Annotated in this window: 42 protein-coding genes and 1 pseudogene (1 of these 43 running past the window's edge); 19 read left to right on the plus strand and 24 right to left on the minus strand. The window is 30.7% G+C overall.

Going from position 1 to position 57,671, the window contains the following annotated elements:
- Together ACW9UN_RS06385 and ACW9UN_RS06390 are read right to left on the minus strand one after the other, a co-directional pair.
- Positions 1 to 500, minus strand: a 500-nt coding sequence (locus tag ACW9UN_RS06385; RefSeq protein WP_518525016.1) for a DUF8740 domain-containing protein, incomplete at its 3' end; no start/stop codon positions are given.
- A gap of 6 nt (positions 501 to 506) precedes the next feature.
- On the minus strand, positions 507 to 980 hold the full coding sequence (locus ACW9UN_RS06390; protein WP_459484966.1) for a T9SS type A sorting domain-containing protein: 474 nt from the start codon (positions 978 to 980) through the stop codon (positions 507 to 509).
- A gap of 435 nt (positions 981 to 1,415) precedes the next feature.
- Between ACW9UN_RS06390 and ACW9UN_RS06395 the strand changes: the two genes are divergently transcribed.
- The 4 genes and pseudogenes from ACW9UN_RS06395 to ACW9UN_RS06410 all read left to right on the plus strand — a co-directional run bounded on the left by ACW9UN_RS06395 (position 1,416) and on the right by ACW9UN_RS06410 (position 7,635).
- Positions 1,416 to 2,534: a Fic family protein gene (locus ACW9UN_RS06395; RefSeq protein WP_459484968.1), complete on the plus strand. Its 1,119-nt coding sequence runs from the start codon at positions 1,416 to 1,418 to the stop codon at positions 2,532 to 2,534.
- Between the two features lie 1,093 nt (positions 2,535 to 3,627).
- Entirely contained in the window at positions 3,628 to 4,131 is a 504-nt protein-coding gene (locus ACW9UN_RS06400; protein WP_459484969.1) for a hypothetical protein, read from the plus strand.
- Positions 4,132 to 4,358: 227 nt separating this feature from the next.
- A pseudogene (locus ACW9UN_RS06405) lies at positions 4,359 to 4,592 on the plus strand (ribbon-helix-helix domain-containing protein); the annotation flags it as partial.
- A 610-nt stretch (positions 4,593 to 5,202) separates the two neighbouring features.
- The gene (locus tag ACW9UN_RS06410; RefSeq protein ID WP_459484971.1) at positions 5,203 to 7,635 is read left to right on the plus strand and encodes a hypothetical protein; all 2,433 of its coding nucleotides are present in this window, start codon (positions 5,203 to 5,205) and stop codon (positions 7,633 to 7,635) included.
- Between the two features lie 196 nt (positions 7,636 to 7,831).
- Here the strand turns inward: ACW9UN_RS06410 and ACW9UN_RS06415 are convergent, their stop codons facing one another.
- Positions 7,832 to 10,270 carry a zinc-dependent metalloprotease gene (locus ACW9UN_RS06415; RefSeq protein ID WP_459484974.1) on the minus strand — a complete coding sequence of 813 codons (2,439 nt, stop codon included), beginning with the start codon at positions 10,268 to 10,270 and terminating at the stop codon, positions 7,832 to 7,834.
- A gap of 170 nt (positions 10,271 to 10,440) precedes the next feature.
- Between ACW9UN_RS06415 and prfB the strand changes: the two genes are divergently transcribed.
- The 3 genes from prfB (at position 10,441) to ACW9UN_RS06430 (ending at position 14,587) form a co-directional block, all read left to right on the plus strand.
- Entirely contained in the window at positions 10,441 to 11,541 is a 1,101-nt protein-coding gene (gene prfB, locus ACW9UN_RS06420) for a peptide chain release factor 2 (protein WP_459484976.1), read from the plus strand.
- 144 nt (positions 11,542 to 11,685) lie between these two features.
- Positions 11,686 to 12,027, plus strand: coding sequence for an arsenate reductase (glutaredoxin) (arsC, locus tag ACW9UN_RS06425; RefSeq protein ID WP_459484978.1), 342 nt, complete (start codon positions 11,686 to 11,688; stop codon positions 12,025 to 12,027).
- A 97-nt stretch (positions 12,028 to 12,124) separates the two neighbouring features.
- Complete coding sequence (locus ACW9UN_RS06430) at positions 12,125 to 14,587, plus strand: TonB-dependent receptor (RefSeq protein WP_459484980.1); 2,463 nt, start codon at positions 12,125 to 12,127, stop codon at positions 14,585 to 14,587.
- 155 nt (positions 14,588 to 14,742) lie between these two features.
- Here ACW9UN_RS06430 and ACW9UN_RS06435 read toward each other — a convergent pair whose 3' ends face one another.
- The gene (locus tag ACW9UN_RS06435; protein ID WP_459484982.1) at positions 14,743 to 14,916 is read right to left on the minus strand and encodes a hypothetical protein; all 174 of its coding nucleotides are present in this window, start codon (positions 14,914 to 14,916) and stop codon (positions 14,743 to 14,745) included.
- Between the two features lie 155 nt (positions 14,917 to 15,071).
- Here ACW9UN_RS06435 and fumC point away from each other — a divergent pair, with 155 nt between their 5' ends.
- Positions 15,072 to 16,472 (plus strand): class II fumarate hydratase, encoded by a 1,401-nt coding sequence (fumC, locus tag ACW9UN_RS06440; RefSeq protein ID WP_459484985.1) that lies wholly within the window; start codon positions 15,072 to 15,074, stop codon positions 16,470 to 16,472.
- A 322-nt stretch (positions 16,473 to 16,794) separates the two neighbouring features.
- Here the strand turns inward: fumC and ACW9UN_RS06445 are convergent, their stop codons facing one another.
- Together ACW9UN_RS06445 and ACW9UN_RS06450 are read right to left on the minus strand one after the other, a co-directional pair.
- Positions 16,795 to 17,085 carry an LETM1 domain-containing protein gene (locus ACW9UN_RS06445; RefSeq protein WP_459484987.1) on the minus strand — a complete coding sequence of 97 codons (291 nt, stop codon included), beginning with the start codon at positions 17,083 to 17,085 and terminating at the stop codon, positions 16,795 to 16,797.
- Positions 17,085 to 18,248, minus strand: coding sequence for a proline dehydrogenase family protein (locus ACW9UN_RS06450; protein ID WP_459484990.1), 1,164 nt, complete (start codon positions 18,246 to 18,248; stop codon positions 17,085 to 17,087). The genes ACW9UN_RS06445 and ACW9UN_RS06450 overlap by 1 nt, the downstream gene beginning before the upstream one ends.
- A 90-nt stretch (positions 18,249 to 18,338) precedes the next feature.
- Here ACW9UN_RS06450 and aroB point away from each other — a divergent pair, with 90 nt between their 5' ends.
- Positions 18,339 to 19,397: a 3-dehydroquinate synthase gene (aroB, locus tag ACW9UN_RS06455; protein ID WP_459484992.1), complete on the plus strand. Its 1,059-nt coding sequence runs from the start codon at positions 18,339 to 18,341 to the stop codon at positions 19,395 to 19,397.
- Between the two features lie 233 nt (positions 19,398 to 19,630).
- On the opposite strand, the gene ACW9UN_RS06460 is transcribed toward aroB, so the two are convergent.
- From ACW9UN_RS06460 to ACW9UN_RS06480, 5 genes are all read right to left on the minus strand, one after another.
- The gene (locus ACW9UN_RS06460) at positions 19,631 to 23,626 is read right to left on the minus strand and encodes an FG-GAP-like repeat-containing protein (RefSeq protein WP_459484994.1); all 3,996 of its coding nucleotides are present in this window, start codon (positions 23,624 to 23,626) and stop codon (positions 19,631 to 19,633) included.
- A gap of 316 nt (positions 23,627 to 23,942) precedes the next feature.
- Positions 23,943 to 25,628, minus strand: coding sequence for a hypothetical protein (locus tag ACW9UN_RS06465; protein ID WP_459484997.1), 1,686 nt, complete (start codon positions 25,626 to 25,628; stop codon positions 23,943 to 23,945).
- Positions 25,629 to 25,640: 12 nt separating this feature from the next.
- Positions 25,641 to 26,321, minus strand: coding sequence for a hypothetical protein (locus ACW9UN_RS06470; RefSeq protein WP_459484999.1), 681 nt, complete (start codon positions 26,319 to 26,321; stop codon positions 25,641 to 25,643).
- Positions 26,322 to 27,134: 813 nt separating this feature from the next.
- Positions 27,135 to 27,314 carry a hypothetical protein gene (locus tag ACW9UN_RS06475; protein ID WP_459485001.1) on the minus strand — a complete coding sequence of 60 codons (180 nt, stop codon included), beginning with the start codon at positions 27,312 to 27,314 and terminating at the stop codon, positions 27,135 to 27,137.
- Between the two features lie 8 nt (positions 27,315 to 27,322).
- Positions 27,323 to 29,056 carry a T9SS type A sorting domain-containing protein gene (locus ACW9UN_RS06480; protein WP_459485003.1) on the minus strand — a complete coding sequence of 578 codons (1,734 nt, stop codon included), beginning with the start codon at positions 29,054 to 29,056 and terminating at the stop codon, positions 27,323 to 27,325.
- 221 nt (positions 29,057 to 29,277) lie between these two features.
- Here ACW9UN_RS06480 and tsaE point away from each other — a divergent pair, with 221 nt between their 5' ends.
- From tsaE to ACW9UN_RS06495, 3 genes are all read left to right on the plus strand, one after another.
- A complete protein-coding gene (gene tsaE, locus ACW9UN_RS06485) occupies positions 29,278 to 29,685 on the plus strand; it encodes a tRNA (adenosine(37)-N6)-threonylcarbamoyltransferase complex ATPase subunit type 1 TsaE (RefSeq protein WP_459485005.1) in 408 nt (135 codons plus the stop codon).
- Positions 29,686 to 29,694: 9 nt separating this feature from the next.
- Positions 29,695 to 30,891, plus strand: a complete 1,197-nt coding sequence (locus ACW9UN_RS06490; protein WP_459485007.1) for an alanine dehydrogenase — start codon at positions 29,695 to 29,697, stop codon at positions 30,889 to 30,891.
- Positions 30,892 to 31,126: 235 nt separating this feature from the next.
- Positions 31,127 to 31,495: a DUF4258 domain-containing protein gene (locus ACW9UN_RS06495; RefSeq protein WP_459485009.1), complete on the plus strand. Its 369-nt coding sequence runs from the start codon at positions 31,127 to 31,129 to the stop codon at positions 31,493 to 31,495.
- A 21-nt stretch (positions 31,496 to 31,516) separates the two neighbouring features.
- Here the strand turns inward: ACW9UN_RS06495 and ACW9UN_RS06500 are convergent, their stop codons facing one another.
- Positions 31,517 to 32,335 carry a lysophospholipid acyltransferase family protein gene (locus ACW9UN_RS06500; RefSeq protein ID WP_459485011.1) on the minus strand — a complete coding sequence of 273 codons (819 nt, stop codon included), beginning with the start codon at positions 32,333 to 32,335 and terminating at the stop codon, positions 31,517 to 31,519.
- Between the two features lie 57 nt (positions 32,336 to 32,392).
- Positions 32,393 to 33,019 carry an NUDIX hydrolase gene (locus ACW9UN_RS06505; protein WP_459485013.1) on the minus strand — a complete coding sequence of 209 codons (627 nt, stop codon included), beginning with the start codon at positions 33,017 to 33,019 and terminating at the stop codon, positions 32,393 to 32,395.
- A gap of 82 nt (positions 33,020 to 33,101) precedes the next feature.
- On the opposite strand from ACW9UN_RS06505, the gene ACW9UN_RS06510 reads away from it, so the two are divergent.
- The gene (locus tag ACW9UN_RS06510) at positions 33,102 to 33,389 is read left to right on the plus strand and encodes a hypothetical protein (protein WP_459485015.1); all 288 of its coding nucleotides are present in this window, start codon (positions 33,102 to 33,104) and stop codon (positions 33,387 to 33,389) included.
- Here the strand turns inward: ACW9UN_RS06510 and ACW9UN_RS06515 are convergent.
- From ACW9UN_RS06515 to ACW9UN_RS06545, 7 genes are all read right to left on the minus strand, one after another.
- Entirely contained in the window at positions 33,386 to 33,697 is a 312-nt protein-coding gene (locus ACW9UN_RS06515; RefSeq protein WP_459485017.1) for a DUF6787 family protein, read from the minus strand. The two genes, ACW9UN_RS06510 and ACW9UN_RS06515, sit on opposite strands and share 4 nt — an antisense overlap.
- The gene (gene lgt, locus ACW9UN_RS06520; RefSeq protein WP_459485019.1) at positions 33,697 to 34,536 is read right to left on the minus strand and encodes a prolipoprotein diacylglyceryl transferase; all 840 of its coding nucleotides are present in this window, start codon (positions 34,534 to 34,536) and stop codon (positions 33,697 to 33,699) included. Before lgt ends, ACW9UN_RS06515 begins: the two co-directional genes overlap by 1 nt.
- 88 nt (positions 34,537 to 34,624) lie before the next feature.
- Positions 34,625 to 34,900, minus strand: a complete 276-nt coding sequence (gene yidD, locus ACW9UN_RS06525; protein WP_459485021.1) for a membrane protein insertion efficiency factor YidD — start codon at positions 34,898 to 34,900, stop codon at positions 34,625 to 34,627.
- A gap of 97 nt (positions 34,901 to 34,997) precedes the next feature.
- Positions 34,998 to 36,476 carry a cysteine--tRNA ligase gene (gene cysS / locus ACW9UN_RS06530; RefSeq protein WP_459485022.1) on the minus strand — a complete coding sequence of 493 codons (1,479 nt, stop codon included), beginning with the start codon at positions 36,474 to 36,476 and terminating at the stop codon, positions 34,998 to 35,000.
- A 94-nt stretch (positions 36,477 to 36,570) separates the two neighbouring features.
- Positions 36,571 to 37,932: a hypothetical protein gene (locus ACW9UN_RS06535; protein ID WP_459485024.1), complete on the minus strand. Its 1,362-nt coding sequence runs from the start codon at positions 37,930 to 37,932 to the stop codon at positions 36,571 to 36,573.
- Entirely contained in the window at positions 37,913 to 38,476 is a 564-nt protein-coding gene (locus ACW9UN_RS06540) for a hypothetical protein (protein ID WP_459485026.1), read from the minus strand. Before ACW9UN_RS06540 ends, ACW9UN_RS06535 begins: the two co-directional genes overlap by 20 nt.
- Positions 38,460 to 39,017, minus strand: coding sequence for an RNA polymerase sigma factor (locus ACW9UN_RS06545; protein ID WP_459485028.1), 558 nt, complete (start codon positions 39,015 to 39,017; stop codon positions 38,460 to 38,462). Before ACW9UN_RS06545 ends, ACW9UN_RS06540 begins: the two co-directional genes overlap by 17 nt.
- A gap of 170 nt (positions 39,018 to 39,187) precedes the next feature.
- Between ACW9UN_RS06545 and meaB the strand changes: the two genes are divergently transcribed.
- Positions 39,188 to 40,279: a methylmalonyl Co-A mutase-associated GTPase MeaB gene (gene meaB, locus ACW9UN_RS06550; RefSeq protein ID WP_459485030.1), complete on the plus strand. Its 1,092-nt coding sequence runs from the start codon at positions 39,188 to 39,190 to the stop codon at positions 40,277 to 40,279.
- Between the two features lie 245 nt (positions 40,280 to 40,524).
- Here meaB and ACW9UN_RS06555 read toward each other — a convergent pair whose 3' ends face one another.
- Positions 40,525 to 41,718, minus strand: a complete 1,194-nt coding sequence (locus tag ACW9UN_RS06555; RefSeq protein ID WP_459485032.1) for a serine hydrolase domain-containing protein — start codon at positions 41,716 to 41,718, stop codon at positions 40,525 to 40,527.
- Between the two features lie 373 nt (positions 41,719 to 42,091).
- On the opposite strand from ACW9UN_RS06555, the gene ACW9UN_RS06560 reads away from it, so the two are divergent.
- Positions 42,092 to 44,314: an LruC domain-containing protein gene (locus ACW9UN_RS06560; RefSeq protein ID WP_459485034.1), complete on the plus strand. Its 2,223-nt coding sequence runs from the start codon at positions 42,092 to 42,094 to the stop codon at positions 44,312 to 44,314.
- Between the two features lie 57 nt (positions 44,315 to 44,371).
- On the opposite strand, the gene recG is transcribed toward ACW9UN_RS06560, so the two are convergent.
- The gene (gene recG / locus ACW9UN_RS06565; RefSeq protein WP_459485036.1) at positions 44,372 to 46,558 is read right to left on the minus strand and encodes an ATP-dependent DNA helicase RecG; all 2,187 of its coding nucleotides are present in this window, start codon (positions 46,556 to 46,558) and stop codon (positions 44,372 to 44,374) included.
- A 189-nt stretch (positions 46,559 to 46,747) separates the two neighbouring features.
- On the opposite strand from recG, the gene ACW9UN_RS06570 reads away from it, so the two are divergent.
- The 4 genes from ACW9UN_RS06570 (at position 46,748) to hsdR (ending at position 52,691) form a co-directional block, all read left to right on the plus strand.
- Positions 46,748 to 48,202 (plus strand): class I SAM-dependent DNA methyltransferase, encoded by a 1,455-nt coding sequence (locus tag ACW9UN_RS06570; RefSeq protein WP_459485038.1) that lies wholly within the window; start codon positions 46,748 to 46,750, stop codon positions 48,200 to 48,202.
- The gene (locus tag ACW9UN_RS06575; RefSeq protein WP_459485039.1) at positions 48,199 to 49,467 is read left to right on the plus strand and encodes a restriction endonuclease subunit S; all 1,269 of its coding nucleotides are present in this window, start codon (positions 48,199 to 48,201) and stop codon (positions 49,465 to 49,467) included. Before ACW9UN_RS06570 ends, ACW9UN_RS06575 begins: the two co-directional genes overlap by 4 nt.
- 195 nt (positions 49,468 to 49,662) lie before the next feature.
- Complete coding sequence (tnpA, locus tag ACW9UN_RS06580) at positions 49,663 to 50,115, plus strand: IS200/IS605 family transposase (RefSeq protein WP_459485041.1); 453 nt, start codon at positions 49,663 to 49,665, stop codon at positions 50,113 to 50,115.
- Positions 50,116 to 50,216: 101 nt separating this feature from the next.
- Entirely contained in the window at positions 50,217 to 52,691 is a 2,475-nt protein-coding gene (gene hsdR / locus ACW9UN_RS06585; RefSeq protein WP_459485043.1) for an EcoAI/FtnUII family type I restriction enzme subunit R, read from the plus strand.
- Between the two features lie 324 nt (positions 52,692 to 53,015).
- Here the strand turns inward: hsdR and ACW9UN_RS06590 are convergent, their stop codons facing one another.
- Positions 53,016 to 53,402, minus strand: coding sequence for an HU family DNA-binding protein (locus ACW9UN_RS06590; RefSeq protein ID WP_459485045.1), 387 nt, complete (start codon positions 53,400 to 53,402; stop codon positions 53,016 to 53,018).
- 1,574 nt (positions 53,403 to 54,976) lie between these two features.
- Positions 54,977 to 57,671 carry the 3' portion of a collagen-binding domain-containing protein gene (locus ACW9UN_RS06595; protein ID WP_459485047.1) on the minus strand. 1,472 nt of this gene lie beyond the right edge of the window, so only the last 2,695 of its 4,167 coding nucleotides appear in the window; its start codon lies off the right edge, out of view; it ends in the stop codon at positions 54,977 to 54,979.

Here is a 57,671-nt window from a genome sequence, read left to right on the forward strand (position 1 = left end):
AATTTCGTGGTGCTCTCAAATTGAATTATTGAATCTATTTGGGTTTTTGAATATTTGCGAGTATTCTCACTAATCGCTTCTGATTGTTCTTTACTAATTCCGTTTTCTGCTGTTTTAGCATGCAATGCATAAGGCACACTCAATATTTGGCTTGTAGCTATTATTTTATAATCATTTCCTCCTTCAGGATCTATTTCAGTTTTTATATAATAGCTACCATTACTCCAATCTATTTCACTAAAAACTCCTTGAATAACTGAACCTGTTCCTATTTCTAAACTCACTAACCCATTACTATTAGTTGTAGGTGTTTGCGTTTCAACATAAACAGCATCAGTCCCTTGCAAAATACTAATTTGCATACCTACTTGTTGAGTTACAAGTAATACATTATTTGCATCTCTTAACACAGCTTGGTAGCTCATTTTTTCTGGAGTTTGAGCAAAAGTGTTAATGCAGGAGATTATAAAGAGAATTAGTACTAATAGATTTTTTTTCATAACTTTTTATTTTTTAATAATTTCTACTGATTTTAATAATTGTTTACCATTTGTGACTTTTAAGAAATAAACTCCATTTGAAATATCTTGTATTTCAATATTCGTATTTCTTTTAACAATTCGTCCTGTTTTTATTTGTTTTCCTTGAATATCAAAAAGTGTGTACTCAAGTTTATTATTAAGTGTATCTGTTGTACTAACAACAAAATAATCTGAAGTTGGATTTGGATACGTTAATAGAGTGAAGTTTTTTGGTGAAAAATCTGAGTTACTCAATACCTGAAATTCAAATGCTTGTTGAACTCCTTGAGCCATGAAGCCATTATCATTATTGCTTGTAGTGTAAACTAATTGACCAACTGTAAAGGTTAAAGAGCCTGTATCACTTTTGATGTTTCCGCCAGAAGATGCATATGTTGCTTGGGAGTAAGTTAAAGGTGATGTACATAACAATACACCCAAAAGGATAGTTTTTTTCATAACAATTTTTATTAAAAACTTTTTCAGTGACAAATGTATAAAACAAATAATTGTTTCAACCTTTGTTTTTATAGTTTATGATACTTTAACAAATTTCTTAAGACATTAATCATATTCTCTTAGTTTTCGATTCTTTTTAATTAAATGATTTTAAAATATTTAGCGATTAATTTATTATACAATGGAATATCTAGTTCTGTAGGTAGGTTTTTAAGTGAATAAATTAACTACTAATTTAATATTTAGTTTTATTAAAAATTTTTATTTAAGACTGTTTTATAAAAAAGTCATTATTGTAATTTATGCTAATTAATCATTGAAATGATCTTAATAAAACGCTCTATTTTCTTCCTAAAACCATTTTGAGCATTAAAAATTTGATTTATAGCTCAAAATATGATTAAATTTGAGCGATAAAAAATAATTATATCGCTCATGACACATAAAATCTGGAATTGGTTACTCAAAAATTGGCCTCATTTTTCTTATAACAAGAATGTTTTAGAAAAATTAGAGCTTCTATTTTCTCAAAATACTGGAACTGTGTTTGGAGCTATCAAACATATTGAAAGTACTTCAAAAGATGATTTATTAGTTGATATTTTAAGTACCGAGGCCTTAAAAACTTCTGAGATTGAAGGAGAAATCCTGAATAGAAATAGCGTACAGTCCTCAATCAAAAAAAATCTTGGATTAAGTGTTGAAAATAGAAAGATTCCACCTGCGGAATTTGGGATATCAGAAATGATGGTAGATTTATATCTAAATTTTGATAAACTTTTATCACATAATCAACTTTTTGAATGGCATAAAATGCTAACCAATGGTAGAAGAGATTTAACAGATATTGGAAAATACAGAACTCATGAATCTCCTATGCAAGTAGTTTCTGGAAGATTAGATAAACCAATGGTTCATTTTGAAGCTCCACCATCTGAAACAATGAAAACAGAAATGGAGCAATTTATTACTTGGTTTAATGAAATACATCAACCCAATAATAATTCTACACTACCACTTGTAAAAGCAGGATTAACGCATTTATATTTTGTGTGTATTCATCCTTTTGAAGATGGAAATGGAAGAATAGCAAGAGCGTTAGCGAAAAAATCTATAGCTCTCAGTACAGGGCAACCTACTTTAATTTCTTTGTCTCATACTATTGAAGCCAACAGAAAACAATATTACCAAGCTTTGGAAAACAATAATACTACACTTGAAGTTACGGATTGGCTCAATTATTTTGGAAACACAATTATAGAAGCTCAACAAGACACTTTAAAACGTATTGATTTTATTATTGAAAAAACGAAGTTTTTTGAGCGTTATAAAGCCCAATTAAATGAAAGGCAAAACAGAGTTGTTCTTCGTCTTTTTGAAGCAGGATATACAGGATTTACAGGTGGACTAAGTGCAAAAAATTATATAAAAATTGCCAAAACATCCGAATCTACTGCCACAAGGGATTTAAAAGATTTAACTGACAAAAAAATATTTATTAAAACTGGTAAACTGAAAAGTACAAGATATCAATTAAATATTAAAACTAATTAATCTTTGATAATAGTACCTTAAAAAATGATGGTTTTACATTTTTTTATCTTAACTAACATAATCGTATTCGTATAGAATTACAAATATTTTATTTTTAGTAAAAGGTTAAAAAACTGTTGATTCATTTTAAATTGATTGAAGTTATAATAAAGTTTTATTTGTTTTTAATTTAATTGATTAACAAACACATATTTTTATGTAGTGCATGATGTAAAATATAAAAAATTCGGTAATTTAACTATAAATTTTCTATTGATACACCAAAAACAATAGTGTATCAACTTTTAGATTCAGTCACCTTTTGATTTAAATTTATGTTTAAAATATTTTGGGGGATTTTATAATGAAGGAGAATTACTATGCGTGTAAAACCTTACGGAAATCCGTAAGGTTTTTCTTATAAAGTATAATTTGATATTATTAAAATTAAGTATCATCAAAAACAATAATAAAGTACAAAAATACTTTACAATCTAAAATCAAATCTACAATTACAAACTATTAATTTTTATGATTTGTATGCATAATCACTGCTATAACAATACGTTAAATGTTAAAACAGGGAATTTAATGCCTAATAAATTTGGATTATTGTTTACTTTTTTTTAGATTTGATGTATGACTTTCAAATTCCCCCATTATGAAAACAAATTTCACAAAACAATTCGTTATTTTACTTACATGTGCAGCTGGTTTATACTTTACTGGTAAAAACTTGATTGAAATATCTAGTATTAGAACTTTAACAGACGCTGCAAATGTAATGGTCTTTTTTACATGCTTTTTTCCGTTTTTAATTACAGCACTGGTACTTATTAGAAAAAGTCTTAGATTTTTGATAAAATTTTCTGCGAATTAATCTTTATGATTTCAAAATAAGTGCTTCGTTAGCAGAATATTTTTAAAAAAGTTTTAAGTAGTATTACTAGAATAGTATTTATTCTTTTTAGTATTGCATTTTTTTAATATCATATATGCTTCACGAAACTACCTGTTTATTCGTGTAAACTTTTTGTCTTGTCATCGTAATTATACATCATCAATTTATATCTAATAAATTGATGATGTAATCAACAAACCTAAAACGTTGAGTATGAAATTAGCAAAAAAAATCATAATACTTAGTATCGCTTTATTGGCCGTTTTTTCATTTGCCAAGTTTAACAAGTTTAAAAAAAATAAAAACTTAACATCAAACGTAAATTTAGAAAAGGTAGATGTTATTGCACTACTTTCTCAGTTAGAATCGGGGTGCAGACCTCCAAATAAAGTAATGTTTTATGTTGATACAGAGATTATCAAAAAGCATCGTGGTTTTTCTGAAATTAGTGCTAGAATCTACATTATAGATCGAATTTCTGGAGCATCTAATGAATTAAGCAGTACGCATATTTTATTGCCTTATTATAAAGATGCAGTGATCGTAAACCACGAAAAAATTACAAATGGTAATTTAATAACAATTCAAAATGGTGATAAAATAATTGTCGACGGTAAAAAAGAGGCTTATTCTTTTAATGAATTAATAAGTTTTAAAACCATTTATAATAGCTACCTAAGGTCTTCAAATAAATTATTACATTTTAAAAAAGTTTAGTTTTTAGTTAATTGTTTGATTCAGTTCAAAAGCTCTGAGGTTTTACCTTGGGGCTTTTTTTAGACCTTACTGCATAAAAAAAATATTAGAATTCTTGATTTAAGAACACAATTGTACTTGTATACTCATAAAAAAATGCTGTCAACTTGTTTTCATTTTGAACCTCAGTTGGCATCAACTTAGAAATAATTCGTAATTGATTTATATTTACACCAAATAATTGAATTATATCGATACAAAGTATATCAATTACAAAGCCTAATGACGAATGGCTGAAAACACAAGTAAATGAAAAAGAATATTCAAGCAGAAGCGAATTGGTAAATGACTTAATTAAACAAGCAAGAAAACAACACGTCGAAATTGATTGGGTTCGAACTAAGTTGGAAAAAGCTGAAAATAGCGGATTTACAAGCAATTCAAAAAATGAAATTTTAGCTCAATCAAAAGATTTACTGCATTCTTTGAATCATTCTTTAAATATTTTGAAATTATTTCCCAAAGGCCTTTTTCAGTCGAATCGGTTGATCATATAAAAAAAGACTACAGAAGATGTGTTTGTGGAATAAATAGTATTTACTATAAAATAATAATGACGTTGTTGAAATAATGGCAATTGTAGGAAGACAAGATTTAAACGACTTACTGTAATTATAAATAATAAAAACTGTTGCCAACATAACATATAATTTACTGCTAACCTACTTATAAAAATCCTCACGGACTTTCTATTCAGTTTTTATTTGCTCAATTTTGCGCTTAAAACACGCAACAAACTATATCAAAAACCATATTCCTAGTAAATTTACAAATACATTTCACGGTATTTTAATTGACTGAACTTCTGTTTTTAAAGAAACCAAATTCATAAATAAACAATAACTAAATACTTACTTCACGTACTTATAACTATAATTTCTATTTTTTTTGATGACGACTGTATTTCTAAAGTTTTGTTAACGGTAAGTAGATACATTTTTATATTTTTTAGATGATATGTTGCAGTAAAATAAGGTAAATACCATGCGTCAGTTTTAATTATAAGGTATTTTTATAATCTAAATTTTACCTATGAAAATATTTTTCGCTCTATTGCTTTGCTTCTTTTCTACGCTTCTTTTGGGGCAAGAAAAACATAATTTATCAAACTTAATTCAACAAAAACTAGATAGTTTTTCATCAAGTAACTATCAGGAAAAAGTGTTTATTCATACTGATAAAAATGATTATCAAACAGGAGATATCATTTGGTTTACTGCATATATGTTAAATGCCTCTTCACATAAAAAATCAAACAAAAGTTTTGTACTGTATGCAGAGTTAATCAACAGTAAAGACAGTATTCTTTACAAGCATAAATTGTATATGAAAGATATTTCTACGCCTAGTGATTTTACAATCCCAAAAAAAGTAAAACCGGGCAAATATACCATTAGAGCTTATACCAATTATATGCTAAACGATGGTCATGACAGCTTTTTTACTAAAAAAATAAATATTTGGAGTAAAACTCTTGATGAAGACGCTATTTCTATACCAACTACTATTAATGCTTTTGATCCAGATTTACATTTTTTCCCAGAAGGTGGCTATCTAATTCATAACATAAAATCTATGGTAGCTATAAAACTTAAAAATCCAGTTTTTGATACTCTACCCATAAAAGTAAAAATAATAGATAATTTAAAAAGAAATATCACTTCTATTACCACCAATAAATTTGGTTTGGGTAAATTTTTTATTACACCAGAAATAAATAAAACTTACAAAGCAATCGTAAATTTTGACGGCAAAGAATACAGCTATCAACTGCCTATAACTCTAGAATTAGGCGAAAGTTTAGCTGCAATTCAAACTAACAAAGACCTTTTTGTTACCTTAAAATCAAACAAAAAAAATGGATTACAAGGGGCAACTGTTGCTATTCATCAAAGAGGAAATGCCATCTATACCAAAACTATTGTTGAAAACACCAAAACTAAAACTTTAAAATTACCTCTAACGTCTATACCTAGTGGAGTTGTTCATATAACACTTTTCAATTCAAATCATAAACCAACTGCAGAGAGATTAGTTTATATAAACAATACAGAAAATAATATTAACGTGTCTATTAAAAAACCAAAAGCTTATTATGTAAATAAGCGTAAAGTAGATTTACAAATACAAATAAACGATAAAACAAATCAAGATTTAAAAAGTGTTTTTTCGTTAACTGTTAAAGATTTAAGAGATGAAGATGATCAACTTAAAGAAAACATAAAAACTTGGTTGCTCTTAAATTCAGATATCAAAGGAAAAATTAAAAACCCAAACTATTTTTTTAAAGACAATACCGACAGAAAAAGAAAATATTTGTTAGATTTAGTAATGATGACCCATGGTTGGCGTCGTTTTAAATGGCAAAATTTGCTTCAAAAATCATCATTTAAAAAAGAATATGATGTAGAAAAGGGGTTTATAATTTCTGGTAGAACCTATGATATGCGTAAAAACAATAGTCCTATACCAGCACAAACAAGACTTACATTTTTGGGGAAAACTATAGAACAAGAACCCACAAGAAAAGCAAATAAATTAGGGGAGTTTAGTTATGGTCCTTTTGTATATTTCGACTCATTGCCTGCTGTTATAGAAGCTCGTAAAACAAGCTTTAAATCAAAAAGAAACCGAGAAAGAAAAGTTTTAATTATTAGAAATAATAAAAAACCAAGTCCGAAAATTTATAAAGATACGCTCAAACATTACAGTGATACACAAGCTACAAAAGAACTAGAAGCCTACAAAAAGTTTTTAAGCAATTTCGAAGATCTTTTTAGACAAAGTGATTATGTTTTAGATGAAGTAACCATAAAAGGTGAACTAAAAGACGATTTCGAAAAACGAAAAGATGCAATGAGCAAAAGAACCTCATATGGTGATGCGTTTAATAGGTACGATATCGAAAATCAACCTGCTACTAGAGCAACAGCATTAGATCTTTTTTATACTGTTCCTCGTATAAATGTAATTCGAGATTCGTTGTATGTTAAAAATGTACCTAATAATATACCTTTAATTTTATATGATGAAATGCCTATTGATGTGCTAGATCTACAAAATATAGACGCAGGCGAAGTTTCTTTTATAGATGTTTTGATAGGTGAAGAGGCTTCTATGTTTACCAGTGGTGGGGCAGTTATTTCCATGTATTCTAAATTAGGAAATGGAAGTGGCCTAAACAGTACTATATACCGTAAACCTGGAATCATCGACTTTAAAGCTGTTGGCTTTTATACGGGTAAAGAGTATTATCCTTCAGATCCTAATGATTTGGAAATGCAATTTAAATCAGACCAAAGAACGACTTTGCATTGGGAACCTAAAATAGAAAAAAACAGTAAAGCTCCTATAGAAGTATCATTTTATACTTCTGATTACGATAGTAAGTATGTTATTGAAATTCAAGGAATTACTAGAATCGGAAAACCTTTTTACAAAACCGACTTTATTACGGTCGAGTAACTTTTATATCTAATTTTTCATTAAATATAAGATTTTGAGTTTTATAAAAGAAATCCATAAAAACAACATATTACATGTTCTTTTAACACTTTACATGGTTAATAAATAGAAATTCAATTTACTTATTGCCAAATAATAGGTTTGGATAATAATACTTACAATTTTTTACAGTTTTTACCAATGCTTTGTACCCATATTATTTTTCTACGTATTCATGAAAATCACTACCAATAGGTGAACCATCAGGAATTTTTGGAGCCGCTATTTTTTTAAACGAAGTCAGATTTTTTAGATAACCATCTATCATTTTTACTAATGCAGCATCATAAATTTTCTGAATTCCTGAAGCATTTTTATTTTTTAAATACGTTTTTATTTCATCTAACTTGTATAAAACAATGGCATTTACCTGTTTGTACTGATTTTTATAAGCACCTAAATAAAATAATTGCTCTAAAACTTTAGTATTAATTACGTTTTGCAATTCTTGATGATAAGTATCTTTGTGTGTTTTTTTGATGGATACATCAGTTAAATCATCAATTAATTCATCTAATCCCAGTTGATTTTTATCCAAACTTTTATGCGCTATTAATCGAGACATTCTTTGCGGATTTAATAGCAAATTCAAAGTCATATCAGAAGCAGTTTCTACAGCAGAAAAAGCATCAAAAGCAACACCTAACTTACTTTTAAAAGATTCTCTAGATCTGTAATAACCTATTGCTCTTGGTGGAAATAAATCTAATTTTTCTTTAGGAATCGCAATTTCATCCACAGAAATCGTTTTTAAAATGGCATTTAAAGCCTTTCTTTCTACATCACCAGAAACTCTTTTTACCACTGTTTGGTTACCCCCTTTAACAGCATAACTATAGTCTAAACCTCCAATTAATTTGGTGGTTGCTTCTGTTTGAAAACGATGTAAAAAGTACAAAGGCACAAACACATCTTCTAAAACAGAATAAGGCTGACCTGATTTTATATTATCTGTAGAAAAATTAGAAATTGCTGTTTTTCTCACTTTTAGAAGATTGTTTAATTCGTCGTAAATATTAGCTCCATTATCCCATAAATGAGCTGTTGCACTTGCACTTCCTTGAGGTCTTGCATCAGAATCTGATAAATATTTTAAACCTTTTGCATAAGCATCTCTTAAAATTTTATCTAGTGCTTCACTTTCATTGGTGCCTTTAGGAAAATCTTCATACGAATAAGCAACAGTAACTTTATCCCAAGCACCAATTTTATCATCATAAGCATTAGAAAAATCTATTTTACCGTTTTTTAAAGTAAACTTCGGATGTGGATAATCCATCACAGAAGTTCTACCATTGGTACTAGCCGCAAAATTATGACTAAAGCCAAGAGTATGACCTATTTCGTGTGCAGACAATTGTCTTATTCTAGCAATTGCCATTTGCATTGCAAAATCATCATCAGCCGTTTTATTTTTAAAAGGAGCTTGTAAAGCTTGCGCAATTAAATAATCTTGACGAATACGTAAACTTCCCAAACTTACATGTCCTTTAATAATTTCTCCAGTTCTTGGATCAGAGATGTTAGAACCATAACTCCAACCTCTTGTAGATCTGTGTACCCATTGCACAACATTATAACGTACATCTAACATATCTGCGCCTTCTGGTAACATTTTAAACTGAAAAGCATTTTTATAACCTGCAGCTTCAAAAGCTTGATTCCACCAACGACCACCATCTAACAGTGCAGATCTTACTGGTTCTGGAGTACCTCTATCTAAATAATAAATTATAGGTTCTACTGGTTCAGAAATTGCGGCTTCTGGATTCTTTTTTTCTAAACGATGTCTGTAAATAAAGCGCTTTGTAATCGATTCGTTTACAGGGGTAGAATAATCTAAATAACTCATTTGCCAAGAACCTGAACGTGGATCATATTTTCTTGGTTTGTATTTATTGTCTGGCAATTCTACAAAAGAATGATGCTGATTTACAGTTACAGCACTCGCATCTGGTACAACACTTCTAATATTTCTTCCTTTTGGAGTTCCTTTAAAAGTTAATAGAATATCGAACTCAACATTTTTAGGAAACGCTTTAGTTCTTTCTAAATTAAAAGCACTTCTGCTTTTGTCTAAACTGTAATTCCCTTCTTTGCTTCTTGCCAATCTTGCAGCAACTCCATGAGCATCTCTCATAAAAAAAGAAGTTGCATCTACTAAATACGTATCATTTTTAGTTTCTTTAACTACAAATCCGTGTAAAACTGATTTTGCAAAAGCTTCTCTTACTGAGTTTTTTTCTTCTTTATTATCTGTAATGGCTCTAAAATCTAAATTTGGTTGTACCATTAAAATTTTATTACCCGCTTTTTTAAAATGAACGACTACTCCACCTCCTAATTGTCCTCTATCTAATCCAATATCATTAGAACCTAAACCTTCAGAAAGCGAACGCACATAGAGAAATTCTTGATTTAACTTATCTATTTGTAAAAAGATTTTATCCTGATTTTCATCATAATAAAAAGTAAAATAGCCCTCGTACTTTGTAATTCCTTTTTTAAGATTTTTACCAGATTTCTCTGTAAAAAATTGCGAAAATCCGTTAAAATAAAGCGATAAGAAAAGTAATAGAAGTAGTGATTTTTTCATTGTAAAATTAATTTTTATAAATCTATAAAATAAGTATTAGCTTTAAAAACCTAAAATCTTAAAATTTCATTTATTTTTGTTTTTCGAATTTATACAAGCTACACTGTATAAAAATTAGCTACTTTTTACTCATTATTTTTATTGATGATGTACGTAGCAAAACAAAATTTATGATTACACAAGACCAACTTAAAGATATTGCAACAAGAATTGAGAAATTAAAATCTTATTTAGAGATTGATAAAAAACTCATAGAAATAACGAATGAAGAAGAAAAAACAGCAAATCCAGATTTTTGGAACGACCCAAAAGCTGCAGAAGTTGTTATGAAAGAATTGCGTTTTAAAAAGAAATGGGTAGAAGATTACAACAAAGCCATTACTTTAAATGAAGACGTAAATGTTCTTTATGAATTTTATAAAGAAGGTGAAGTTGAAGAAAGTGAAGTAATTGAACAATTTGAAAAAGTAAGCAATTTTTTAGAAGATATTGAATTTAAAAATATGCTTTCTGATGAAGGCGATTCTTTATCTGCAGTAATACAAATTACGGCTGGCGCAGGTGGAACAGAATCTTGTGATTGGGCAGAAATGCTATTTAGAATGTACACAATGTGGTCTGAAAAACAAGGCTTTAAATTAAAAACACTCAATTACCAAGCAGGAGATGCAGCAGGAATAAAAACAGTTACTGTAGAAGTTACTGGCGATTATGCTTTTGGTTGGCTAAAAGGCGAAAATGGTGTACACAGATTAGTGCGTATTTCTCCTTTCGATTCTAATGCAAAACGTCATACCAGTTTTGCTTCTGTTTATGTATATCCTGTTGCTGATGATTCTATTGAAATTGATATAAATCCAGCAGATATAGAAATTACAACTGCAAGATCTAGTGGTGCTGGAGGTCAAAATGTAAATAAAGTTGAAACTAAAGTTCAGTTAACACATAAACCATCAGGAATTCAGATTTCTTGTTCTAATTCACGTTCGCAACACGATAATAGAGCAACTGCAATGCAAATGTTAAAGTCGCAATTGTACGAAATTGAATTGCAAAAACAACAAGCTGCCAGAGATGATATTGAAGCCAATAAAATGAAAAATGAATGGGGAAGCCAAATTAGAAATTATGTAATGCATCCTTATAAATTAGTAAAAGATGTAAGAACTGCGCACGAAACTGGTAATGTAGATGCTGTAATGGATGGCAATATCAATTCCTTTTTAAAAGCTTATTTAATGCTAAATGGGCAGAAAGCCAGTAATCAGTAATCAGTATTCAGTAATCAGTATTCAGTAATCAGTATTCAGTATTCAGTAATCAGTATTCAGTATTCAGTAATCAGTATTCAGTAATCAGTATTCAAAATTAAAAACTTTGAAACATTGAACCTTAAACCTTAAAAATTTAAAAACATGATAAAAATATACCACAATCCAAGATGTAGAAAATCTAGAGATGGATTACAATTATTAGAAAACTCAGGTAAAGAATTCGAGATTATTAAATATTTAGAAACTGTACCAAGTGAAGCTGAGTTAACAGAAATCATCAATTTATTAGGGATTACTCCTATTCAATTGGTTCGTAAAACCGAGAAAATCTGGAAAGAAAATTATAAAGGCAAAGAATTGTCTGATGTAGCAATTATAAAAGCTATGGTAGAAAATCCAAAATTAATAGAACGCCCTATAATTATCAATAAAAACAAGGCTGTTATAGGCAGGCCTACAGAAACGATATCATCCATAATTTAAAGCTTAACTATTATTAAAAGTTGTTTAACTTTTTTTTAACTAATTTAAACTAAACTTAAATAGAACTTTGCAGTCTAAATAAAAAAACCAACTAGTCTTGATTAAAAAAATTATTCTGTTTAGCTGTTTATTAACATCAGCAATTCTATTTTCACAAAAAAAAACAAATTCTAACGAAGTTTCTATAACTGGTAAAGTTGTAGATTCAAACTCTAATCAACCTTTAGAGTATGCAACTATAGTTTTAAAAGATGTTGCTACGAAAAAGATTTCTGGTGGTATTACAGACGTTGATGGTAATTTTAATATCAAAACACCAAAGGGTACTTACGAAATAAGCATTGAGTTTATTTCTTTTGAGTCTAAAAAATTTCCAAAAAAGGTAATTAATTCCAACTTAAATTTAGGCACCATAAAATTATCCGAAGACACAAGTTCGTTAGAAGAGGTGGTTATCATCGCAGAAAAAACCACTGTAGATATTCGTTTAGATAAAAAAGTGTTTAATATTGGTAAAGATTTATCAATTCGTGGAGGAAATGCAAGTGATGTTTTAGGTAATGTACCTTCTGTTCAAGTTGATGTTGAAGGTGCTGTAAGTTTAAGAGGTAATGAGAATGTTACCATTTTAATTGATGGTAGACCAAGTGCTTTAGTAGGTTTAAATGGTGCTGAAGCGTTACGACAAATACCTGCTGAGGCTATAGAAAAAGTAGAGGTGATTACCTCTCCTTCTGCCAGATATGATGCTGAAGGTACAGCAGGAATTCTAAATATCATTTTAAGAAAAAACAAATTAACAGGCTTTAATGGTTCTTTACAGTTAGACTTAGGTGTTCCTGCAAGAGTTGGTGCAGCTTTTAATGCAAATTGGAGAACTAAAAAATGGAATCTTTTTACAAATACTGGTTTTAGATATAATGAAACTCCAGGAAATTCTTTCTACGATTCTCAGTTTTTATCAGCAACCGCTCAAAATGCACAAGTTACTGAACGAAGAAATTTTGATAGATTAGGAAGGTCTATTTTTACAAGTTTCGGTGCTGAGTATTTTTTAACTAAAAACTCTAGCATTATTGCAAATATTGTTTTTAATGGTGGTAATGATGATGATGTAAATAGCAATAATATTGAAAGGTTTGATACTGTTGGCAACATTAATGAAGCTACTTTTAGAACTGAAGGTGAAGGCGAAGATGAAGAAAGAATTCAATACACCTTAGATTATGTTAATAATTTTGATGATAAAGGAAAAAAATTAACCATCAATCTACAATATTCTACAGAAATAGAAGACATTTTAAATAGTATTACAGAAATAGATACACAAACAGATATTTTAAACGATTTAGAAAGAGTTTTAGAAGATCAAAACGAAAATCGTGCTTTATTACAAATTGACTATGTACATCCTGTTGGAGAAAACATTCAATACGAAGCGGGTTATAGAGGTAATTACAGAGATATTTTTAATAGTTTTTACTTAGAAGAAAGACTTGTTTTTCCTGATGGCCCTTTAGTTCCAGATACTGGGTTAAATAACTCCTTTAACTATGAAGAGTTTGTAAACGCAGCCTATTTTCAATATGGTCAAAAATTTAATAAATTTAATTTATTGATGGGGTTACGTTTTGAGCATACATCTGTAGAAATAGATCAAGAAGTTTTAAATGATGCCGCAAAAAGAAATTACAGCAATTTATTTCCAACGTTAAACTTAGGTTATGAATTTAGAGATGGAGAAAACATCACGTTAGGCTATAATAGAAGAATTAGAAGACCAAGAGGTAGAAGTTTAAACCCTTTTCCTAGTAGATCTAGTGAAGCAAATATTTATACGGGTAATGTAGATTTAAATCCGGTAATTACAGATGCCTTAGATTTTGGATATCTAAAACGTTGGGAGAAGTTTACGTTAAGTTCATCAATTTATTATAATATTAGTAATGATAACTGGGAAAGAATTCAAGAAGATACAGGTGAAATTACAGATAATGGCGATCCTATTACTAGAAGGTTTCCTATCAACTTATCAACAGAAGAAAGAGTTGGTTTAGAGTTTACCTTAAATTATAGACCATTTAAAATTTGGAATATCAATAGCGACTTTAATTTGTACAGAGTTACTAGTGATGGAGATTATACAAACCCAACCACTAACGTATCACAAAGTTTCGATTTTGTAAATACCTCTTACTTTATAAGATTAAATCAAAAAATCACTTTACCTGGTAAAACAGATGTTCAAATTAACTCTAATTACAGAGGTCCATCAGAAAACGCACAAACTAAAAGTCAAGGTGTATTTAGTGTAAATCTTGCTGCAAGTAAAGATATCTTCAACGAAAAAGCATCTATAAGTTTAAATTATAGCGATGTTTTTAATAGTAGAATAAGCAGAAGAACTACTAACATTCCTGGTTTTTTAGACCAATACTCAGAATTTCAATGGAGAGAGCCACAATTTAGAGTAAGTTTGGTATATCGTTTTAATCAAAAGAAAAAAGAGCAAAGAGGAAACAGAGATAATGATGGTGGTGGAGAAGAGTTTGAAGGATAATTTTTTGGGCGTTCGAGCGGGCTTTACATTGCAATCTTTTGCTCATGCTTCACAAAAGGATTTCCATTTCAATCCCTAACGCAAATTTTAAAATCATAAAAAAACTCGTAAAGCAATAGCATTACGAGTTTTTTAATATATTTTAAAAAGGAAAATTATTTACCTTCTGCAGCTTTTTTAGCTTCTTTCTTTAACTTTAAGTTTTCCAAAATTGTACCACCAATCCAGTAAGGTACTACAAATGTTAATAAAAAAATTAACAACCAAAAGCCAGCTGTAAAAATAAACATAAATAAAACTAATCCTGAAAATTGTGAAAAATCTAACATTTGTGTGCTTTGAAAATTATTTATCACAAAAATAATATTTATTTTTAAAAATTCATATCAAAAAAACTTTTTTTTAGCTTTTAAAAATGATATTTATCAACTTTATCTGCTAATTGTTTTTTGTAAATTTGTTACATCTAAAATTTATAGTTAAAATGACAAAATATAGAGTAGAAAAAGATACCATGGGTAAAGTAAATGTGCCTGCAGATAAATATTGGGGAGCACAAACTGAACGTTCTAGAAATAACTTTAAAATTGGTCCTGCTGCATCAATGCCTTTAGAGGTTGTTTATGGTTTTGCATATCTTAAAAAAGCGGCAGCTTATACAAATACAGAACTTGGTGTTTTATCCTCAGAAAAAAGAGATTTAATTGCTCAGGTTTGTGATGAAATTTTAGAAGGTAAACACGATGATCAATTTCCGTTAGTAATTTGGCAAACGGGTTCTGGTACACAATCTAACATGAATGTGAACGAAGTTATTGCAAACAGAGCTCATGAAATTGCTGGTAAAGTTATTGGTGAAGGTGATAAAACCATTCAACCCAATGACGATGTAAACAAGTCGCAATCTTCTAACGATACTTTTCCAACAGGAATGCACATTGCTGCTTATAAAAAAATTGTAGAAACTACAATTCCTGGAATTACGCAACTTAGAGATACTTTACAAGCAAAATCAGAAGCTTTTAAAGATGTTGTAAAAATTGGTAGAACGCATTTAATGGATGCTACTCCTTTAACATTAGGTCAAGAATTTTCTGGTTATGTAGCGCAATTAAACTTCGGTTTAAAAGCATTAAATAATACATTAGAACATTTATCTCAACTAGCTTTAGGAGGTACAGCTGTTGGTACAGGTTTAAATACACCCGCTGGTTATGATGTTTTAGTTGCTAAATATATTGCTGAATTTACAGGAATGCCTTTTATAACAGCAGAAAATAAATTCGAAGCTTTAGCTGCACACGATGCTTTAGTAGAAACACATGGAGCTTTAAAGCAAGTTGCGGTTTCTTTAAATAAAATTGCCAACGATATTCGTTTAATGGCTTCAGGACCAAGATCTGGAATTGGAGAAATTATAATACCTGCAAACGAGCCAGGTTCTTCTATTATGCCAGGTAAAGTAAACCCAACACAATGCGAAGCTATGACAATGGTTTGTGCACAAGTTATGGGTAATGATGTTGCTGTAACTGTAGGTGGAACTCAAGGACATTATGAGCTAAACGTTTTTAAACCAATGATGGCAGCAAATGTGTTGCAATCGGCTCAATTAATTGGTGATGCTTGTGTTTCTTTTGATGTAAATTGTGCTGCTGGTATAGAACCAAATCACTCAAGAATTACAGAATTAGTAAACAATTCTTTAATGTTGGTTACAGCATTAAATACTAAAATAGGATACTATAAAGCTGCAGAAATTGCAAACACAGCTCACGCAAATGGAACAACTTTAAAAGAGGAAGCTGTTAATTTAGGATATGTTACTCCAGAAGAATATGACGAATGGGTAAAGCCCGAAAAAATGACAGGTAGTTTAAAATAATTGATATTTAGATAAAAGAAAGGTAATAACTGTAAAATGAAGCTGTCTTAAAAGTATTAAAATTTGTCATTTCGACTGTAATAGAGAAATCTTATTTATTGATAATTATTAAATACATAGATTTTTCGGCTTCGCTCAAAATGACATCCAAAGCTACTTTTCAGACAGTCTCATTTTAATATATAGTAAATTTAATATCTAAAAACCCAATGTGTAAACAAGTATTTTCCTGTACTTATTTTTGGTTTTATATAAACATAATGTAAATACAAAATTTTTCTAAAATAAAAACAAATGCAGAGTATATCAGATACAAAAAAACTTAAGTTTTTGGAGGATCTTCTCTAAAAGAAGATGGTAAAATATCTGGTATTAACTTTATTAAAAGTGGCAATAACAATGCACCACCTGGTAATAAAAAAACAGCTAAAGCTGGTATAGATTTACAAATATCTAACAATTGTTCTTTTACTTTTTCTTTCTCTTCTTCAGATAATTTTGAGTGTGTAGACTTGCGTATCAATTGCATTGCCTCTTTGCTTTGAGACAGTTCTTGAAATAATCTTAATTTATTTCTTTGCAATAATTCTTTTATCTCATCTACCGTTTTCATTACAATTTTCTACGTTTTCGCTCTGTTTTTAGCAAATTTAATTCTCTACTAGTTTGCCCAGCCACAGAGGTATTTTCTTCTGCTCTTCGAATTAAATACGGCATCACATCTCTTACAGGTCCAAAAGGTAAGTATTTTGCTACATTATATCCTTTATCTGCTAAATTATAACTAATATGATCACTCATTCCAAATAGTTGGCCAAACCATAATCGCTTATCATTTTCTTTAATGTTATATTTTTTTGCCAATTTCATCAATAAATAAGAACTCTCTTCATTATGTGTACCTGCAAAAATGGCCGTTTTTTTATGCTGCATCATATAATTTAAAGCTGTGTTATAATTATCATCTGTAGCCTTTTTATCTTTACAAATTGGAGAAGGGTATCCTTTTTCTTTTGCTCGCTCTCTTTCCTTTTCCATATAAGCACCTCTAACTACTTTCATTCCTATATAAAAATCTTTTTGTTGGGCTTTTTTATGCAACGCTTTTAAATAATCCATACGATCGTGCCTGTACATTTGTAAAGTATTAAACACAATAGCTTTTTCTTTATTGTAGGTTTCCATCAATTCTTCAATCAATTCATCTGCTGCATTTTGCATCCAGCTTTCTTCTGCATCAATTAAAAGAGGTACATCTTTTTGATGTGCAACCTTACACACTTTATGAAAACGAGCAACCACTCTACCCCACTCTTCTTGCTCATCTCTATTTAGTTTTTTTCCTTCAGATAATTTTTGATACAGTGCAAATCTGCCAAAACCTGTAGGTTTAAAAACTGCATATGGTATAGATTTTCGTTCTTCACAAAAGTTAATAATGCGTAGTATCTTTTCTAAGGCACCGTCAAAACTTACTTCTTGATCTTTACCTTCTACAGAATAATCTAACACGCTATGTACATTTCCATTCATATACATATTATCTATAATTGGTAAACAATCATCTTCTGTAACTCCTCCACAAAAATGATCGAAAACGGTACTACGAATTAAACCTTCTACAGGTAAATGTACTTTTAAGGCTAAGTTTGTAACAGCACCTCCTATTTTTACTAAAGGCTCAATTTGTATCAACCTAAACAAAAAATAAGCTCTTTCTAATTGCGAATCTGATTTTAACGCAAAGGCCACTTCAGTATTATCAAAAAGTTTCATACTACAACGTTTTAGTAAATACAAATATACCATTAGAATAGCAATTATTATAGAATTTGTTTTTAATTTGCACAATCAATAATAATACAAATGAAAACCATTCAAGCAGTTTCTTATCCTGTTCATTTTCAAAAAGAAAGCTATAGCGTGCTATCTAATTTAATCGATAAAAATAATTACTCAACTATCTTTATTTTGGTTGATGAAAATACCTTAGCGCATTGTTACCCTAAATTTATTCCGCATTTAACAACCGAGAAAAGAATAGAACTCATTGAGATTGAATCTGGAGAAATCAATAAAAATCTAGAAACCTGTATTGGCGTTTGGAATGCCATTACAGCATTAGGTGGAGATCGTAAAAGCTTACTAATTACTTTAGGTGGTGGTGTTATTACAGATTTGGGAGGTTTTGTAGCCTCTTGCTTTAAACGCGGCATAGACTTTGTAAACATACCTACTACTCTACTATCTATGGTTGATGCTTCTGTTGGTGGAAAAACGGGTGTAGATTTAGGCGTTTTAAAAAACCAAATTGGTTTGTTTGCAAATCCTGAAATGGTAATTGTTGATGCCGATTATTTAGTAACTGTTGCCCCTAGAGAAATAAAATCGGGTACTGCAGAAATTATTAAATATGGTTTAACTTATGATATCCATCTTTTTAATCAAATAAAAGACAATAAAAATTTAGAGATTAGCAACTTAATTTTTAGATCTGTTGAAATTAAAAATGAGGTAGTTTTACAAGATCCTAAAGAAAAGAACTTGCGCAAAATTTTAAATTTTGGACATACTTTGGGGCATGCAATCGAATCTTTTTACTTAGAATCTGAAGATAAAGAAAACCTTACACATGGTGAAGCTATAGCTATTGGTATGGTTTGTGAATGTTATATGTCATCAAAATTATTAGGTTTTCCAAAAGAAAATGTTGATGAGGTTAAAAACTTAGTCCTATCTATTTATGATAAAACCAACCTACTACAAGAAGATTTTTCATTAATCTTAGATTTATTAAAACACGACAAGAAAAATGTTAACGGGCAAGTGAATTTTGTGCTATTAAATGACTATGAAGATTTTAAGTTAGACTGTAAAGTGCCTTTAGAATTGGTTACTGAAAGTATGGAGTATTATAATCAGTAATTTATAAATCTTTAAGAACAATCAACTAAAATTATTTGAATATAAGAGGCTATCTGAAAAATAGATTTCCATGTAATTTTGATTAATGCTATACGTATTAAATTATCAGTATATAAGATTTCTCGATTACAATTAAAATGACAAGTTTTAACACTTTTCTGACAGCCTCTTAACCAAACTTTATGATTAGTTGCTTCTTAATATTTTGTGCAATACATAAGAGTGTTAAAGAATTATTGCTTTATAAATTTTTCATTTCGTATTCCATTATTTGTAAGCACCTTAGCTAAATAAATACCTTTTGCTAATGATTGTAGGTTTATACTATTACTAGTTGAGTATAAAATTTTCTTACCTAGTAAATTATATATTTCTACACTTTTAAATTCTAAATTATTAAATACGGAGATTGATATGGTTGATGTTGCAGGATTTGGATGTAATGATATATCTTTTGAATTTTCTACAGTAGGTGGCTGAGGACTAAAATATGGTATCCCAAAATTATAAGCTTCAACCCCAACTTTTTCTCCAATAAATCTACCAGGAAGATCATCTGCTGGTGGATGAATACCTCCCCAAATTCTTGATAAACTTGTTTGATCTGAAGCATCTCTATAAGTTGCCCATTGCAAAACTACATCCACTGAAGGGCCTTTTTCAAAAACCAAAAATTCATCTTTTTTGGCCACAAACTCGCCTATACCACCAGGAAAAAATTCATCTCCTGTAATAAGTGTCATGACTTCTGCTGCAGCTCTAGAAAATGTAGAATGACCAGATACATAACCTGCAAAAGGAGGTGTTACAAACGATGGCCTTTGATAAGGCCACCAGTTTTCAGCTAAAATCCAACCTACACCAGCTACATCTGTTTCAGAATTTGAAATAAAGTCGTGACCTTTCCAAGAATACAATTTTATCTTTCCTACATTTTGGTTATTTATGCCACTTAAGGCGTCACCAACTTCTACTGTTTCAATAAAACCTTCAATTAATGGAATGCCTCCAATATGATAATTGTCTAAATCAGGATTTGTACTTTGCCCCAATTCGCACATATATCTAATTGCAGAAATAGGTCGTATATAATCATACCACCCCTTTATACCCCATGCAGAAATGGCAGCATCATGCATAGCACCCGCTAAAATAAAATAGGCTTTTACATCCCATTCTAACGAACTTAATATTGCTCCTTGTCCATTAAACTTTTTTTCTAATTTAGGATGATCACTTACATAATTTAAAATAGTAAACCAATGACCTGGAGGTGTTTCAGAATCTGGACCATCTGCCCAAAACTCTGCAAGCACTCTTCCATAATCTCCTCTAGGAACCATTTGCACATCATAAGGCTGACCTGTTGATGGGTTTACAGAATGCCCTTTACTAATATCACCTCCTTCAATTAAATTATAAAAATCAGGAAAATCTGAAAACGATTTTGGCATGTTCTGTATATCAATATTTCCAATGGTATTTGGTGAAATATCTAATACAACACCATCTGAAGGATCTAAGTGAGAGCCCCAAACTGAAACCAATGAAAAGTTCCATTTATACTCGTCGTTTGCTGTGGTTTTATTTGTGATATCTAACTCTGGTGGCTGTCCAGGATTATGATAAACACGATATGCTTCTCCATTTCTTTCAAATAATTCACTATCAGATTCTGATAATGCAAAAGGAAGTACATTGCCCCATTCTGCACCTAAAAAACTTGGCACAGATCCTGTAAATAAATTTCCACTTTGATCTATAAAAGTGTTAAACGATAAAGGTTGCCAACGATTAGGATTTGACAATCCTGTGGGCTGCCCAAATACACTTAAATTTAGTGCTGAATTTACGGGTTCATAAAAAGAGTTTTCATAATCATTACCCTCATTAGAACCATCATTTTTACCATATTCAATAAGCTTTTGGCCAATATAATTTCCTAATGCAGCTGCATCTCCAGTTTCATAATCAACTGAAGTAAAAGATGTATCAAACCCTAACTGATCCATGATTAAACTAAAACGTTCTAAACTTTTTTCGGCTCCAGGAGAATTTTTAAAACGATGCATTAAAAGTCGATAAACGGCATAACTCATTGCTTTTTTTTGAGAAACATCTTCTGTTTCTAAAGGTGTAAATTCCTTTAAATTACTTGTAAAGCCATGTACAGTATTTCCTATAAAATATGGCCTTGCAGTATTGTTGTAAATAGCCCAACTATCAAATAAAGCTACTGAGGTATGGAATAAATTACGTGCATGCACAGTTGGCCTTGCAAAATCTTTACGAATAGCTTCTAAAAGGGCTTCGTTCCAAATTCTTGCTATTGAAACATTTTCTGAGACATTATTTATATGGAGTGCTACATTAAGACTTGAAATATCACTAATACAATTTTCGTTAAAAACTTGCGCTCTGACAACTCCTAAAGGTTCTAAACCCCAGGTTACAGATATTGAATTAGTACCCTGACCTTCAACAATATGACCACCTTCTACTGTCCATATAATTTGATTATTTTCTAAAAGATTATAGTTGTAAGTATCTGTATTATTAAAACCAGATTCAGTTACACCTGTAATTTCTGTAGCCAACAAATACTCACAACTGCCATCATCTCTTGTTGCTAATGGATTATAATTACACGATTTTGGGTCTGTACAGCCATAAATATAGTTGGCTGGTTGTACAGTAAGAACCTCTAAATCCTTACCCTCTATAGCCTTGAAATACTCGTTTATTTCAAGGTTTTGATAAGTTTCAGTAAGACCTAAAGGCCACTTAATGGTTAGTTTTTTTATTATTGTTGCGTCTGCTAAACCAAAATGAACAGCTTGTAAACTTTGTGATAAAAAACCAATACCAGTATAATAGCGATGAAAAGTACCTTTGTCTGTTTCAACTGAAATTGTGGTTCCAATTGCATCTCTATTAGACACTGTACCTTGTAAAGATAATTTAAACCAACTGAAATTATTTGCTTGATTAGGCTCAATAGTTTGGTTACTGTAAAAATAGGAAGCCCTATCAAGGTTAGATACAAATAAATCTAAATCGCCATCATTATCAAAATCAAAAGAACAAGCACTATACCCTTTTGAAACATCATTTAATTGTATTTCTGATGAAATATCTTGAAAGGTATCTTGACCTTCATTTTGTAAGTTTTTAAAGTAAAAATTATTTTCTGGTCCACTTAATTCAAATCCGTTAACAATAAACAAATCTTCATCTCCATCTAAATCAAAATCAGCAAAAATATTATCCCAAGCCCAACCTGTTTCTTTTACATTTTTATCTTGAGCTACATCTGTAAAGGTGTTATTTCCATTATTTTTAAGCAATACATTTTCATTGATATTGGTGATAAAAAAATCGAAATTTCCATCATTATTATAATCGTTTATAGCAATACCCATGTCATCTTTTGCATGGTCTAAACCATAACTTGCAGCATCTTCAAAACTATCTATTCCATTTACATTGATTAATAGTTCATTAGGTTCATCTAGATCATTAGATATATAAATATCTAACCAACCATCTTTATTAAAATCGTATGGAAAAGCTAAAAAGGAAGGCCTATTTTTTTTGGAACTTGCAAATTTTAGTGATTCGTTTTTAAAAGTTCCATCACCATTATTGATGTAAAAACTATTGTAATCGCATTCACCCCAATCAGAAATATAAATATCAAGAAATCCATCATTATTAACATCGAACCAAGTGGCACTTGTATTTAGACAATTATTGGTGCTTTTTATACCTGCTTCTGTAGTTTGTTCTGTAAAAGTACCATCTCCATTATTATGAAAGAGTTGCACTTTATATTGATGTGTAAAAAATAAATCAGGGAAGCCATCATTATCATAATCACCCCATGAAGCCCCATATTTTACACCTTCTAAGGCAGGATTTGATGGTGTATAACTTATAGAAGGAAATAAATTTGATATGCCCGACTCTCTAGTTACATCTGTAAATGACCCATTGTTATTATTTTTAAACAGTTTACTATGTGTTTTTTCATCGCCATTTACATCTTTTCTTGCTCCGACAACAAAAATATCTAAATCTAAATCTCCATCATAATCAGCTACTGCTATACCATTATTTTGTTCTAAAACACCTAAACCTGCTAAATCTTGAATTTGCTGAAAAGTTTGAGTGTGTAAAGTGTTAGTGAAAAGTATAAAGAAAACAAATAAAAAAAGGATATATTTCATAATAACTCAACTAAATTTAAATATCATCCAAATGCTTAGTCATTGATAAACTGATTTATTTTAAAAACGATTTAAGATTATGGTTGTCTGCTAATTAATGTGTAGTTCTAAAACACTCCATCTGTTTTGAAATATATTATAATATAAAATAAAAAAAGTATTTAAGAGTATACAAGAAAAAACTTGTAGAATGAAAGTTAACTCTATTTTTTTAAAGAAGCATTGATGATAGGTAGGTGGTTATATTTTAAAAAACGAGTTAATTAAAAATTAATTAACTCGTTTTACCAAACTTAATAAAAAACTAAATAATTAATTATAAATCTCTAATTGCATTACAGATAGTAGGCAAATCGAAATTTTCGTATAGGTTTAGCATTTCTTGTTCTGTTAAAGGAGGAGTTACTTTCCATCCACCATACCAGAAACCAAATTGATATTTTACACCTGCCTCTAAACAAGGTGATTTTCCATTTAATCTAGAGTTAGAAACTCTATCAAAATAAGACCAAGACCTATCACTTTCTTTTTTATAGTACACATACAGATTGTTTAATAAGTAAGTGGCATCAGGACACTCTAAGCTTAAATCTAAATTTCTTTCTTGATAACAGTCTGGGTTTGATATATCTATAGTTTGCCCATCCAAATCACATTTACTAACTTCTTCACTATAAATTACTTTAAATCTTCTTTCTTGGTAGCTATAGTAGTACATTGTTAGAATCATATCATCTCTAAGCATATTTAATGCTCTATTTCTATAATATCTAATATTTCTACTATTTACTTCGTAAGTACCATCAAAATACATATATCCCCATCTTAATGCTCTTTGTGGATTGTATTTATTAGCTACATGATAACGATAAAACGTTCTTTTTCCATCATTTTTAAATGTTACTCCACTTGATAAGGTATTACAAGATGGTGTTATTTCAAATCCGTAAGGATAAATACCAGGTCCTGCAGGAATGGTAACCCTAAAAGAAAGGTAAGTACGACCCCACCAAGAAGTTCTACTTGTTAATGGAATGTCTGCAATCTTTGTATTGGTATTGTTAAATGTTCTATAAAAAGAAATGATATCTCCTGCTTTTGCTCTTTGTCCTGTATTTGGGTTAATGGTATTGCTATTTACACTAAAAGAATAGGTTGTTGGTCTAGATACACCAGAAACTCTTCTACCATTTACATAGTAGTAAATACAATATAATGATCCTATTGGTGATAAATAAGAACCTGTTATATTATTTGAGCTAGTACTTTTAGCTGGGGCATCAATTTCTAAACTACCTGGAAATTCATTAAACCCACCTGCTAATGTTTCTGGGTTTGTTGTAATTTCAGAAAGTTCATCTAAAGTAGGAATAGTTGTATCAAAAGCTTGTAATTCTACGGTTACACTACCCCCTGTAATTGTATTACCATTTTCGTCATAAAACTCAGTATCTGCAGGTATAGAAACTTCTACAACATCATCTTCATCATTTGCTGGAGGAACTTCTAATAAAATTTCTTGAGTTGTTTTGTTATCTGTTAAACCTTCTGTAACAGATTGAAAGGATACAGCCTGTGGTAAATCTGATTCTTTTAACATAGAAATTTGAACTTCTTGTATGTCACTTCCATCAAAATTAACCTCTTGAGTTTTGGATACATAACCGCTTGCGCTAATTACTGCTGTTACACTTATTGGGTTTTCTGCACTTACAGTAGCATTTCTATTGATACCTAGAGTTACAAATCCGTTTTCTATTTTATAATCTCTTGTACCATTTACAGTGTATATTTTATCTGCATCTGCTCCTGAAAAGCTTAAATCTAAACTTTCTGATATGTCAGAACCATCTTTAGCATTAAAAACTTTCAAATTTACGATGCTAAACACAGGCTCAGCAGATACTTTTATTTCAAAATCATCCTGTAAATCGGTTACTTTTTGAAAATCACAAGCTGTTATCAACAAGCTTATTGCGAATAATTGTATTAATTTTTTCATGTCTTTTTTTTTTTAAAATGAGTAAGATAATCTAAATGATCCGTAAGGGATAAACTTAAAACTCTCAAAACTTTCGTTTAGTAAACCTTCTTGATCAGCAGTTTGCTCTATAATACCGGTTGCATCTAAAGTTATTTCTGGAGAACTTGAGATATACGATCCAAAATCGAATGCAAAACCAAGTCTTTTGTTGGCTACTGCTCTACCAAAACCTAAACCTACGTAAGGTGCAGTTTTAGACCAATTAAAATTAATATCTAAATTTCCAGAATCAGCAGCATTAAATTCTACTTCACCTACAGTAATATTTTCTTTAAATGTTGTAATTACATTAATATCATTAGAAGAAAAGAAACCAACTCCCCCAACAATTTTAAATGCATTTGAAAAAGGATGGTAACTTAACTTAATATCAATGTTATTAAAATCTAAACTGGTGTCGACTAACAAATCTTCGCCACTAATTTCTTGCTCTATACCGTCAATAGTGTACACAAGAGTATTGTAACTAGCTGTAATATATAGTTTATCTTTCTTTAAAGTTCTAGAGTAATCAAACCCTAAGCCTGTTCCAAAAGACACCCCAATTGCATTTTTTCTAACTTTAACAGAATCCATTGAAGATTCTTGTTGTGCATATTGATTTCCATAAATCAATATACCAAACATAATAGTAGTAATAATTTTTTTCATAGTTTAATTAATTGATTTGGTTGTGTTTCATAATTTTTTTTTTCATCTTATAATAGTTTTTTTATTGTTGGTATCGCAAATATGTGTTTTTATTATTACCTGTGCAATACCTAATAGTAAGTATTTTTTGTAAAATTTTAACAGTTACGATTAATAACCATGCATAATAATGAGAAAAATAAAAAAAATACACTTAACTAGTTAAAATTTTACAATCCATATTATTAGCAAATGAAACACTTTAACCAAAGCAAATGGCTTAATTAATACGACACATATAAAATAATTTGCTTATCCTTTAAATTTTTAAAAATTTAATTCCACATTTTAAACACATGTATTTTTTTGAAAATGGAATTATTCTCTCAAAGGGTTCTCTGAATATTCTTATTATGTTTTCTTTTTTATTAGATAATTCTTTACATTTTGGGCATTTCATTTTTTATTTAATTTACTTTTCTTTAAAACCACAACTAATGTATAAATTAACATGAGCTGAATATAACTTTTTAGGTTAATATGAATTTATTTTACTAGAAACAGCATATTGTTATTTCAGACATTACTGAGATAAAAATAAATTTTTATTGAAAGTAGCTTACGAAGCAAACAGTGTAGCTGAGAAATGTGAAATTTAAATTTCTCAATTTCAGTCATAATAACATTCGTCTCAAAAAAAATAAAACACTAATAATCAACGATTTTTAAATAAAATTCTTGTTAATTAGGTAAGCGTATTTACATCCCTAAAACTATAAAAAGGAAAAAAACAAATTGAATTTTTCCTTTTTTAAAAATTAAAACTTGTTGCTTTTAAAAATCTGTTCCTCCTGGAGCATCTAAACCTTCAGGATTTACGGGACTTGCTGCTTGAGCTTTTTTAGGATTTAAAATAATATAGGTTCCCAATGCAGTTAAGGCAGCATATTTACTGTAATTTCCTATTTTTTTTAAAGCCTCTTTTCTACAAATAATTTCTTTTGAATTTTTCATTTTCATTTTTATTTTATTAAAAATCTTTTAGTTAGCTCCACTTCTCCAACTTTTAATTTAATTACATAAATACCTGCAACCATAGATTCTGGTAAACTGATTTGTTTTAATTCCTTTGATATTTTTTTTGAAAGAAGTTTTTGACCTAAAATGTTATAAACATTCAATTCAGAATTATACTCTCCTACATCTATATTTAAGGTATTGTTATTTATAAAAATTCTGAAATTAGAATCAAGAGAAGCACCCACTGTGCTTAATGTTTTAGCCAAACTGGTGGTGTGTAAATAAAAACGCCCAAATTCATGTTTATCATTTTCTAATATTGTAGTTGAATATTCGCTACCCTTAAAATCTAGTCTTGTAAAAGTGTTGCGTTTTTTATCTTCTAAAAAAACTTTAAGATCATCAGGTAAATTTTCTATGTTTAAATTAAATGTTATTTCTTTGTTTAGACGTGCTTTGATTCCTAAAGGAATAATTGTGCCATCTATATTACTTTCTGGTAAACATTGTAAAGAAAAATTAACATCGTTTTCTAAAGACACCAATTTCGAATAGATGCCAAAACTTTCATTACCAGCATCAAAAAGACCTGCGTCATAGCCAAGATCTAAACCAGTTGTGGTATTTTCAAAATATCTTAATTTAGATAATTTTGTGCTACTTCCAGAAGTTGCTATGATATCAATTTTAAAGGAATTGTTTGCGCTTTTTGAAGAATTAGTAATTTGATGACTTAACATATTTTTAGTAATACTAATGGTTCCTCCACCAACTTTTGAAGCTATAAAAAAACCGGTTCCTGGTGGAATGAACTTAGCATCTGATGCGTTATTAATTACTTCAAAACCTTGGATTGTAGCATTCCAAAAATATAAACCTACAAATGATTCTTCTATTTCATTGATATTCGTATCCAAAATATTTGAAACGCCAGCATTTGTATTACCAGCTATATAAGAAGGATATGGATTTCCAATTAAATTCCACCTGTTTTGTGTACCATTAGTTATTGGTATAGATGTATTTATGTTTCTTATTGATCCTCCAAAAGTTATAAATCCGTCTCCAGATCGTTTTACAGTATATCCTACTCCAGAATTTATTGATCCTGTTGAGTTTTCTTTTACATACTCCCAACTAGACGTTGCTGGTAAAACATAACTATTATTGTAAGAACCAAAGCCTAAATTACCATTGGTACCTGATACTAAAGGTGCAGTACTAATAATATTTTCTATAGTTTCTCCAGTTACAGGAGATGATATCATTTGCCAATTATTAATAACATGTTTATTGTACACAATGCTTCCTGTAGATGTTCCACTAACTAAAATTGATGCACTTTGAGATGCAGACGAATTTAATATGATATTTCCTGTATTTGTTAAATCACCAGAAATATTGATAAAGGTATTAGCACTTACTAAAATAGTTCCTGCATTTTCTAACGATGCAATTTGAGCAGTAGGCTCATTTATCTGAACAACTCTTCCACTACCAACAATTACATTATCTGTACTACTTGGAATAGTACCCAAGCTCCAATTAGAAGCTCTATTCCAAACACCAAAAAAAGCGGTAAATTCGTTACTAACTAGAGAAACTTTATGTGTAGTAGTTTTTTTACTTTTTTGTTTTAATTTAATTATTAAATCATTTCCTTTTGAATCTATTTTATTTGTTGAGTTAAGGAATCCTGAACAAATTAAAAAGATTATCATTATTTTTTTTTTCATAAGTTTTATTTTATTTATCCCTATACAAAACTAAATTTAGTTTAAATGAATAATATACCTATAATTAGGTATTTAGCTTAAAAAGCTAATTATTACGAATATTTAAAATTTTATTATTTAAAAAATTGTTTTTTACAATTCAAGGTGTAGTAAAATCATATAAATTTATTTTTTGTACTGTTCATATAAAAAAAGAACTTTTCTTTATTATTTTTGTTTGTATGAATGCAACCTATTCTTTAGAAAATTTATCAACAATTGCTACTGACATCATTAGTAATGTAAAAAACAGAACCTTGCTTTTTTATGGGGAAATGGGTGTGGGTAAAACCACTTTAATCAAAGCAATTTGTAAAGCGTTAAATGTACAAGACAACATATCTTCTCCTACTTTTTCATTAGTTAATGAATATCAAACCACCGAAAATGAAAAAGTGTATCACTTTGATTTCTATAGAATCAATAATGAAGAAGAAGCTTTAGACATGGGGATTGAAGAATATTTTTATAATAATGATTGGTGTTTGATAGAATGGCCAGAAAACATCCAAAATTTACTACCTTTAGATGCTGTTGAAATTCATCTTTCTATTTTAGAAAATCAAAAACGTAATATTAAAATAAAATAAAAAGTAGATATGAGTCAATTTTCTCCTTTTAGTAAAAAAGAATTGCTACCACAAGCAGAAATGCTAGAGGTAAAGAAAAAAAAAGGAGAACTCTTTATAGGGCTACCAAAAGAAACATATCCAGGTGAAAAAAGAGTATGTTTAACACCAGATGCTGTTGCAGCTTTAATTGCACATGGGCATAGAATTGTTATAGAAACAGGTGCAGGAAATGGAGCAAATTTTACTGATAACGAATATTCTGAGGCAGGTGCAAAAATTTCTTATGATGTTAAAGAAGCTTTTAAATGTAATATTGTTTTAAAAGTAGCTCCACCAAATGACAAAGAAATAAACTACTTAAATCCACAAACCATACTTATATCATCACTTCAATTAAAAACACAATCTAAAAATTATTTTGAAGCCTTAGCCAAAAAAAGAATTACTGCTGTAGCATTTGACTATATTAAAGACGAGCACAACACCTACCCTGTTGTAAAATCGTTAAGTGAAATAGCGGGTATTGCTTCTATTTTAATTGCTGGTGAATTGATGAGTGGTGTGCACATAGGTAATGGATTGTTACTAGGTAATATTGGTGGTGTGCCTCCTTCTAGCGTTGTTATTTTTGGAGCTGGTACCGTTGGCGAATATGCTGCCAAAACTGCTTTAGGTTTAGGAGCTAGAGTTAAGGTTTTTGATAACTCTATTTCTAAATTAAGAAAACTGCAAGATTGTTTAAACTCTCCTATCTATACCTCTACCATTCAACCAAAATCTGTATCTAAAGCATTAATGCGATGTGATATTGCTGTTGGCGCCATTAGAGGTAAAAATAGATCGCCTATTTGCGCAACAGAAACTATGATAGAAACTATGAAAGAAGGAGCTGTAATTGTTGATGTTAGTATTGATAGAGGTGGATGTTTTGAAACATCAAATGTTACTTCTCATAGCAAACCAACTTTTATAAAACATGGAGTGATACATTATTGTGTACCCAATATACCTTCTAGATATTCTAGAACAGCATCTGTTTCTATTAGTAATATATTTATGCCTTATTTATTAAATATTGCAGATGAAGGTGGTTTTGAAAATGCAGCTCGTTACGATAAAAGTTTACGAAACGGAATGTATTTTTACCATGGTATTTTAACCAACAAAACTGTTGCAGATTGGTTTGATATTCCTTTTAGAGATATAAATTTACTTATTCTGTAAAAATAGCTTTTCTCCATTTTTAGTTTCTGCAAAACTTAAAGTTATCAACTCTTTAAAAAAACAAGCCTATAAGCCTATGTTTTGTAGTATAAAAGTATGCTTTACATTGATTAGAGTTGACTTAATTTTAAAGCATTTCACTTTTATTTTAATCTAAGATTTCAGTGAAAAGAAATTGATTTTTAGAGAAATTATGGGCAAAAATCGATTATTTTTGCAATTTAGAAAAATCAATATGTTACTTAAAAGAATAGGATATTTTTTAATAGGGGTTTCAATCAGTTCAATCGGAGTCTATTTTTTTTGGCAGAAAAAAAATGCAACTTTTGATTATGGTATGGATGCTAGAACCTTAAAAACAATTCGAATCAAAAAAAGGTTATTTTCTGCTGATGCTAAAAAAGTTCTACAAAACTCTGCTTTAGATACACTAGCAATAAATACTATTTTATACAATGGTGATGTTGATTTTGGAAAAAGTAAACCTAGAGAAAAACCCTGTGCATCCTATTATATAACAGGAAAAAACGAATTAGAAAATGTAAGTTTGTATGTTACACGTTGTGATTCTACAGCAACCATTGAGAGAATTATGATGAACTAAAGCTCTTACTAAGTAAATGAGTTAAGAAACCCAGAACTCTCTTTTTTTATTTAACTTTTCTTCTAATTTAATGTATTCTTCTGCTTCTTTTGGGGTGAGTACTTTTAAAAATGATGGATGTTGTTCAATAGCATATTCAATTTTTGTAACTATATCTGCAACTTCTTCGTTTTCATAATCTATTTCTAAAGGTTCTTTAATTACCATAGACTGTAAAACATTTTTTCTTTTAATATTTAATCCTTTTTTATCAAAAGAACGTCTAAAACCATCAATTACAATAGGTACAACAACTGGTTTATAGGTTTTTATAATGTGAGCAGTACCTCTTCTAATAGGTTTAAAAGGTGTAGTTGTACCCTGAGGAAAAGTAATTACCCATCCATCTTTTATGGCTTTACCAATATTAGAAATATCAGAATTTTTAACTTGTCTGTTTACATTTTTACCAGCGCTTCTCCACGTTCTATCAATAGAAACGGAACCTGCGTAAGCAAATATTTTTGGTAATAAACCAGCACGCATAGTTTCTCCAGCAGCTACAAAATACACATTAAGTTTTGGATTCCAGATATAACCAATATTTTTTATACTATCATCTCTACCACTCAAAGAAGCATTAAAAACATGAAACATTGCAGCTACGTCTGCAAAATAAGTTTGATGATTAGAAATGAATAGTACATTTTTGTCTGGTAAGTTTCTTAATATTTCAGACCCCTCTATTTTAAGATTATTAAACTTTCTATAACGTCCATGTGAAATGATTCCGAAAAGACGTATAATGAACTTTTTTATGAATAAATAATGTCCAAAAGGATTCCTTTTAAATAAGGGCATTTATATTAGGTTTTTCTTGGTTTAGCTAACAAAATTACAAAACAATTTAAGAATTTGCTATTTTAACAGTTCTTTAATTTCAGATAACATCATTCCTGTAGCTCCCCAAATAATATGATTATTGATGTTAAAACAAGGAACATCGATATTTTTCATGTATGAGGTAGATAAATTTACTGTGGTTAAATGTGTATCATCCAACAAATCTGTAAGCAAAATTTCTATGGTATTAGCCACTTCGTGATTAAGTATAAATTTTGGTCTTTCTGTTACATACCCCATAAAAGGTGTAGCTAAAAAATTACTTGGTGGTATGTAAACATCTGTTAATTCTCTTATTATTTCTACGGATGTTGAGCGAACTCCAACTTCTTCCCAAGTTTCTCTTAAAGCAGTTTCTTCTAGATTTTCATCTCTTTTTTCAATTTTACCTCCTGGAAAACTGATTTGAGCAGAATGTGTGCCTTTATAACTGGCTCTTTGGGTTAAAAGTAAAGTTGTTTGATTTTTATCATTTGGATAAAATAATGCCAAAACTGCAGCTTTTCTGGGGTTACTGGCCGCTATTTTTTCTTTATCAAATTTTAAGCGCAGTTTAGGTGCCATAATCAATTGTGCGTCTAAACCACCTAATTTTGTTGACTTTATGTTATCAATTTTACCCTTAAACTCTTTAAAATTCATTTTGATTAATTACTTTTAACAAACTTAGCCCATTCTAATACAAGAAATTATTTTTTGGCAAGCATTTTGAACTAACAATAATATGAATAAAAAATATAAAAAATTAATCTATAGTATCGCTTTAGATGCTGTTGGCCTTATACCTGTTCCGTTTTTAGATTTTGCTTGGGCACCAATTTCTAGTTATGTAATGACAAAAATGTACAAAGGCACAAAAGGTAAAATTGGAGGAATTATCAGTTTTTTCGAAGAAATTTTTCCATTTTCTGATATTATACCAACCTTTACATTAATGTGGATTTATACTTATATCATCAAAAAAGAAGATGCAATAGTAGAAAACAATAAGACCATTACAATTGATGTTTAATGGTTTCCTTTAAATAAAAACCCCAAACCCAATCTACTTAAAAACTTTTTTTCGAAAGCCCAAAAGAATTTAAACTGGCCAAATAACCAACCTACAATTGGTAAGGTTAGTTGATATATAGGAAAAATAAGTAAAATTCTAAGTGGCCAATACAACCAAGGATTTAATGTTTCTGGTGATAATCCCAAAAAATTAGTTACCGGTTTTGCAACCCATGCTGCAAAAGAGCCATTTACTGCAAATGCACAGAAAATAAAGAAAATAGACCAATTATTCTCTATTCCCCATCTTTCTTTTAATTTATCCATTACGCTGTTTCTTTAACTGTTTTTGATTTTCTAAACATTAACCAAACCCCTATTAAAACTAAAGGAATGCTTAACACTTGCCCCGTATTTAACGAATTAAAAACCCAATCTTCTCGTCCATCTACTTGTGCTTCTTTTAAAAACTCAATAAAAAATCGTAATGACCAAAGTACAACCGTAAACAAGCCAAACAAATAACCTAATTTTTGTTTTTTATCGGTTTTCCAATAAAGGAACCACATTACAAAAAACAACGTTAAATAACTAAATGCTTCATATAATTGAGTTGGATGTCTTGCTGCTGTTTCTCCTGCTCCTTTAAAAATTACCCCAAAATCTGAACCTGTTTCTTTACCGTAAATTTCTGAGTTAAAGAAATTACCAAGTCTTATAAAAAACCCAGCTAAAGCCACCATTATTGCTAATCTATCTAAAATAAATAACCAAGGTTTTTGCAAGTGTTTTTTAGCATAAAAATATAATGCAATCGGAATTGCAATAGCTGCTCCATGACTTGCAAAACCGGTAAAACCTGTAAATTTCCATGATCCATCTATTTTCTTAAAAGGAATAAAAATTTCTAATAAATGATGCTGATAATAATCCCAACTGTAAAAGAAAACATCACCCAAACGCATACCAACTAACATCGAAATAAATACATACATAAATAATGTATCTAGTTTTTCTGCGGGGATTTTATCTTCAATATATATTTTTTTCATTAAGTGTAAACCCAATAAAAAAGCGGCTACAAACATTAAACTGTACCACCTAACTACAAAAAAACCTAGGTCAATTCCTAATGATGGATCCCACTCTATTGCTAAAAAACTCATATTTTATATTTTTTGTCATTGCGAATGTAATGAAGCAATCTCTAATTAAAAAATAGATTACTGTGTTATTCTTACTCGTAATTACATTTCAATTATTTTTTTTTTCTGGAACAGGATCATAACCAGAACCTCCCCAAGGATGACAACTAAAAATTCGTTTCAAAGATAACCAACCTCCATAAAATAAACCGTGTTTTTGTAAAGCTTCTATAGTATAATGCGAACAAGTTGGAGCATATCTGCAAGTTGAAGGTGTATAAGGTGATATGGCTGCTTGATAAAAACGGACCAATAAAATAAGGAAGCCTCTTATCCCCCAAAAGGGGAATTTACTACTTGTTTTATTATTTGGGTTGTAAGACATTTAATCTTGAATTGCTTATTTGCTGCAATAAATTTATTTAAAAATATTTTCAGCCTGATTGTGGTTCCTTCCCTTTGGGAAGGTTAGGATGGGCATTTTAGTTAATTGAAAAAGTTGTGCCTTCTTTACCGTCTTTTAATTGAATTCCTAATTCAATTAACTCGTCTCTAATTTGGTCTGACAACCCCCAATCTTTATTTTCTCTGGCTTCTTTTCTTAGTTTAATTAACAGCTCCACTATTCCTTTTACTTTTTCAGAATTGTCTTGACTGGCTTCATTCATCAACCCTAAAACATCAAAAACAAAGGCGTTAATTGTGGTTTTAAATTCTGCTAAATCATCAGCAGTTAACGTGGCTTTCTTTTCTTTTATTTGATTAATCAATTTTACAGCTTCAAATAAATTTGATATTAAAATAGGTGTATTAAAATCATCGTTCATTGCTGCATAACAATCAGATTTCCATTTTTGCACATCAAAAGTAGAAGAATTACCTGCTGTTATTTTATCTAAATAAGAAATAGCTTCCATTAGTTTAGAATGCCCTTTTTCTGAGGCTTCTAAAGCATCACCAGAAAAATCTAAGATACTTCTATAATTGGCTTGCATGTTAAAAAAACGAACCACAGAAGCCGAAAATGCTTTTGGTAAAACGTCGTTTTCTCCTGTTAAAATTTCGTTTGGTAAAATAAAATTTCCTGTAGATTTAGACATTCTTTGTCCGTTTAAAGAAAGCATATTTGTATGCATCCAATAATTTACAGGTTTTACACCAGAACACGTTTTAGATTGTGCAATTTCGCATTCGTGATGTGGGAATTTTAAATCCATTCCTCCTCCATGAATATCAAAATTTTCGCCTAAATATTTTGTACTCATTACAGAACATTCTAAATGCCAACCAGGAAAACCATCAGACCAAGGAGAAGGCCAACGCATAATGTGCTTTTCATCGGCTTTTTTCCAAAGTGCAAAATCTTGTGGGTTTTTCTTGTCTGATTGCCCATCTAAAGTTCTGGTATTGTTTAATAAATCTTCTACTTTTCTACCAGATAGAATTCCGTAATTTTCTTTTTTATTGTATTCGTGTACATCAAAATATACGGAGCCATTTACCTCATAAGCAAATCCTTTTTCTAAGATTTCTTTAATCATTTCTATCTGCTCTACAATGTGGCCAGTTGCAGTAGGTTCTATACTTGGTGGTAAAAAATTATAGTTTTTTAAAACATTATGAAAATCTACTGTGTAACGTTGCACAACTTCCATAGGTTCTATTTGCTCTAAACGTGCTTTTCTAGCAATTTTATCTTCGCCTTCATCTGCATCGTTTTCTAAATGACCTGCATCTGTAATATTACGTACATAACGTACTTTATAACCTAAATGAAGTAAATATCTATACACCACATCAAAAAACATAAATGTTCTTACATTACCTAAATGTGCATTGCTGTATACTGTTGGTCCACAAACATACATACCTACATAACCTTCTGTAATGGGGTTAAAATCTTCTTTAGATTTTGATAATGAGTTGTAAACTTTAAGCTGATTTTCTTTATAGAGTTCCATTAAATAAGTGACTATTTATAGGGTTCAAAGATAGACACTTTAAGAAGAATAACGAAATGGAATTTGTTAGAAGTTTTGTAAAATAAAAGGGGATTTATTTGATAAGAATTGTACTATAATCTCCACTAACTTTTATCAAATTTTTAGTAGTGTTTGTATGAAGGGAATTTTTTAAATTTTGATTCTCCATTTTAATTCGGTTAACCTGATATTTATATTTTGTAGGAACATCTCCTAAAATTATAGTGGCATTAGATTGACTTAAATTTAAAATGAACTCCCCGAAATTAGGGTGAAAACTATTAATAATCAACTCACCAAATTTATCAGAAAGGGTTACATTTTGATTAATTTTTAAGATGTTTACACCAGAAGAATTATTATTCATAGTGGTATTTGTAACTGATGCTATTTTAGCATCAGTTACATTGTTTAAAAATAAAGTACAAGCATTTAAATTGTTGATATTGACTGGAGAATATTCAATAGTTAAGTTACTTTCATATAAATTATTAGCATCAAAAGAACCATACTTTACGTTACCAAAAGCAATTGTATTGGGTAATTTTACTTTACAATGACGTGTATTCAAATCGAAAGTTGCGCCTTTTGGAACTTTAATTTCTAGTCTTTTTTTAATTTTTACTTTTTTTCCATTTATTTTGATATCATTAGTACCAGAACTGAAATGAAAATTTAATTTTTTAAGCTCTTGCTTGGCTTTGGCTAAACTCTTTTTTATTTCCTCTGTATTAATTTCTTTAATTTTTAATTTGCCTTTTGCAAAAGTTTTTTTCATCTTTTCTTTAGATGCTGCTATTTCTTTACGCATTTTCTCTTTATCTACCTTCATTTTCTCTTTCAGCTCTTTATACGCTTTAGTTTTCTTAAAAGCTTCCCATTCTTCTTTAGAGTTTATCTCTATATCGTGGTTATCATCTTTCCATCTGAATTCGTATTTACCATTTTTGCCCATATTTTCTCCTAAATCGTCTAGGTCTTTAAAATCAAAGTCGAAATCAAAGTCCATGTCAAAATCTATGTCAGGCAATACAATAGCCTCTACGTTAGACATATCTATATCTGGGATTTCAAAATCAAAATTCATATCATCAAAAAATACAAAATCGTTTTTAAAAGTAAACCCATTACTACCTTTCGATGTAATTTTTACTTTCTTAGAATTCCCTAAAGCTTCAAACTCCCAGTTTTTAAAATATTTTTCGGCTTCATCTTTATCTATACCTTCAATTTCGATAAAAGCATCTACTTGCACTTCATTCTTAGCCCAAGTGGTTACATTAATATCTGTATTTGATGCGTTTATGGCAACTTCTACATCTTTATTGGTTTTAAAATTCTCGGTAAACTTTTTATCAAACTTTTGCGCAAATGTGGTTCCTAAAAAACCAATGGCTATAAAAGTTATGATTTGTTTATATAATTTGTGTTTCATTGTTTTGAGTGTTTAAATTTTTGAGTTGTTTTAATTGTTTTTTTAAACGTTGCAACAGCTGTAAGCGTAATTGTAAATTACGTATTAATGCATCTATAGTAACATCATTAACCCCATTTGTATTGAGCTCTTGGGTTAATAATTTGTATTCTTTAGTGAGTTCTGCAATTTTTAACAAATAACCATCTACAATTTCTTTATTCTCTTCGGTTAAATCTAACTGACTAATTTCTAAATTAATACTATTTGTATAGTAGGTTTCTATAGTATTAAATTCTGGTGATATGTTTCCTAAAGTAATTTCTTTGTTATTATTTTTTGTAGGAATTTCTTCTATATTTTCTGATGGATAAAATTGAATACCCAAACTAACCAACAATACAATTGATGCTGCAATAGACAACCATTTAAACGTATTCTTTTTTGGTTTTTGTTGATGCAACTCTTGTTGTAGTAAAGCTTCGAATTTAGTAGTGTGTTTGTTTGATAATTCGATGTTATCACCTTTAAAATCTTTTAATTTCTCTCTAATATCCTGCTGCATAACTCGTGTTTTTTAACTGTGCTTTCAATATTTTTCTGCCTCTTAATAAATGAGTTCTAGATGTATTTTCTGTTATATTCAAAACTTGCGCTATTTCTTGATGATCATAACCTTCTAACAAATATAAAGTGAGCACCAATCTATATTTATCCTTTAAATTATTTATTTTGTCTACAATCCTATCAATAGAAATAGTACAATCTACCTTCCAATCTTCATCATCAGTTATGGTGGTAACCTCTTCATTAATAGAAATTAATTCTAGTTTCTTTTTCTTTAAATAATCGATACTTTGATTAATTACAATTCTTTTTAACCAAGCCCCAAAAGCTACTTCATTTTTATAAGTATCTATATGTTTAAAGGCCTTAATAAATGCTTCTTGCATTATATCTTCTGCTATAAATTGATCTTTTACATATCTTAAAGCCACTATAAACATGCCTTTACAATATAAATTATACAATTGCATTTGTGCCTTTGCATTATTGTTTTTGCATTGGTCTATTATATTTTGATGTAACTGTTTGGTCTGTTGCATTTAAATCTTCTTACCTTATAGACGATACAATTTTAAGTGTGTTGCATTTTTTTAGATTAAATGTAAAACTGAAAAAATTTTCACAAAAAATCAGTGCACTTTGTAAAAAATATCTTGTTTCTTTTCGGTTCTCTTTTCTTAATTCTTAAATTTACATATTAACTTTTACAATGCACAAAAAACAATCTGCTTTACAAGAAAAAGAAGGTATTTCTCAACCAGAAACTACTAGTGCTACAAGTGCAGAAAGAATTAAACGAAACAGAGCTAAAAAAAACTCGACTGAGGAATTCGTTTCCAAAATTTTAAAAGGCAATATAACCTTTTTAAGCAAAGCCATAACTATGGTAGAAAGTACTCATGCAAATCATCAAAAAAAAGCCAATGCCATATTAGAAGGTTGTTTGCCTTACGCAAATAATTCTATTAGAATAGGAATTACAGGTGTGCCTGGTGTGGGAAAAAGTACATTTATTGAAGCTTATGGAAAATTTTTAACCAATAAAGGCAAAAAAGTTGCTGTTTTAGCTGTAGACCCAAGTAGTTCTGTGCATAAAGGTGCAATTTTAGGTGATAAAACTAGGATGGAGCAACTTGTTACTGATAAAAATGCATTTATTAGACCTTCTGCATCAGGAACATCTTTAGGTGGAGTTGCTCAAAAAACAAGAGAAACCATTATTTTGTGCGAAGCTGCCGGTTTTGATACCATTTTGATAGAAACTGTAGGTGTTGGACAATCAGAAACCTTGGTGCATTCTATGGTAGATTTCTTTTTACTCTTAAAATTAGCTGGTGCAGGTGATGAATTACAAGGCATAAAACGCGGAATTATAGAAATGGCAGACGCTATTGTAATCAATAAAGCAGATGGTGAAAATGAAAAAAATGCCAAAATTGCTAAAGTAGAATTCAATAGAGCCTTGCATTTATATCCTTTAAAAGAAAATAACTGGCAACCCAAAGTGCTTACTGCAAGCGCCTTAAATAATTTAGGAATTGATAAGGTTGATGAAATGATAAACAGGTATATTTCTCTTACAAAAAAGAATAACCATTTTAACATCAAAAGAAAAAATCAAAATAAATATTGGCTTTTAGCAACTATAGAGCAACAATTAAAAGATAATTTCTACAATAACGCTACAATAAAATTGGCTCTAGAACAAGAAGTTAGCAATTTAGATAATGCAAAAACCACTCCTTTTACAGCCGCTAAAAACTTGATTAATTTATCAAATTCACAAGAAGAAAACGCATAAATAATTTTGACTTAAGTAACATAACATCAAAATTTATACTATCCTTTTTGACCGTTATTGTTCGATAACAAAATATGTTTTATTTTTAGTAACTGTTAAATTACTCAGTATCTAATAAAAATCAAATGATTGCTAATTTTCTTTAAAGCACTATAACGTTCCCCAACTCCCAAAAATTTACTCGTTATTTAAGACTATATCTTTAAATGAGTAAATTTTTCTTTTTAGCAAACCTTAATCAGCAATTAAACATCTAAGTTGTTAGAAACAATTTGCTTAATTTTTCGATTTAGATATTTTAAAGAATTGTAACTTGTATGTTCTAAAACAATAACTACTAAATCGTCTTCTAAATAATTGGTAAGTGCAGTACTAAAACCGTTCCATTTGCCATAATGATAAATATTTTTATCGTTATTTCTATCCAATCTAAAACCAAAACCATAAGGTATTTTTCTGCCATAAATGGTTTTCCCTTTGGTGTACATTAAATCTAAAGATTCTTTTGATAGCAATTGCTTAGCATTTAAACCGCAGGTCCATTTATACAAATCCTCAAGAGTTGAATATACATTTTTATCGCCTACAATGGCATCATTTACAGTGCTACCAATTTTTAAATGCCTCCATCCTCTGTATAAACGATATCCAGTTAATTGATTTTTTCTAACACTATCATTTTGATAACTATACACATAGGTATTGTGCATCCCTAAAGGTTCAAAAAAGTTTTTTTGAAGAAAATTACGAAAAGAAGTTCCTGAAACTTTTTCTACTATAGATGCTAATACAAAATAACCCGTATTTGAATAATCGAAATTTCGGCCAGGTTTAAAAAATCGTTGTGCTTTGGTGAGTGGTAAAACGTTAATTAAATCTGTATTGGTTGGTGCATAATCCTCTTTCCATTCGTGTTCAGCAATCCAAAAATACTTTGGTAAGCCAGAAGTATGATTCAAAAGGTGAGTAATGGTGATGTTCTTGTAAGGAAAATTCGGAAAATAGTTATTTACAGTATCTGTAAGTTGTAGCTGGTTTCGTTCTTTTAATAACATTATAGCAGCTGCCGTAAATTGTTTACTAACAGATGCCAATTGAAACGTAGAGGCTTTTGTAATCGGCGTTTTTGTTCTAAAATCTGCATAACCAATCTGGTTTTCGTATACAATTTTTTTGTTTTTGGCAACCAATACAGCTCCGTGAAAATCGTGCCTTTTATGAACTCGTTGTAATAAAGAATCGATCTTATGGTTTACTTTGTTCGTAATTTTTTCTGGATAATACTCCAGAGGCACTAACAAACTCGGCTTTTCGTTTTTTATAACCGCTTCTTTTGCCGCAATTTTTGTTTTTTTAGGTTCAGAAATATTAAAAGCAAGAAAAGATAAGCTTGTGATAACTAATAGTATAATTGAGATGTATTTGATAAATTTTTTCAAAAAAAAGATTCTTATAGATGATGTAAAGTTAAAGAGGTTTCACTAATAATCAAAATACTATTTAAAAAACACTATTTGTAAAACAAAATGCCAAAAAATATATAGGCCAATTCAAACATTATGTAAGTGGTTGGGGTTAAATGATAAATATCATCTTTAATTTAAAAAATTATGTTTAAATTTATACTTAACAAAGACATAAGTTTATGTTTTTAAGTAGGTTAAACCTCATAGAATTGCAGTAAAAATCAATTTATCTACATTAAGGTGCAATCTATCGACACAAACATTTTAAAAGGCTTTAGGTGTAAATTTAAACGAAACTTAAGCTATAAATTTGTGTAAAATTAAATCTAAAATTAAAAATACCCTTATGAAAACAAGATTAATATTATCGTTATTTTTTATAGCTTTTTTACAAAGTTGTAGCCCAGAATTTACAGATACTCCTAAAGAAACCGTAGAATATATTCAAGATGATATCACTACATTAGTAGTACCTGAAGGACATGATTTAAGGCCCTTAGCCTTACAAAACACAAATATTAACTTATCTGAAAACTCTCGTGCAGATATGGTGAATATTAAAATGTTTAAAGTAGAAAATGATACGCAAGTATTATTGTACGAAGGTTTTATAAATAAAGAAAAATCAATTAGCAATATCACTAAAATACCCAACCATGTTGAGTTAATAGCTGTGCAAGCAGACTTGGCAACGGGTACTAGAGAATGGCTTGTTACGCCAGATGAATTACAAAATTTAAAAATTGAAGATGAAGAAAGAGTAGATACTGAAGAGGGTAAAACCACTACAGATACCAAAATAAGTGCAAAATCTAATGATGATAATCCACCAACATGGAATTGTAATGATTACCCTGAGTTTGATGGAAATGATGATGGTGATTATAGCATTACAAACAGCTCTACAAAAGGTATAAATGTAAATAAAAAAACAAATATTTATATCTGTGATGGTGGTTCATGGAGTCCATCTTACTTAAATGACAACAACAATAAACTTACCATTTATGTTGCGCAAGGTGGTACCTTAAAACTAACTGGCAACTTTAATTCAACCGTATATAATGATGGTACTTTTAATGGTGTAAACCTTGGAATGAACAAAAACAGTAAACTAGATAGTTGGGGAACTACTAATATTACAGGTAGCTTAAATACCAGCTCTAAAGATGTAAATGTTTATAGTGGTGTATTTAATATTTCTGGAACTTTAAATTTAAATAGTAACGGACATTTTGATAATGATGGTGGCCAAGTAAACATTGGTGGTCATGTTAACTCTTCTGGAAAATTTCACAATAAAGAAAACTCACAATTAAACATTGCAGGAAATTTTTCTATCAATTCAGGTGAGTTTGAAAATGAGTGTAAAACCGTAATTTCTGGAAACCTAATCAACAACAAACAAGCCGAATTTAGCAATGCCTCATACACTGTTATTACAGGTGCTCTTATCAACAATTCTAACATAGACATTAAAATACAAGAAGGCTCTATTTTTAAATGCGCTAGCATTATGTCTAATGGTAAAATAAAAGGAGACAAAGCATATTCTGTAATAGAAACAGGAAAAATAACGTTTAACGGAAATAATAGTTTTCAGGGAAGTTTAGATATTTGCTCTGACTATTATACAGAGAGCATGGGTAAAAATGATGTAATTAATACCTGCTCAACATTTATTTCTGTAGGTACTTGTTCACCTGGTTTTAATGCTGCTATAGATAATGATAACGATGGTGTAATTGAAGGCGTAGATGTTAATGATGCCAACCCAAATGTATCTTCATACAATTATCCGCAAGGAGAAAATAGTTTTTACACTTCATTATATGAAGATTTATATCCTTGTATGGGAGATTACGATTTAAATGACTTAGTACACAATTACAGCTATAAAGAGGGGGTAAACCAAAACGCTATGATTACCGAAATTGAATTCGATTATAAGTTTCCTGCAATGGGTGCTAATTTTAACAACAGTTTTGTATTAAGAGTGATTGATGAAGACGATGATGCTGTTTTAACACTAAATAATACTGATGCTTATGCTAGTAGTGAAATTACAAGATTGCACGATACTCAAAACAACACTACATTGTTTATTTTTAACAACTTAAAAACAATTTACACAGATAATTCTGGTGCAATTATAAACACAGTTAATATAGATTATGCTAACATTCCTGTAATTTCTGGAAAAGTTACAAACATGAACGGAGCTTATGATGAGTTTATGCTTAAAAACGGTGAATTAGGTCAAGAAATACACCCTGTATACAATGTATTGCATAGCAATTATCCTGCTTTAAATTTGCCTACCATGTATAACGATTCTAGTAATTTCTTAAACTGTAGTGATAACTCTTCTGGAAACACTCTTTTTGTGAATTCTAACAATTTCCCATGGGTACTTAGTGATTTACCTGTAGACTTACCATGGTCTAAAGAAGGAGTTTCTATTTTAGAAGCTTACCCTAACTTTGATGATTTTGTAATGTCAAATCCTAATTTAGATTGGTATTCAGACAAAAATGGAAACAGAGTAAAAGACAAGTTAAATAATTAAATCAACTTACATCTAAGCAAAAGGCACTTCATAATTACATTGAAGTGCTTTTTTTGTTTAACTAATGTTACTCCAAATTTTAGAAGTTTGTGTCATTTTAGTAAATGCTGTTTTAATAGCTACGTTTTCTGGTTTGGTTAAATTTGCATCTTCTTGCAACACTGCAATGGCTGTATTTCTTGCAGAAACTAAAATCTGAGAATCCTTAACAACGTCAGCAATTTTTAAATTTAAAACCCCACTTTGTTGTGTACCCATTATATTTCCTGGCCCTCGTAATTTTAAATCTACCTCTGCTATTTTAAAACCATCTGTTGTTTCTGTCATTGTTTTTAAACGTGTTTTTGCTTCGGATGATAACTTATAACTCGATAATAAAATACAATAACTTTGGTCTGCACCTCTACCTACTCTACCTCGTAATTGATGCAGCTGACTCAAACCAAAACGTTCTGCACTTTCAATAATCATCACACTGGCATTTGGTACATTTACCCCCACTTCTATAACCGTAGTTGCCACCATTATTTGGGTTTCTCCTTTTACAAAACGCTGCATTTCGTAATCTTTGTCTGCAGGCTTCATTTTACCATGTACAATACTTATTTGGTATTGGGGTGATGGAAACTCGCGAGCAACACTCTCATAACCATCCATTAAATCTTTATAATCCATAGCTTCAGATTCTTGAATTAACGGATACACAATATATACTTGCCTACCTTTTGCTATTTCATCTTTTAAAAATTTAAAAACAGACAATCGATTGCTATCAAAACGATGTACCGTTTTTACTTCTTTTCTTCCTGGTGGCAACTCATCAATAACAGAAATATCTAAATCGCCATAAACAGACATGGCCAAAGTTCTGGGTATTGGGGTTGCTGTCATTACTAAAATGTGAGGTGGTAAATCCCCTCCAACCTCCCCAAAAGGGAGGCTTTTCTCAGTTTTGTCAGTTCCCTTCCCTTTGGGAAGGGTTAGGGATGGTTCTTGAGCTAATTTATTCTTATTCCACAATTTTGCGCGTTGTTTCACGCCAAACCTGTGTTGTTCATCAATAATAGCAATTCCCAGCTTTTTAAATTTAACTTTATCTTCTAACAAAGCATGCGTACCTACTAAAATATGCAAAGTTCCTTCTTCTAAACTTTGATGTATTTCTCGTCGTTTTTTGGTTTTTACAGAACCTGTAAGGATATCAACATTGATATCCATTCCTGCCAATAGTTCTGAAACTGCTGTATAATGTTGATTGGCTAAAATTTCTGTAGGCGCCATAATGGTGGCTTGGTAACCGTTATCAATAGCTAATAGCATGGCCAATAAAGCTACAATCGTTTTTCCAGAACCTACATCACCTTGTAATAAACGATTCATATGCGCTCCAGATCCCACATCTTTTCGTATTTCTTTCAATACTCTTTTTTGTGCATTGGTCAACTCGAAAGGCAAATGGTTTTTATAAAAATTAGTAAACTTTTCACCCACATGTTCAAACACAAAGCCTTTGATTTTTGTTTTATTAACCAACTTTTTTCGAACCAATTGCAATTGAATAAAAAACAATTCTTCAAACTTTAAACGGTATTGTGCTTTTGCCAAATGTGCTTGACTTTTCGGAAAATGCACATTTAACAAAGCATCTCGCTTGTGCATCAATTTAAAATCATCAATAATTTCTTGAGATAAACTTTCTTGAATACCATCATAAACTTGTTGCAACAGGTGCTGAATATAAGAACGCATCAACTTGTTAGAAACGCCTGAATTAGTGAGTTTTTCTGTAGATGGATACACAGGCTGCATTTTGGTTTGCAACTTTTTTTTGTATTCGGTAACCAATTCTAACTCTGGATGCGGAATGCTAAAACTGCCATTATAATGGTTGAGCTTGCCATAAACCACGTAAGGCACATTAATTTTTAAGGAATCTTTAATCCATTTTTGCCCCTTAAACCATACCAATTCCATAGTACCTGTTGCATCTTGAAAAGTAGCCACTAACCTGCTGCCTCTTTTTTGCGCTACAGATTTTACGTTGGTAATTTGCCCAACAATTTGTACTTCACTAGAGTTTGGTTGCAAATCTTTAATGGCATAAAACTGGGTTTTATCTATATACCTAAAAGGGAAAAAATTTAATAAATCGTTACATGTTTTTATACCCAACTCTGTATACAAAAGGGTTGCTCTTTGTACACTTACTCCTTTTATGTATGTTATGGGGTAGTCTAAATTCAAAACTTGTATAAGTTGATGTACGAAAATAATTAATTTAGTTGAAAAGCACTATGGTAACCGAAAGGATTATTTATATTTTACGTTCTTAGGTTTTAGCATATAAAATTATTCATCGAATTGTAATACCTAGCAAAAAGAAATTATTATTTTAGCTTATTGCATGTAACGCTACAAAAAGAAATAAACCCCATGTTCGAACAAACATTTAAAAACATAGACGACCTACTTTATAAAGATTCAGGTTCTGATAGTGAATTAGATTATATAGGCCAAACCTCTTGGGTACTATTCTTACGCTACTTAGACGAACTAGAACAAGACAAAGCAGACGAAGCCGAATTAAAAGGAGAAGAATACAAATTCATTTTAGATTCAGCATATCGTTGGCAAAATTGGGCAATGCCTAAAGATGTTGATGGCAAATTAGACCACCACAAAGCCATGACTGGTGTAGATTTGGTAGAATTTGTAGATGGCAAACTATTTCCTTACTTGGCAAAGTTTAAACAAAAAGCAGACTCTGCCAATACTATTGAATACAAAATAGGTGAAATCTTCTCTGAACTCAAAAACAAAATTCAATCTGGGTACAACTTAAGAGAGATTTTAGAATATGCAGATGCCCTACCCTTTCGTGCTTCTACAGACAAACATGAGTTAAGCCACTTGTACGAAACCAAGATTAAAAACATGGGGAATGCAGGTAGAAATGGTGGGCAATATTACACACCAAGACCGCTAATTCGTGCCATGATACATGTGATTGACCCAAAAATTGGCGAAAAAATTTATGATGGGGCAGCTGGTTCATGTGGTTTTTTATGCGAAGCATACGAGTACATGTATGAACGTATGGATAAAACAACCGACAATCTTAAAACCTTACAAGAAGAAACATTGTACGGAAAAGAGAAAAAGAATTTGGCGTATGTTATAGGAATTATGAACATGATTTTGCACGGCATTGAAGCACCCAACATTATCCATACCAATACTTTAGGCGAAAATATACGCGACATCCAAGAAAAAAACCGGTATCATGTTATTTTAGCAAACCCACCATTTGGTGGAAAAGAACGCCCAGAAGTACAGCAGAATTTTGACATTAAAACAGGTGAAACTGCATTCTTGTTTATGCAACATTTTATAAAGAGTTTAAAAACTGGTGGACGTGCTGCTGTAGTAATTAAAAACACAGTGTTAAGTAATACAGACAATGCTTCTGTTGCTTTGCGTAAACTCTTATTAGAAGGCTCTAACTTACATACTATTTTAGATTTACCTGGGGGTACTTTTACAGGTGCAGGTGTAAAAACGGTGGTATTGTTTTTCCAAAAAGGAGAACCTACCAAAAAGATTTGGTATTACCAGTTAGACCCAGGACGTAAAATGGGAAAAACCAATCCTTTAAATGATAAGGATATGGAGGAGTTTGTAACCTTATATAAAACCAAGCCAGAAACAGAAAAATCATGGAATTTAAAAGTAGCCGATATTGATGAAACTACTTGTGATTTGTCTACCAAAAACCCAAACACACCAGAAGAAGCACCTTTGCGTAAACCTGAAGTTATTTTAGCTGAAATGGAAACTTTGGATGCTGAAACAAGTTCAATTCTAAACCAAATTAAAGAATTGATATGAGAGAAGGTTGGGAAGTAAAAATATTGAAAGAAGTAACTTTATTTAAAAGTGGAAAAACAGTATCAAAAGATATCGAAAGAAGTTTTGGTGAAGTTCTTTATACCAAAGTTGGCGACATGAACTTAATTGGCAATGAAGAAAATATTACGACATCAACCAGATTTGTGGATTTGAAAGATATTAATGAAAAACAAATTATTCCAATTGGGTCAATTATTTTCCCAAAAAGAGGTGGAGCAATTGCCACAAATAAAAAAAGAAAAATTGTTAAACCAACTATAGTAGACTTGAATACTATGGCAATAACTCCTACCAAAAAGTTGTTATCAGAATATTTATATTATTGGTTTGAATCAATTGATTTGAATGATTTAAGTAATGGTACTTCAATACCACAAATAAATAATAATAGCTTTGATAATGTTTTTATATCTTTTCCGAAAGCTATTGAAGAACAAAAACAAATCGTAGCCATACTCGATAAAGCTTTTACAGCCATAGACCAAGCAAAAGCAAACATTGAAAAAAACATAGCAAACGCTAAAGAGCTGTTTCAGTCTAAACTCAATGACATTTTTAGCCAAAAAGGTGATGATTTTAAAGAAGAAAACTTAGGAAGCGTTTTTACTTTTAGGCAAGGAATACAAAGAGGTGTCAAACTACAGAGCGAACAAAAACAAGATGGCCAAGTAAGGTTTATAAGAATAATAGATTATACTCAAGGAAAAGAACTTCCAAGATACATTGATAATCCTGGAGAACAATACGTATTGACCGAAACAGATATTAGTTTAGTACGTTATGGAGCGTCAACTGGATTTGTATGTAGAGGAATTTCGGGAGTCTTAGCAAATAATCTTTTCAGAGTAATTCCAAAAGATAATTTTAAGATTAATTGTGATTATCTCTATTATTTTTTAGCATCGCCTGTATTCCAGAGATTTATAAAAAGTAAAATGAATGGTGCTGCTATGCCAGCTATAAGTTTTGGCATGGTATCAAAGATTCTATTTCCAATCACTTCAATTGAAAATCAAATAAAAATATCTCAAAAAATAGAAGAAGTTGAAGAACAAACTGATAATATTTTAGAAGTATATTATAAAAAAATAGAAAATCTTGAAGACCTCAAAAAATCCATTCTGCAAAAAGCCTTTGCAGGAGAGTTAACAAGTCCTAAAGGGACGAAGTATAGAAAAGAAGTACGCAGTGCTTCAGATTCAGATAACATAAACACAAATCAAAACCCTGAAAGGGTGAAGTAAATGATAAGTAATATAATAGCATATAAAAAGTATATCGCCCTTTCAGGGCTTAGTTTATACACTTTTACTAGTGTTATAGTGCTATGCACTATGCGATTATATGGCATCCCTTTGGGATTAACAGCATCCAGTCCTGAAAGGACGAAGTATAGTAAGGATGGACGAAGTCCTTCCGATAAAAAAAAATAAAGTAATATGGGACAATCACTCGTACAAAATTACGTCCATATCGTATTCAGCACCAAGTATAGAGAGGAACTGATATACCCACCCTATGAGCAAGAGCTACATGCCTACATAGGTGGCGTATGTAAACAGCTAGATTCCCCAGTTTTAATAGTAGGTGGTTATACCAATCACATTCATGTTTTGTGCATGCTATCTAAAAAAATAGCCTTAATGACTTTGGTACAAAAAATAAAAGCACATTCTAGCAAATGGATGAAAACAAAAGATGCAAGTTTATCGAATTTCTTTTGGCAAGATGGCTATGGTGCGTTTTCTGTAAACCCAAGTGAAGTACATGTTGTGGTAAATTATATTAAGCATCAGCACGAACATCATCAGAAAAAAGATTTTAAAGCAGAGTATCGCGCTTTTTTAGAAAAGTATAACGTAGATTATAATGAAACTTATGTTTGGGACTGATTACATCGCCCTTTCAGGGCTTTTTTATATCTTGCATATTCTGGCAGGACTTCGTCCTACCTTAACTACTAGCATCCCTTTAGGATTAAAAGTAAATTAATATGAACGAGGCACAAACCAAACACGATTTAATAGAACCTGCATTACGTAAAGCAGGTTGGGGAATTATAGAAGGTAGTCGTTTGCGCTTGGAGTTTCCTATTACCAAAGGGCGTCTCATTGGTCAAAACAGACGTGCCACACCTCTTTTTGCAGATTATGTACTAGAATATAAAAATAGAAGAATTGGTGTTGTAGAAGCCAAGAAAAGAGATAATTATTATACAGATGGTGTTGGTCAAGCCAAAGATTATGCAGAGCGTTTAAATATTCGTTTTACTTATACTACCAATGGTTTGCGAATCTATGGGATAGACATGGATGAAGCTACAGAAGGCGAAGTGTCTAAATACCCAACACCAGACGAACTCTGGGAAATGACCTACCCAACACCCAAAGAAGAATACAAAGTAGAAATAGCAGACTGGAAAGAACGTTTGTTTGCTATTCCTTTTGAAGATAGAGGAGGTACTTGGCAACCTAGATATTATCAACAAAATGCTATTGCCAAAGTATTAGAAGCTGTAGCCGAGAAAAAAGATAGATTACTGCTTACATTAGCTACAGGTACAGGAAAAACAGCTATTGCGTTTCAAATAGCTTGGAAACTGTTTCATGCAAAATGGAATCTACAAAGAGATGGAAGCAGAGCACCACGTATTTTATTTTTAGCAGATAGAAACATATTAGCAGACCAAGCTTTTAATTCTTTTGGTGCTTTTGATGTGATTGATGAAAATATTAAAGTAAGAATTAAACCATCCGAAATAAGAAAAAAAGGCAAAGTGCCTAAAAACGGAAGTATCTTTTTTACGATTTTCCAAACGTTTATGACCGATGTTAAAAACGAGGAAGATATTGAAAATGAAGCAGAAATTACTTCTTTAAGAGCAGCAGAAACCCCCATTATGTATGATGTTAAAAACTTTAATTTCGGTCAGTACCCAAAAGACTTTTTCGATTTTATAATTATTGATGAATGTCATAGAGGGGGTGCTAGAGATGAAAGTTCTTGGAGAGCTATTATGGAGTATTTTTCACCAGCGGTTCAATTAGGTTTAACTGCAACACCAAAGAGAGATGTAAATGCAGATACCTATGATTATTTTGGAGAACCTATTTATACTTATAAGTTAAAAGATGGTATTAATGATGGTTTTTTAACACCTTTTAAAGTTAAAGAAATACAAACCAATTACGATGAATATACTGTAACAAAAGACGATACTATATTAAATGGTGAAGCAGAACTTGGTGATACGTTTACCTATAGGGATTATGGTAGAAAAATAATCATACAACAAGTAGAACAATACCGTGTAAAAAAGTTTTTAGAGCTTATACATCAGCAACAAAAAACATTGGTCTTTTGCGCTACACAGGTACATGCAGCATTAATACGAGATTTAATAAATCAGCATGCAACCAGTACAAGTGCAAATTATTGCCACAGAGTAACTGCTGATGATGGAAAAAATGGTGAACAACATTTAAGGGATTTTCAAGATAACGAAAAAAGTATTCCAACAGTTTTAACAACTTCACAAAAGTTAAGTACAGGAGTAGATGCACCAGAAATAAGAAATATAGTACTATTAAGACCTGTAGATTCTATGGTAGAATTTAAGCAGATTGTGGGTAGAGGTACACGTCTTTTTGATGGTAAAGATTATTTTACAGTTTTCGACTTTGTAAGAGCTCACGACCATTTTCAAGACCCAGAATGGGATGGAGAACCGCTACCTCCAGAAATACCTGATAATGGAGAAGGTGGTGGAAGAACTCGAATTTGCAATATTTGTGGAGAAGCTTCGTGTATTTGTGAAAGACCAGAAGAAGAAGCATGTACAGCATGTGATCATATTCCATGTGTTTGTGAAACGCCACCAAGACAAATGGTTAGAGTTAAACTTTCTGATAATAAAGAACGAGAAATTGATGCGATGGTTAAAACAACTTTTTGGAGTCCAACAGGAAAACCAATAGGTCATCAAGAGTTTTTAGACCAATTATTTGGCGATTTACCTCAATTTTTCAAAAGCGAAAGTGAGCTGCGAAAACTTTGGAGTTTACCAAGTACTCGTAAAAAATTGCTAACTGAATTAAGCGAGAAAGGATATACCAATTCGCAATTAGAAGATTTGCGAAACTTAATTCATGGAGAAGATAGCGACCTTTTTGATGTATTAAGTTATGTAGCCTATCACAAAGACCTTGTACCAAGACTGGAAAGAGCAAGTAGAGCTAAAATTCAAATGCATGACTATAACCAAAAACAACAAGAATTTTTGAATTTTGTCTTAGAACAATATGTAAAAGAAGGCGTTGACGAATTAGATATTGAAAAGCTATCTCCATTATTGCACTTAAAATACAATAGTATTACCGATGCAAAAAATGAATTGGGAGATATAAAGTCTATTAAACAAACCTTTGTTGGCTTTCAAGAATATTTGTATCAAGAAAGCGCTATTTAATAGCATGTATTACTAACAATTGTGCATAACTTTTTAAATAGGTAACTACAAAAAAGTGTTTTATATTAAGATAAAGAGCCCAAAAACCATCTTAAAATTCAAAAAAAATGGAATGGAGACCAAAAAAATACATCAATAACCAAAAAAAATTGCATCAAGACGCAATTTTTATCGGGTCAAGACGCAATTTTAGTTGCATCAGGGTGCAATTTTAGTTTTCTATGCTTACAAATACAAAAAAAAAGCCTTAAAAAAACAGTTGTTTTTTTAAGGCTTAGAACAGCTGTACAAGCTGTTTACACAAAAAATAGTGCGATATTTATACTACGAAGCTTCTTTACGAAAAGACAAATTCTTTAATAAATTTCGCATTTTTTTTGCTGGTCTAAATAAAATACGGGTAGCTGTAATGGCTTGTGCAGAAACTTGATCTGCTGTAGAAAGCCCTGTAGAGCTTAAACTTACTTGAAAATTACCCAATTTACCCAAACGTACAATACGCCCTTGTTTGAGTTCGTGTACAATATTTTGCTCTAAAGCATTTAATACTGCCAAACAATCGGTTTCTGTAACTGTACATTGGTTAGAAATTTGCTCTGCAAGTGTTTCAAAATCTACACTACCATTGGCTACTACAGCCGCATAAAATTTTTCAGGTGCTGCCATGTCCTGAGGATTTTTTCTCGGCAACGTTTTGTAAATAATACTCATAATTTAAAGTATTTGGACTAAAAGCTTTTTAAAAGGTGGCTTTTATACACCTTATTTTTGTTAAGATTTTTAAGAAGTAACTCTACAGCAATTGCACGAACACAAATCGTTTTATGTAAGTTCGACTGTTTTTTTGTAAAAAAACAGGAGTTTAAAAAATAATTAACTCATACGTTTACCAATCAAGATGTTGTGGCATCTTTTTTTTTTTAGATTAAAAAAATTTTTGGTAAGCTGTTAAAAGTATTGTAGTTTTGGTAGTGCAAACAAAAACGTAATACTATAACAGTGTTACCTTAAAAAAAGGTCGTAAAGACCACAATCTTTACGGCTTTTTCTATGCATTTTAAATACGATGTAAAGCTAGGATTAATCTTTCAGAAAAGAAACAGGTAGTTATTCACAAAACACAGGTACTTTTCAACAGAAAGCATCAAAATAGCATTTTTAAGGAAATAAGATGCAGACTTTTGTGTTTTAGGGTGGAAAATATTTTTTTGTGCTGTAATACTTGTTTTAAGAAGGCCATTCAGCAGTATTACTAATACTTTATTAGTTTATTACTGCTTTTTTGTTAGGTTTTAGGTTATTTCTTAAATTTAACTGAATAAAAAAACCTCCTAACTTCATAAAGATTTCTCCATTTCAGTCGAAATGACATTCGTTTATACTTCATGCAGCATATCAAAAACGGGTGTTTATTTTGACTTTTTGGTTTTATAGATTTCTCCATTGCAGTCGAAATGACATTCGTTTATACTTCACATAGTCTATTAAAAACGGGTGTTTATTTTGACTTTTTGGTTTTATAGATTTCTCCATTGCAGTCGAAATGACATTCGTTATACTTCTCATAGCATATCAAAAAGGTGGGTTTGTTATGATTTTTTTGATTGTACAGACTTCTTCATTTCAGTCGAAATGACATTCGTTTATACTTCATGCAGCATATCAAAAACGGGAGTTTATTTTGACTTTTTGGTTTTATAGATTTCTCCATTGCAGTCGAAATGACATTCGTTTATATTTCTCATAGCATATCAAAAAGGTGGGTTTGTTATGATTTTTTGGTTTTATAGATTTCTCCATTGCAGTCGAAATGACATTCGTTTATACTTCATGCAGCATATCAAAAACGGGTGTTTATTTTGACTTTTTGGTTTTATAGATTTCTCCATTGCAGTCGAAATGACATTCGTTTATACTTCATGCAGCATATCAAAAACGGGAGCTTATTTTGACTTTTTGGTTTTATAGATTTCTCCATTGCAGTCGAAATGACATTCGTTATATTTCACATAGCATATCAAAAAGGTAAGTTTGTTTTGACTTTTTTGATTGTACAGACTTCTTCATTGCAGTCGAAATGACATTCGTTTATACTTCAAAAAGCAATATGGATCTGGGTAATAAGCGGTAGCTCTGTAGTCAAAATCATCTCTATAAAAAAACCTGCAACATCTATAAAAGATCTTGCAGGAAATTTTTGTTACCTTATTATAAGGTGATTTTAGCTATTATTCTACTTTAATTAAACTCCGTTTGCATAGCACTTATTTTCGATAGTTAAAAACTTACTTGAAAATAATCTTAGAGGTTCCGTAATCGGTTTCTGAGCTGCTTACTTTTAAGAACAACACCCCAGGTTTTACGTTAGCAAAGTCAAAATTCAATTCGTTTTTTCCTTCTAAAAGTGATGCAGAAGTTACGTAAATTGTTTTACCAGTAACATCAAACAAACTCACTTTTGCTTCTGTTGGTGTATTGCTATACAATAACAGGTTAACGTTACCTTGAGATGGATTTGGGTACGCCATAAAGTGGTTGTCAAAAGCTTCAATTTTATGCACTAGCTCTTCTTCTACAGCTGTTTTTGTAAATTTAATATCTTTAATACTTAAATTTAAATCTGTGGTTTGCGCTTCTACTGGCAAAAACGTAAAGGCAAGTGTTGTTAAATCGTCTGCAGTAATAGGTGCTGTAGTACCTATGGAAGTAAAAATTTCGAAAGGCACATAATAGGTTTGCTCTTCTTCAGACAAATCAACCATTACTCTATATTGTGCTTTCCATTCTTCTATAGAAGATTTGATTAGCCCCAACTCTAGTAAGCCACTACCTGTTGCTGTAAATGATAGGTATTTGTATGCTGAATAATCTGCAGCTAAAGTACCTGGTAATAAAGATTTGTATAAGGTTAAGTAGTCATAATCGCTTGTTGCTTGCAGTTCTACATTTCTGCTGATGGCATATTCATCATCATTATAAGTTCTATCAAAATCATTAGACACAAAATAGTGATTGATTTTTGTATACCTTTTATCATAATCTAAGCCCCAGTTGCCATCTGCATGATAAAATGCATCTTCTATTTCTCCGTTTACTTTTACCAATGCGTCGTATTCATACCCATCTGCAATGTTTATACGAATGGTTTTTTCTTTCTCTGAGTTTACAGGATTGTATCTGTGCTTTACATTATTGGCCGTTTCAGAATACACTTCTTCCATAGCAATTTCTACCTCTTGCCCAACCATAGTACTTCTTAGTAATACAACCAACTCCGCTTGCTCTCTAGCTATTTTTGCAGCATACGTTTTTGGTACTTTTTGCACTTCTATTTGCTGTATAGGCATATAGCTTTGTAAATTCTGCAACACATCTGTAACTAACTTTTGCGTGTCTGTAGGGTTTGTAGACCATACTTGAAAGTTGTACACATCATTAAACTTAGTGTAATGATTTACATACCAATTGGTTTGTAGGGTGTAATTGGTATCGTTATTATTCTTTGCTACCGCAAAAGAGATAGCATATTCTACCACACCTGTACGTTGTTTTATGGCTTGCATTAAAAAGTTTTTACCTTGTAATTGAACCGTTGTAATGTTTAAAATTTCAGCACCACGCAATCTATCGCAAGAGGCTTTGGTATGGTTGTACACTTTATCTGATGTTTTAATACCTAGCACTACCCCTTTGGTTTGTCCATCTACAGAAAAATCTACAGAAAACACCTCATCTGCAATGGTATAATCTAAAATATCTGTTGGTGAAGTAATGTTAGCAACATTACCAGCTACCAATTCATTAGGAAACATATCTAACAGTGTTAATCCTTTGCCTTGGTAAGGTTGTACACTCTTTAATTGTGCTTTGTTGTACAAGTTAGCTTTCGATTTTACAAACTGAGTAGGTACAGAATTCTTTTTTCTACCTACATAAATTTTAGAAATGGCATCGCCTAAAGATTCCGATTCTACACCACCACTATTTCCGGTACTTACCTCATTAGACTGAATGGTAATTGGTATGGTTGTAGTAACATTACATCCATTGGTTTGCACTCCGTTAAATAATAAGGTGTATAAACCTGGTTGTGTAAAGTTAAGAGAAATGGCGTTTTCATTTGGATAACTCGCGGTATTTTGCCCTGGCAAAATCCAAGAGTAACTTGAAAATTCAGCACCATTTACAAGCGTAACATTTGCATTTACAGAAGCATCTGTTAAGTGGGTAGTATTTACCACCACTTCTGCAGCTACTTTTGGCAACACAGTTACTTGTTGGGTTGTGGTATCTGAACCAAAGGCATTAGTTGCAGTTAAAGTAACCGTATATACACCAGCTGCTGTATAGGTTTTGGTAGGTTGCATTGCAGTACTTGTAGTACCATCACCAAAGTTCCATTGGTATGCAATGGGTGTTACAGGTTGTGCAATGTTACCCGTATTTGAAGTATTATTAAAAGTAAACCTATTGTCTGTCAAACACGCGTTATCGTTTACGGTAAAAGCAGCTTTTGGTACTGCATTTACGGCTATTGATGCGTTTACATCTGGCGCAAATGTTGTACAGTGTACAACACCACCACTTTGCGTGTACGATGTTGCAATGATTTGCCCTACAACATCTGCAGTGTTTTGATTTTTTGTGATGCTTGCAAAAGGCGCTAAAATACTACCATAAACGGTATTGTTACCTTCTAAGTGTAATGCTGTTGTGTTGTAAAAATTATAGATGATGTAAGGCGCACTAGCATTAGCAATAGCTGTTTGCGACCATACATTCCAGTAAAATTGCCCTGGCGCGTTTACATTCACAATTAAAAATTTATCTGAATTCGCAGTATTTAAGAAATTAATTGTCTGAACATTATTTAAATCCGAACCATTAATATTGATGTAATTTGCACCATTTTTAAGAGTAATCCCTATTTGATTGGGTAAATTTGTATTTGCAATGGAATCTCCAGCAACATCTTTAAGT

Source organism: Polaribacter litoreus (assembly GCF_054584775.1).

Coding starts and splice junctions, on each gene's coding strand:
- tnpA (WP_459485041.1), top strand. CDS start 49,663: ATGGGACAATCACTCGTACAAAATTACGTCCATATCGTATTCAGCACC.
- ACW9UN_RS06470 (WP_459484999.1), bottom strand. CDS start 26,321: ATGAAAAAAATTATTACTACTATTATGTTTGGTATATTGATTTATGGA.
- prfB (WP_459484976.1), top strand. CDS start 10,441: ATGATTACACAAGACCAACTTAAAGATATTGCAACAAGAATTGAGAAA.
- tsaE (WP_459485005.1), top strand. CDS start 29,278: ATGAATGCAACCTATTCTTTAGAAAATTTATCAACAATTGCTACTGAC.
- fumC (WP_459484985.1), top strand. CDS start 15,072: ATGACAAAATATAGAGTAGAAAAAGATACCATGGGTAAAGTAAATGTG.
- ACW9UN_RS06395 (WP_459484968.1), top strand. CDS start 1,416: ATGACACATAAAATCTGGAATTGGTTACTCAAAAATTGGCCTCATTTT.
- ACW9UN_RS06490 (WP_459485007.1), top strand. CDS start 29,695: ATGAGTCAATTTTCTCCTTTTAGTAAAAAAGAATTGCTACCACAAGCA.
- ACW9UN_RS06415 (WP_459484974.1), bottom strand. CDS start 10,270: ATGAAAAAATCACTACTTCTATTACTTTTCTTATCGCTTTATTTTAAC.
- ACW9UN_RS06535 (WP_459485024.1), bottom strand. CDS start 37,932: ATGAAACACAAATTATATAAACAAATCATAACTTTTATAGCCATTGGT.
- ACW9UN_RS06480 (WP_459485003.1), bottom strand. CDS start 29,056: ATGAAAAAAAAAATAATGATAATCTTTTTAATTTGTTCAGGATTCCTT.
- ACW9UN_RS06450 (WP_459484990.1), bottom strand. CDS start 18,248: ATGAAACTTTTTGATAATACTGAAGTGGCCTTTGCGTTAAAATCAGAT.
- ACW9UN_RS06545 (WP_459485028.1), bottom strand. CDS start 39,017: ATGCAACAGACCAAACAGTTACATCAAAATATAATAGACCAATGCAAA.
- ACW9UN_RS06500 (WP_459485011.1), bottom strand. CDS start 32,335: ATGCCCTTATTTAAAAGGAATCCTTTTGGACATTATTTATTCATAAAA.
- cysS (WP_459485022.1), bottom strand. CDS start 36,476: ATGGAACTCTATAAAGAAAATCAGCTTAAAGTTTACAACTCATTATCA.
- ACW9UN_RS06400 (WP_459484969.1), top strand. CDS start 3,628: ATGAAATTAGCAAAAAAAATCATAATACTTAGTATCGCTTTATTGGCC.
- aroB (WP_459484992.1), top strand. CDS start 18,339: ATGAAAACCATTCAAGCAGTTTCTTATCCTGTTCATTTTCAAAAAGAA.
- ACW9UN_RS06410 (WP_459484971.1), top strand. CDS start 5,203: ATGAAAATATTTTTCGCTCTATTGCTTTGCTTCTTTTCTACGCTTCTT.
- lgt (WP_459485019.1), bottom strand. CDS start 34,536: ATGAGTTTTTTAGCAATAGAGTGGGATCCATCATTAGGAATTGACCTA.
- ACW9UN_RS06435 (WP_459484982.1), bottom strand. CDS start 14,916: ATGTTAGATTTTTCACAATTTTCAGGATTAGTTTTATTTATGTTTATT.
- ACW9UN_RS06570 (WP_459485038.1), top strand. CDS start 46,748: ATGTTCGAACAAACATTTAAAAACATAGACGACCTACTTTATAAAGAT.
- ACW9UN_RS06575 (WP_459485039.1), top strand. CDS start 48,199: ATGAGAGAAGGTTGGGAAGTAAAAATATTGAAAGAAGTAACTTTATTT.
- hsdR (WP_459485043.1), top strand. CDS start 50,217: ATGAACGAGGCACAAACCAAACACGATTTAATAGAACCTGCATTACGT.
- ACW9UN_RS06540 (WP_459485026.1), bottom strand. CDS start 38,476: ATGCAGCAGGATATTAGAGAGAAATTAAAAGATTTTAAAGGTGATAAC.
- ACW9UN_RS06495 (WP_459485009.1), top strand. CDS start 31,127: ATGTTACTTAAAAGAATAGGATATTTTTTAATAGGGGTTTCAATCAGT.
- ACW9UN_RS06590 (WP_459485045.1), bottom strand. CDS start 53,402: ATGAGTATTATTTACAAAACGTTGCCGAGAAAAAATCCTCAGGACATG.
- arsC (WP_459484978.1), top strand. CDS start 11,686: ATGATAAAAATATACCACAATCCAAGATGTAGAAAATCTAGAGATGGA.
- ACW9UN_RS06505 (WP_459485013.1), bottom strand. CDS start 33,019: ATGAATTTTAAAGAGTTTAAGGGTAAAATTGATAACATAAAGTCAACA.
- ACW9UN_RS06515 (WP_459485017.1), bottom strand. CDS start 33,697: ATGGATAAATTAAAAGAAAGATGGGGAATAGAGAATAATTGGTCTATT.
- ACW9UN_RS06390 (WP_459484966.1), bottom strand. CDS start 980: ATGAAAAAAACTATCCTTTTGGGTGTATTGTTATGTACATCACCTTTA.
- ACW9UN_RS06460 (WP_459484994.1), bottom strand. CDS start 23,626: ATGAAATATATCCTTTTTTTATTTGTTTTCTTTATACTTTTCACTAAC.
- ACW9UN_RS06510 (WP_459485015.1), top strand. CDS start 33,102: ATGAATAAAAAATATAAAAAATTAATCTATAGTATCGCTTTAGATGCT.
- ACW9UN_RS06475 (WP_459485001.1), bottom strand. CDS start 27,314: ATGAAAAATTCAAAAGAAATTATTTGTAGAAAAGAGGCTTTAAAAAAA.
- meaB (WP_459485030.1), top strand. CDS start 39,188: ATGCACAAAAAACAATCTGCTTTACAAGAAAAAGAAGGTATTTCTCAA.
- yidD (WP_459485021.1), bottom strand. CDS start 34,900: ATGTCTTACAACCCAAATAATAAAACAAGTAGTAAATTCCCCTTTTGG.
- ACW9UN_RS06465 (WP_459484997.1), bottom strand. CDS start 25,628: ATGAAAAAATTAATACAATTATTCGCAATAAGCTTGTTGATAACAGCT.
- ACW9UN_RS06560 (WP_459485034.1), top strand. CDS start 42,092: ATGAAAACAAGATTAATATTATCGTTATTTTTTATAGCTTTTTTACAA.
- ACW9UN_RS06445 (WP_459484987.1), bottom strand. CDS start 17,085: ATGAAAACGGTAGATGAGATAAAAGAATTATTGCAAAGAAATAAATTA.